The organism is Bacillus cereus group sp. MYBKT111-2, assembly GCF_051915205.1.
GTDB lineage: Bacteria > Bacillota > Bacilli > Bacillales > Bacillaceae_G > Bacillus_A > Bacillus_A paranthracis.
In genome coordinates, this window is record NZ_JBQAEG010000002.1 from 172,326 (window position 1) to 229,093 (window position 56,768).

Genomic DNA, 56,768 nt, shown 5'->3' on the forward strand with positions numbered 1-56,768 from the left:
GAAAACAATGGGGGCAGCAAGAATGAAAATACCACTAGATATTTTCCATATTTGCCTATATTTCTTCGCTATAAAGAAAATTAGAGCATTAAAAGCAATAAGAAGTAAAAGAAATATAATGAATGAATTCATCATATCCTCCTTTTGGTAAATAGTTTGAATTTTCATTATTTACATTGGCATTTCAAAGGAAATATTATACAATATGATTATATTTTATGGAAAGTGAGTGATATATTATGACAGTCAGCTCTTTCGAATTTTCATTAAAAATACAGGTACAGGGAGATTAATTGAATTTAAATCTTCCGTACGTAAAAAACGGGGGAGAAAATAAATGTTTAGTTTTTATAGTACACTTTGCACGGAACTTTATGATTACACAAAGCCTGTCGGTTATTCTTTAAATGGTGATATTGAGTATTACGAAGAACGTTTGAAAAATTGCACCGGAAGAATTCTTGAAGCGGCAGTAGGTTCAGGGCGTGTCATCATCCCGCTTCTTGAGGCTGGTTTTACAGTAGATGGAATTGACTATTCACCTGAGATGCTAGAATCGTGCCGTATAAGATGCAAAGAGAGAGGCTTACACCCTAATTTATATGAAGGAAGCTTACAACAATTTTCACTTCCGCATAAATATGAGGCAATTATTATTCCTACTGGTTCTTTTTGCTTAATTGAAAATCGAGAGGATTCTATAAATGCATTGAAATGTTTTTATGAACACCTTAATCCAGGCGGACGATTAATCGTAGATATTATGCTTCCGTATGACTGGAAGACGGGGGAGATTCATACATCGACTTTTTCTTTACCAAATGGTGACGGAATTACATTAGAAAATAAATCAATTGAAATAGATTGGCTGAACCAAGTTACTCTATCCTATTTAAAATATGAAAAATGGAGTAAAGGGCAGTTAGTACAAACGGAATTGCAACGCTTTGCGGTGCGTTGGTATGGAATAGAAGAGTTTAAACTTCTTTTAGAAAGTATTGGTTTCTCTAATATTACTTGCTCTGCTGATTATGTTTATGAAAAAGAACCGTCAAATGCAAATCAAATGTTTACTTTTGAAGCCGTGCGAAAAGAAAAATAAAGAAGTATGTAAGAAAACAAGGCAATTGATACAATATCGATTGTCTTGTTTTAATTGTATATTATTTACATGCTATTACGTTTTCATTGTCCAAGCATCCTTCTACTAACTACATATACTATTTATATTAAAGACAGTCACTATTTTAAATAGAACTGTAAGGTTTCTATAAATGATATTTTAGAAAGGTAGGGGATAAATTTGGCAAACGAAGAACAAGATAGAATTGAAAATCAAGTGTATTCAAATCGTGTAGTAAGATCAGAATTTGATGCGAATTGGGAAACTTGTATATCAAAAAGTGGTTATATAATTTATGTAGCAACAAGTAATAATGCTGAAGTAATAGTACTTCTTGCAGATGGTTCAAGTAAATTATTAATTTTCGAACAAGGCGGTAAAGTAGTAGTAGGCGGCGGTGGAACAAGTCATTACAGTAAGCCGCACATCGCAAGAAATATTTAAGGTAGAACAAAATGCCGGAAAATGGTTAACTCATTTTAGTAGAACTTGATGTACTACAAATACTTTTGAATGATCAGAGAAGTTTGTAGGGAATTGTACGGATCAATATTTGAAATATAATGTATGGCTTGAAGAATTCTATAAGCAATAAAAAAGCATTTCCTATTTCGGGAAATGCTTTTTCTATGTTATAGTATAATAGTGTTTTGAAACAATGCTATTTTAATATATTTCAAATTTTGTTATGTATTATTTTTATATTAAATTAGTTGCGTAAGTATTTTTTTATATAAGGAGTAATAATTAGAGAAATGAAAAATATAGACTTTATACTAGAAAGTGATGAGGCATTAAAACCGTCTGAACGATTAGTACTATTATTATTAGAGAAGCATAGAATGTTATATACGAACGATCTATTGGCATTATCTAATTTATCATATAAAACATTAACAGATTCATTAACGGCGCTTGTATTAAAATCATATGTGTTAAAGGAAACAGGTAAGGGAAGAAGACAGAATTGTTATAGATTGGTATGATAAAACTGCTGATTTTAGAGAGTTTATATTAATATTTATCGAATGTAAGGATAAAATGTATTTTTGTTTTCAAATGAAAAATGAAATAAACTCAAGTATTTTTAATTTCATTTTTGTTAATGATAATTTAATCATTTTAAAAATAGAAAAATAAAATAAACTGCATAAAACAGAAATAAAAAAACAATCCGTTTTAAAAACGGATTGTTTTTTATTGGAATACTATTATAAGATGAATGGAACACAGGAATAATTATTCTACTTCACTTGTATACTTTTCAGGTAATAATTCCATTACGTTACATTTTACAAGTTCACCATTATAAGAAAGTATAACGTTCGTATTTTTTCCGTAATCACTTATTAATTCTCGACACATACCACATGGAGCAACAACCCAACATTTTTCTATATCTTCATGAGGGTGTGGGTGAGCAACTGCTACAATGGTATCAAATTCATGATCACCTTCTGAAATAGATTTTCCAATTGCCATAGCTTCACCACATACTGTTATTCTTCCAACATTCGCTTCAACATGTACTGCTGCATAAATATTACCTGTTTTAGTGCGTACTGCTGAACCGATATGATGACGGCCATATTTATAGTTTTTTTCGATTACTTTTTCAGCCGCTTTAATTAAATCATAGTCTTCACTATTTAAAGGTATTACGTGTAACATAATTTCTCCTCCATACTAAACATGATTAGCATTATTTCAGCAGAAAATTTTAATATTTAAAATAAAAGATAGATGTTAAATAGATAATATTATTATGTAAACTATAATTAAAAAAGGAATATATAATAATCAACAGAACATATAGAAGAGTGTGATGATGAGAAAACAGCCTATGATATAGCCTTAGAAAAAGGTCATACTCACCTTTTACATTATTTGCAACAGGGAGTGAACGTGTGATGAATAAATGGAGTGTAGGGATATTTTTATTTAATGAGGTGGAAGTGTTAGATTTTGCAGGGCCATTTGAAGTTTTTTCTATCACTAAAGTACATGAAGAGAAACCATTTACTGTTTATACAGTTAGCCAAAACGGAGAAATGATTACAGCAAGGAACGGATTAAAGGTAAAGCCTGATTATAGTATTGAAGATTTACCACCAGTTGATATATTAATCATTCCAGGTGGTAAAGGCGCACGGGAAAATGAAGTGAAAAATGATATTGTAATAAATTGGGTTCTTCAGCAAATGAAAGAAGTAAAGCTAATGACTTCAGTTTGTACCGGAGCGTTATTACTCGCGAAAGCTGGTTTACTGGAAGGGTTAAAAGCAACAACACATTGGGCTAGTATTCAAACTTTCAAAAAAGATTTTCCGAATGTAGAAGTAATGGAGAATGTGAAATTTGTAGATGAAGGACATATTATTACATCGGCAGGTATTTCAGCTGGTATTAACATGTCATTTCATATTGTGAAAAATTTGCTAGGTGTGGAGATTGCTGAAGAAACGGCCAAAAATATGGAATATGATATTGATTTACAAAATTAAAAAAGCCCAAATTGGGCTTTTTTCTTATTTTGAGTGTATATAGGTATGATCTATGCTCTAAACTTAAGCTCTTAAACAGTCATTCTAGTTTTATCGAATGTACGAAAATGCATCTCTTTTCTCCTTGTAACCATGTTAAAACAAGGAGAACTTTGTATGTGAAAAAACTCTTCTACAATAGTAGAAAAAGAATAACAGAAACTACTATTTTATGCCAGCATACATAAAAAAATGCAATGTAAATATGGAAATGTCGTCGAATGCTATCTTTAATTGGTTAATTAGTGAGATATTTTTGTGAAGGAGCTTATTTTATAAGAATAGAATTAAAGTTAATAAGAAATCATGCCGATGGTAGTGAAAATATATGTGTTAGGGGGATTTCATAATGAGGAAACTCAAGCGAATAAATGTTCCTAATATACAAGAACAACTATCACAGTCTAATGAAAATCGAGCAATTAATAAGAAAAAACTAAGGCGATTTATATTCATGTTTATATTTATTGCGGCGGCTACTTTGTACGTTCAATTTATTTTAACGAAACAACAAGAAATAATTGTAGAAAAAAAAGATACAATTACGAATCAAAAAAAACAATTGGTTTCTTTAAAGAAAGATGAGGCTTCTTTAAAGACTAACATAGAAAATTTAACAGATGATGAGGAAGAAATTTTGAAGTTTGCGAGAAAAGAATATCAATTTTCTAAGTCAAATGAAACTATATTTGTGTTGCCGAAGTAGTGTAATAGAACAGTTAGCGATAGCTAGCTGTTTTTTCATGTAGGAATGTCATGGTACAAGAAACAATTACATATTGTAAAAATGAAGAGCTGGAGCTGTTTTTATACTTATGGAATATATACGAAAATAAATGTTGTTAAAATTCTGTCAATTGTATTATAATACAAGGTAAGCGGATACATTTTTTAATCAATGTTGAGTTTATCACTCATACGACTATTAAGAAAACCGTTATCCCGTATTAGAAAGGAAGAGAGCTGTGTACGCTTCAAATACAATTTATGTCGTAGGGGATGCGAAAGCACCTCAAAATAATCCCATTACCGAAAAGTTTAAAAGCTATTTTGTAGCGTTTGTACTTGTTAAGGAGACTGGGGAAATTGTAGATGCAGATTGCTCAGCGACAATTGCATTAACATCTCAATTCGTTAAATATTTATTTCTACATAAAAATATTAATGACCCAGAATTAGTAATGGAAATAAAAGATCGTTATTTCGGTTCGTCTCAAAAAGCACTACTTGTAGCATTAAAAGATGCACAGAAAAAATATAATCAAATCGCTGCTTTGTCTACACATTCATAGACAAAATCCAGCCGTAAGAATCTTCTTATGGCTGGATTTTTTTATTTCACATTTACCTTCTATATGAAAAGTAAGCGAAAACGGAGATCTTTTGCTCCAAAAAAGTTGAGAATTAAGGATCCGTTTTGCCAGACAACGAAAGGATGAACAAAATGAAAATTATCGATGTAAAAGTAAATCGTAGACGTGTAAATCTTCATACACCGTTTAAAACCGCGCTTCGTACCGTAACCGAAATAGAAAGTATAGATGTATATATTCATACAGATGAAGGAATTGTTGGCAAGGGTGCAGCAGCTGCAACACCGGTTATTACGGGGGATTTCGCTAACGGGATTGAAGAAGCAATTTTAGGGCCGATGCGTTCCAATTTAATTGGTCAAGATATCATTCAATTTCAGCAGTTACTACAGCACATCCAAATGAGTTGCATTGGAAATCCAAGTGCGAAAGCCGCGGTAGATATCGCATTATATGATGTGTATTGTCAATATCATAACATTCCACTTTACGCATTATTAGGTGGAAAAAAAGAAATTCACACAGATATTACTGTAAGTGTAGATGAACCTTTCATTATGGCGAAAGAGGCAAAGCAACATGTAGAAAAAGGATTTCAAACTTTAAAAATTAAAGTGGGGAAATCTGCACACTTAGACTTAGAACGTATTGAAGCGATTCGAAATAGCGTACCAAAAAATACGACGTTACGATTAGATGCAAATCAAGGGTGGAATCCAAAAGAGGCAGTTTCTATCATTAAAGAGATGGAAAATCGCAATTTAAATATTGAATTTATTGAACAACCTGTTCATGCGAAAGATTGGGATGGATTAAAGTACGTCAAAGATCATGTACAAACACCTATTATGGCAGATGAAAGTATATTTTCAGCGAGTGATGCATTAAAAATTGTGCAAGGAAGATATGCAGACTTAATCAATATTAAATTAATGAAATGTGGAGGCATACGTGAAGCGTGGCTTATTGCTGATATCGCAGAAGCAGCTGGTGTGAAATGTATGGTAGGAAGCATGATGGAATCTTCTCTTTCTGTTAGCGCTGTTGCACATTTAGCTGCTGCACATCCTAATATTCATTACTTCGATCTTGATGCGCCACTTTGGTTAATGGAAGAACCGGAAGGAATGACTTATTTTGGATCAAAGGTAAACCTTCAATCGACAGTGAATAGTAAATCTTAGGAGAAGAGACTAGTAAATTATCTTTTAAGGGGGATATGTATGAAAAAAGTAGGAACTGCATTTTTAACAACTTTATTTATATTTTCATCGTTTACATCAGCAAATGCTGAGGAAAAGAAAGATAGTAAGGCGTTTATCGATGTATCTGCTGCAACACTTTGGACCACGCCTGATTCATTACGGCCAATTGATGCACCAAGTGCTACAAATCCAGTTGATTTGTGGAAGTGGACGAAATCGATGACGCTTGATGAGAAACTTTGGTTAACAAGTGCAAATAAATTAGAAACGCAAGCGTTATTAGGCCAAGAAGTAACAGTTTTAGATAAAAAAGGGGATTGGGTGAAAGTGTTAGTCCATGGTCAGCCAACACCTCGAAATGAAGAAGGCTACCCAGGATGGATGCCTGAAAAACAGTTAACATATAATCAAGAATTTGCAGATAAAACAAATAAACCTTTCGTATTAGTAACGAAACCGACAGCCATTTTATATATAAATCCTTCTGAAAAACATAAATCGCTTGAAGTGAGCTATAATACGCGACTGCCGCTACTTAGTGAAGATACGATTTCATACCGCGTGTTGCTACCAAATGGGCAGAAAGCTTGGCTACGAAAAAATGATGGAACGGTTTACCGTTCTCAAAATGATATTCCAACCCCGACGGCCGATGATCTAATAAACACAGGGAAAATGTTTTTAGGATTACCGTACATTTGGGCTGGTACAAGTGGCTTCGGATTTGATTGCTCTGGATTTACACATACGATTTATAAATCGCACGGTATTACAATTCCACGAGATTCTGGTCCGCAATCGAGAAATGGAGTTGCAGTTGATAAAGAACATTTACAAAAAGGAGATTTAATCTTCTTTGCACATGATCAAGGGAAAGGCAGTGTCCATCATGTGGGGATGTACATTGGTGACGGAAATATGATTCACTCACCAAGAGCTGAAAGATCAGTAGAGATTATACCGTTAAATACACCTGGATATATAGAAGAATACGCTGGTGCTCGTCGTTACTTACCTTAAAAAATAGAGGGGGTTTTCAAATGAAAAAATTTGTTCGCTACTCATTAGTTAGTACTCTATTCGTTTCTTCGATTTTAGTTGGCTGCGCAAAAGAAAAAACAACGACAAAGCCGAAAGATGAGAAGAAAGTATTACAGTTACTAGAAACGGGTGAAATTCCATCGTTACATTCAGGGAAAGTAACAGATGCAGTATCATTTAACGTTTTAAATAACGTAATGGAAGGATTATTCCGTTTATCGAAAAATGATGAAGTGATTGAGGCTGGAGCACAAAAATATGAAGTGAGTAAAGATGGGAAAACATATACATTCCACTTGCGTGATGCGAAGTGGTCTAACGGAGATCCAGTAACAGCGCAAGATTACGTATATGCTTGGAAGCAGCTTATTAATCCGGATACTGCTTCTCAATATGCATACATTGCGTACGATGTGAAAAATGCGGAGAAAATAAATAAGAAACAACTAGGGTTAGAGGAATTAGGAGTAAAAGCGAAGGATGATAAAACGTTCGTTGTAGAGTTGGAACATCCTGTACCGTATTTTACGAAACTACTTATTTTACCGTCCTTCTATCCAATTAACGAGAAATATGCGAAAGAGCAAGGCGATAAATATGGATTAGAAGCAAATAAAACGGTATATAATGGGCCATTTACATTATCTGATTGGAAGCATGAAGCTAGTTTTACGATGAAGAAAAACGATAAGTATTGGGATAAAAAAGAAGTGAAGCTAGATGAAGTAAACTATCAAATTGTTAAAGAAATTTCAACTGCGGTAAATTTATATGAAACAGATAAAGTTGATAGAGCTGTCATTTCTACAGAATTCGTAGATAAATATAAAAATAATAAAGAGCTAAAACAATATACAGATCCAGTTATGTACTTCTTCCGATTTAATGAAAATGTGCCGATTCTTAAAAATAAAAATGCACGTCTTGCACTAAGTACAGTGTTTGATAAGAAAGGACTTGCGACTTCATTTTTAAATGATGGATCGGTTGCTGCAAACTATTACGTGCCAAAAGGATTTTTAAAAGGTCCAGATAAAAAAGATTTTAGAAGTACAGCAGGTGAGTTTAATAAAACGGATGTAAAACAGGCGAAAGAATATTGGGAAAAGGCGAAGCAAGAGACTGGTACAAATGAAGTAACGCTTGAATTATTAAACTATGATTTAGAAAACTTTAAGAAAGTAGGAGAATACATTAAAGAACAGCTAGAGAAAAACTTACCAGGCTTAAAGGTAAATGTAAAATTACAACCACATACGCAAAAGCTAGCGCTAGAGAAGAAGAAAGAATATGAAATGTCATTATCACGTTGGCTACCAGATTATCCAGATCCAATGACATACTTAGAAGTATTCCTTTCTGGAAGCAGTGTGAACAATACTGAATATGCGAATCCAGAATATGATGCGTTAATTAAGAAGATTAAAACAGAATTAGGTAATGATGAAAAAGCTCGTTGGAAAGCACTGCAAGATGCTGAGAAGATGTTGCTGGATGATGCGGTAATTGCTCCAGTATTCCAGCGCGGATTATCTTACTTACAAAAGCCGTATGTGAAAGATTTATACGTACATCAATTTGGACCAGCAACAAGTTTAAAGTGGGCAGATGTACAAAAATAAAGGATGAGAAAACAGACTCCACGTTTGTGGTAGTCTGTTTTTTAGTTAAAGTCGGGTAAATAGTAAATGGTATAATTTACTAGTCTGTATAAAATTTTGGAGGGGAATGAAGTTTTATGTTTGAAGAAAAGAAAGTAATACATACAAAAAGGTTATTCATGAGAAAGCCCATTATAGAAGATGTTGATTAATTTTATAGCATAGTAAAAGAAGAGGCTGTTGGCAAATGGCTTGCTAAATCAAAGGGAATGTCAAAGGAAGAAGCAAAGGACTATATTATGCAACTAATATCACATTGGGAACAGTATGGTTTCGGGGTATGGTTGTTAGTTAATAGAAATACAGGAGAGCTTTTAGGACATTGTGGTTTAAGAAAAATAGATGAAACAGGTGAAATAGAAATTATGTATTTACTTGATCCGGAATATTGGGGAAATGGATATGCGTCAGAAGCAGCAAAGGCTTCCATTCAATATGCAAAAGAGATGATGAATGTAAAAAGAATAATTGCTAGAGTAAAAGTAGCAAATGAGAACTCGAAAAAACTTTTAAGAAATCTAGAGTTTATATATACTCATGAAGTTGATTATAACGGGCGCTTATTATCATATTTTGAACTCAATACATCATCCGAAGAATTCTAGACATTTCATATGTTTTTTCATTGTTAAAAAATAAAATTATTACTAAAATTTCAGTGTGAAATGTATGTAGAATCTTGTATAATTAACGTGTTTCTATGGAAACATTTTCTTGCGCTATATATGGGTCTTAATAGAACAAGGAAAGAAATACATACATGTATATAATAGATAAATAGAATGGAACATGTATAGAGAAAAAGGAGAAAAAAATGACGTGTCAAAAACAAGGGTTACAATTTAATTGCGATAGGAAGAGGAATAAAAAATGAAAATGAAGCATGCCTTTGGTCCCATAATTTTAGCGTGTGTGCTTTTTTTTATTATCATACTCATCCCATCGAAAAGTTTAGTATCACTGATTAGTGATAAGAAGGTAGAAGATGCGGCAACTTCCTTACAAAAAGAAAAATTACAAAGTGTATTCTTGCAACGGAAAATGTTAGAGAATTCGCAGTATTTACCGATGTACGGTTCATCTGAATTTTTACGAATGGATGCATATCATCCGTCTAATTATTTCAAAGTAAATCCCGCTGGTTTTACGCCATATTTAATTGGGATTGGCGGTACACAAAGTTTAGCTCATATATTAAATATGACATCTACAATGGATGAGTTAGAAGGTAAAAAAGTAGTCTTTGTTTTATCACCACAATGGTTTACAAAGACTGGTGTATCGCAGGGGGATTTTACGAACAATTTCTCTAAACAACAAGCATATCATTTTATTTTTAATGATAAAATAAATGTAGAAATGAAGAAGCAAATTGCGAAACGACTTTTAGATTATAAAGTTGTTCAAGAAGATGATATATTAAAAAATTCCTTAGAAGGTATTGTATTTAATGATACGAAACATAACGTAAAAGCGGGTTTAGTTAAACCACTTGCTTATATGCATCGAAATATTTTAGATCATAGAGATTTATTTAACTCCATATTTAAGATTGAGCCGATGAAAGAAAAAACAAATGTGGAACTACGTTCAATTTCTTGGGTAGATGCACGTAAACATGCGGAAGAAGAAGGGAAAGCGGAATCTACTACAAACACATTCGGAATTGAAAATCCATATTACTATAAACATAATTTGAAGAAAAAGTTAAAAGGTTTAAAAAACTTTAGAGCAAATGAATCGTATGAAGAATCACCAGAATATGATGACTTACAAATTGTTTTAAATATTTTTAAAGAGAAAAATGTCAAGCCGCTCTTTATTTCTGTACCTGTAAATGGACCGTGGTATGATTACGCTGGTTTCCCTAAAGAGCGCCGTGAAGTGTATTATAAAAAAGTTAGGGAACAAGTTGAGAAAGCTGGGTATCCAGTAGTCGATTTCTCTGGCCATGAATATGATAAGTATTTCTTAAAAGATACAATTCATTTAGGTTGGAAAGGCTGGATTTACTTTGATGAAGCAGTGCAAAACTTTTATAATGAGAAATAAGTGTGGAGAAAAAGGAACGGCTATAAGCTGTTCCTTTTTTAGTATAGCGGTTTTTATTTATATTTTTACGCAAGATTTTTACGCTTTTTTGCCCATTTTTTTATAACGAAGTATAAAAGAATAAGTATGACGCCACCAATTGCGAATGATTTCACATATGGTCCAGCGATATCATTAATATTCTCCCAATTCTCACCTAGTTTTTCACCTAAATAAATGAAAATGATAGACCAAGGGATGATTGCAAGTGCTGTTAACGTAGTGAAACGTAGGAATGACATTTTTGTAATACCAGCAGGAATTGAAATCGCATGACGCACTACTGGAATGAAGCGTGCTGTAAAAATGACGCCAGTTCCGTAACGATTAAACCAATCTTCTGCAGCATCTATATGTTTTTTATGAATGAAAATATATTTTCCGTATCGTTCTAATATAGGTCGTCCACCGTATCGTCCAAGCCAATAAATAAAAATTTGAGCAATAACGCCGCCAATTGTACCAAATACAACTGCGCCTAAAAATGAGATACTACCATTGAATACTAAGTATCCCGCATAAGCAAGGACAATCTCACTTGGGATAATCTCAATCATAAGTCCAAGCATAATGCCCCAATAACCTAATCCTTCAAAAAACGTTAATACTGAATGAATAAAACTACTTACCATTGTTGCACCTTCTAGTTTATGTATTTTTGAATAGGTGAACCTTATACTTAATAACATAAAAGATTCACTATGTGTAGATTATACCTTATTTGTATAGGGGATTGCTATTTCAATTCTTTTATGTCCTTTATAAGTATTATAGTAAAGTATATAAGTTCAATTTTCATGAAGAGAGAATGAAAAGATTATTAAAAATTTCTCATAAAAAAATAGAAGCATTTCTGCTTCTATTTTTTTACGGTTTCACATCTAAGTTCTGTAAAAATAAAGTTGCTGTTACGTAACGTTTCGCTAACATTTGTACATAAGCGGTATGTACAGAAAGTGTGGCGATAATAATGGCGTTACGGATTGCTTCACGTTGTTCGTTATTAACCTGATCGAACTTGCTTGCAATTTTATCAGCTCTTTCTTTTACGATGTTTTCAATTGTATGGATTGTATCTGTTGCATTTAATTGTAAGCAATTCCCTTGATTGAGTTCTTCAAATAGAGAAGAGTATGCTCCATATAAATGAACAGGATTGATTAAGTCATCACTTCGATCGGCTGGATCATTTACGATAAGGCGTAATAGCTTACGAATGGATTCAAAATCAAGTGCTGTTTTTAAATCTTCAACAATGAATAGTAAGGCTGCTTGTTCAATTGAATATTTTTTTCCTTTTTGAGGAGAGCCAATCATTTCTTTTATATCTCGTTTCACCCAGTTTTGCATGGCAGTTACAGAGAAACTTGTGTTTTCGATCTGATTGCCAAGCGCGACTATTTCATTTAAAGAGAAACCGACGTCTGTATCGTCAATTTTTATCAGTTTTTCAAAAATAGGTGAAAGTGCGGTAGTAATAAAAGCAGTTACGCTTTGTCCGCTTTCAATATCTTTTTTATGTGACTTTGCCCAAGCTTCTTGTAAAATACCGAGAGGCTTTTTCGTATTCCATCCTCTTAATGATAGAAGAAGGGTAGCCATTTCGTTTCGTGTGAGATGAAATGTTTCCATCTTTTCACCTCCATAAATAATAAAAAGTTCTTATGAACCTATAATATGTTTTGTTTCATTTAAAGTCAATTCTGTTTTGCTTAATTTTTCCTTTGTCACTAAACTGTCGGAAGTAAATAACACTTGCATATTTCGACAAAAGTTCATATAATAAGTTCATAAGAACCTTTAAAATGTTTTTAAAAATAAATCTATCATTCTGAATTTACTAGAAAGGTAGATTTCACATATATCTATATAAAAGGAGAATGGATATAATATGTTGAAAAAACTTGTAGCAGTCATGACAGCATTCATGGTTATCTTTGGAGCTAGTAGCTTCATGTTTGTAGATCACGCAGCAGCGAAGAGTTACAAATCTGGTAAAAAGTCGTTTACACCAAGTTCAGGTCAAAAGTCAAAAGTTGATTTAAACAAAAAAGACTCAAATGTAAATTCTCAAAAAACGACTCCTGATTCAAAAACAAAAGCAACAAATACAGCACCAAAAAGTAATAAAGGAAGCTTTATGAAAGGTTTATTACTAGGTGGTCTCGGTGGTTTACTAATGGGTAGCTTATTTGCAAATATGGGAGCTCTTGGTTCTGTATTAGCATTTATGGTAAATATGTTAGTAATGGCTGGTATCGTAATGTTAGCAATTCGTGCATTTAAATACTTCAAAGATCAACGTAAGAAAAAGGAAGATGAAGTAGCATGGAAACGATAAAAATTTCTGAACAAGAACTGATCAATGCCCTTTGCGTATATATCGCTGAAAAAAGACAAGTTGGTCCAGAAGAAGTTTTAGTTGAACTTATGTACGACGATGACTATGGTTTTTCTGCTGAAGTAGAGGTAAATGGTCGCCAGCAAATTTTAATTCAAGCGAACTTAATCGAAGCACTACGCTTATTACTTGACAGAGAATATAATGTCAATTCATTTGCGGCGAGATTACAACTTGAATTAGATGATGAAGAAGGTATTTACGCGTTAGCGAAATTTAATAACTCAGATGAGTAGGAAAAAGAGCTGTTGAGAGTATTCTCAGCAGCTTTTTTTAGTATGCGCATATGCAAGGGAATAATCACGCCAAATTTCATTCATTTTTCGTCTACCGACATCAATGCTCGGGTTAAATTGTATAGCAGCTTGTTGACGTACGGCATGTACATGTTGGATTGCTTGTTGTAAGTGTTGTTCCACCGAATGAGATTTTTTATTTGCTTGTTTTACAATTGAATATCCAGCAACAGTCCCTTGTGCCATGGCGATTTTCCCGCTTTCAATGCCAGTTATATTGCCGGCTACAAATAAACCAGCAAGAGGGGTTTCCATTGTTTCGGAATGGAGAGGAACATGCCCGCCTAATTCCGGAATGTAACGGAACGGACAGCCAGCTACAGCGGCTAGTTCAGCGAGAGGATATAAGCCACCGGCAATACAAACGAAGTCTGCTTCATATATTTGTTCCGATCCGGTTACGATATTTCCTTTCGTATCAATATTAGCAATGCGTACACCTTCAACTTGATCTGTTCCGATAATTTCAAGAGCTGCTTTTCGAAGGTGAAGAGGTGTACCGTTTATTTTCATTCCGCTGTTTGGATAGAAGGTTAATCCGGCTTTTCGAATCCAGTCATATTTCATAAAATGGCTACCTATGCGTAGAAAAGCAGAAGGAGCGAGATGAGCCGCATTTAAAAGAGAATTTAAAACTTCTTCTGGTTCACCAGCCTGTTGACTTAATTCACTTTTTTCAGGAAGGACGATATGTTCCACTTTAATTCCTGCCAATTGTAATTCATTCAAAATAGCAAATGACAATATGTTAGCACCAATAATGATTCCTTTTTTCCCAACTTGAACACGATGTACATTCGTCATAACTTGAGCAGCGCCAATTGACATCACCCCAGGGAGTGTCCAACCAGGAAGAGGGATAGAGTACTCAGCAGCGCCAGTAGCAAGTAAAACGAAAGGTGCTTCTAACGTACCGATATTCGTATGGACGAACCAAGAACTTTCATCTTTATCTAAATTATAGACGGAAATGCCACATTGAATATTGACTGAAAGAGATTGTGCTTCTTCGTGAAGGCGTTTTGATTCTTTTATCCCGTTCCACCATTCTCCAGTAGGTTCTTGATGTAATTGTCCTAACAATCTTCCGCCAGGTTTCATAAATTCATCAATAACAAGTACATTCAGTCCAAATCGAGCGCAAGAGATAGAGGCTGATAAACCCGCTGGGCCAGCTCCGATAATTATGACATCATTCATCGCTTTTTCACCATCTCTCTAACGATATTTGGATGCTGTTTACCACTAGCAACAACCATATCTTTTTCAACAACAGTTAAGCATGCTCGTACGTTTGCTTGATTGTTTACTGTGACGCGGCATTCAGAACAATGTCCGATATTACAGTAAATACCTCGCGGCGTCCCGTTATCTTCGTGCACTCTTAATGTTCTTATTCCGTTTGCAAGTAAAGCGGCCGCAATCGTTTCATGTTCATATGCTTCATATTGTTGACCGTTAAATTGAAAAGTAATGCGATTACTATTATGTAAACTCCCTAAAATAGGGTGATGTGTAATTCTACTCATTTACTTTCACCTACCGATCCAAAAGTAACTGCTCGTACCGGTGATTGATATTTCAATGGAATATCATTTGTAGTTACGCCTGGATTTGCATGTTCAATCATTCGATCTATCATCATTCTACATGTGCGGGCACCGCAAAATCCCATGCCAGCACGTGTTCTTAGTTTTAATTCTCTTGCCGAGCATTTATATTCAGCAATTGTCGATTGAAGTTGACCGTATGTAACTTCTTCACATCGACAAACAATTAAGTGGTCTTTATTCGTCATATGTATTCCTCCTCTAGTTCGGTTTGCACAAATTATATAATGCAAAAACTATGCCAATATAGAGGAGGTAAGGTTTATTGTAACCCGAGCTTTTTTAAACGGTTATATAAAGTGGCTCTCGTAACACCAAGTTGTTTCGCACATTCTAATTTATTTCCATTCAAAATGCGTAAAGCCCTCTCAATGACCTTTTTCTCATGTTCCTCCATCTCTTCTTGTAAAGAGAGGATTGTATTATTGTTGCTGAGTAATAAGGAATGAGCCGAATGTTCCTCTAAAGTTTCGGTTGTATGAAATGGTAAATATTCTTGCTTTATAATACCGTCAGTCGCAAATACGACAAGTCTTTCAATAACGTTACGGAGCTCGCGAATATTACCTGGCCAATTGTAATGAAGCAGTTCATGCATAATGCTTGAAGGTAAGTCGCGAATGGGTCTGTTATAGTTTATTGAAAAATCGTTTAGGAAAGAATAGGTTAATTCAATAATATCTTCGCGTCTTTCGCGCAGCGGTGGAATATGCAAACTAACTACATTTAGGCGATAGTATAAATCTTCTCGGAACGTGCCTTTTCTCATTTCTTCTTGTAAATCACGATTGGTAGCAGCGATAATACGGAAGTCAATATGAATCTCTTTTTCTCCACCAACTCGGTAATATTTTCGTTCTTGTAGTACACGTAAAAGTTTCACTTGCATATCGAGCGGCATTTCTCCTATTTCATCAAGAAATAATGTGCCACCTTGGGCGAGCTCTATTTTACCTTTCTTACCTTTACTATTTGCACCAGAAAACGCCCCGCGCTCATAGCCGAATAATTCACTTTCAAATAATGCTTCTGGAATTGCGCCGCAGTTAATTGAAATGAATGGAGCTTTAGCTGCTTCACTTGCATCATGAATTGCTTTCGCAAATACTTCTTTTCCAACACCACTTTCACCGAGTATTAAAACAGTTGATTTCACCGAACAAACTTTTCTAGCTAATTGTATTGTTCTTTGTATAACGGGGCTCTTTCCATTCATCGCAAGAAAAGGGTCTGATTCATCTTTATACTTTGCTACTTCTTGTTCTAAACGGTGCATTTCATGTGACATATTGAATAGTTTTTCATTTAATGCGACTTGATTTGTAACGTCAGTTTCTGAAACGACTGCTCCTATAATTTCATCGTTACAATAAACTGGATTTGAGTTAATTAATACGAACAAATCTGGACGAGGTTGATGGAACTGAGCGATTATACTTTTTCCGTCATGTAATGATTGCAAAATTTCCAAATCTTTATAGTCAAAAAAGCGAGTGATAGGTTGCCCAATAATCTCATTATGCTTGACTGAAAAGATCTTCTCGGCGCCATCTGTCCAGGTGCAAACGCGTTCTTTATCATCGATGACTGTAACGGAAGAATCCGTTGTTTGTATTACGGTGTTATAAAAAGAATGGAGTTCATTGTATGACTTAACAAGAAACGGGATGATTTGCTGAGCTGTTATACAGCATATAGGCTCTTTATTTTCGTTCATTATGATAACGACTATTTCATTGGAAAACGCGTCAATTAAAGCAGTGAATGATTCATCTTCATATATTACTGCGCAGTTATATTTTTCTGTAGTAGAAGGGCGGTAATAATACTTTCCGTTAATTTGCTCAATATGTTGCAAGCGGTATGTATGATCAATGGATAAAATTTTTAGAAATTCTTTTATTGTGGGAAATGAGAATGCCATATTGTCCTCCTATTATGTATAAAAATTTTGACAGTGATAAAAAAATAATACACTTATTTGCGATAAATTTAAAATATTTTTACAAATAAAAATATTATTTATAAAAATTGTATATATGTACAGTTGGCACGTCAATTGCATAAAAGAAAGTGAGAGCTTTAGGGGAAGGAGGAGTATTTTGTGAGGCACTGCGACGTTTTAATAATTGGTGGCGGTATTATTGGCTGCTCGATCGCGTATTACACTTCAAAATACGGAAGAGACGTAACAATCATTGAAAAAGGAGAATTTGTCAGCGGGACGTCTTCACGCTGCGATGGAAATATTTTGGCTATTGATAAAGATCCCGGGTTTGATAGTCAAATGTCGTTAGTAAGTCAAAAATTAGTAACGGATTTAAGTGAAGAGTTAGAGCACTCATTTGAATATAGGGCGCCAGGAAGTATTCTCGTATGTGAGTCGGATGAAGAGATGGAAGCAGCGCAGCAATGGGTGAATCGTCAAAAAGAAGCGGGTTTACCGTTTCGAATGCTTGATAGGCAAGATATAAGAGCGGAATCGCCATTTTTTGCAGATGATTTATTAGGCGGGTTAGAATGCGCAACAGATTCGACTGTAAATCCATATCTTCTTGCTTTTTCACTTCTTGCAGAATCGAAGAAATATGGTACGAAGGCTTTTAATCATACGGAAGTAAAAGAAATGAAAAGAGATAAAGACGGTTCCTTTATTGTAGAAACGACAAATGGGACGTTTACTGCGAAGCAAGTGGTGAACGCAGCGGGTGTGTGGGCTCCGAAAATCGGACAAATGTTGGATGTAAATATCCCAATTGAACCGAGAAAAGGGCATATTATTGTAGCTTCAAGGCAACAACACGTTGGTTGCCGTAAAGTAATGGAATTTGGTTATTTAATTTCTAAATTTGGCGGACAACGAAAAGTGGATGCTTTAACTGAAAAATATGGGGTAGCTCTTGTGTTTGAGCCGACAGAAAGCCAAAATTTTTTAATTGGTAGTAGTAGAGAGTTTGTAGGGTTTCATACGAAGATAAATAACGAGGTTATTAAATGTATTGCGAACAGAGCAATACGTTTTTATCCGAAAATGGCGGATATGATGGTGATTCGTTCCTATGCTGGATTACGCCCATGGACAGAGGATCATTTGCCGATTATTTCACGTGTGGAACATATCCCAAATTACTTTATAGCAGCAGGGCATGAGGGGGATGGCATTAGTCTTGCCGCAGTTACAGGAAAAGTGATTGAAGAGTTATTAAATGAAAAAGAAACAATCATTCCTATTGAACCACTTCGTTTGAGTCGTTTTACAGAAAGGGTGTTAAACGGATGAGGTCACAAAGAGTCTTTACGACGATTGATACACATACGGGCGGGAATCCAACGAGAACATTGATTAGCGGCCTGCCTAAGTTAATAGGCGAGACGATGGCAGAGAAGATGTTACATATGAAAAAGGAGTATGACTGGATTCGCAAATTGTTAATGAATGAACCGCGTGGTCATGATGTAATGTCAGGAGCACTATTAACAGATCCGTGTCATCCTGAAGCAGATATTGGTGTTATTTACATAGAGACAGGTGGATATTTACCGATGTGTGGTCACGATACAATTGGTGTATGTACAGCTTTAATTGAATCAGGTTTAATTCCGGTAGTTGAACCGATTACCTCGTTAAAGTTAGACACGCCAGCCGGGTTAGTTGAAGTGGATATCTTTGTTCAAGATGGAAAAGCGAAAGAAGTCTCCTTTTGTAACATACCAGCTTTTTTACTGAAACACATTACTGTAGACGTCGAAGACATTGGAACTGTAGAGGCGGATATTGCGTATGGAGGGAATTTTTATGCCATTATCGATGCGAAATCAGTAGGGTTAGAGTTAGTACCAGAAAACGCATCTATAATCATAGATAAGGCAATTCATATAAGAAATATCATTAATGAGAAATTTGAAATCATTCATCCAGAGCATTCGTTTATTAGAGGATTAACCCATATGGAGTTTTATACAGATCCTACACATGAAAGTGCGCATGTGAAAAATACAGTTGTCGTTCCGCCTGGAGGAATTGATCGTTCTCCATGTGGTACAGGAACATCAGCAAAGTTAGCTGTATTATACGCAAATCAAAAAATAGAGATTAATGAAGAGTTTGTTCATGAGAGTATCGTTGGTTCTTTATTTAAAGGGTGCGTTATAAATACGACAAATGTTGAAAATATTGAAGCGGTCGTAACGAAAATTACAGGTTCAGCTTGGCTTATGGGGATGCATAGATTTTTTTACAATGAAAAGGATCCACTGAAAGAAGGTTTTTTGCTAATTCCGCCGATGGAACATGAAACGGAGGATGTAAAATGAACATTCAAAAAATGTATACAGCAGTAGACGTACACGTAAATGGCGAGGCATTTCGTGTAATAAAAGATGTACCATGTAAGTACTACTACAATTTAGAACAATTAAACGATCAATTTTCAAGTGAATTAGCAGAAGAAATGCAGCTTTTATTAAATGAACCGCGTGGTTTTATCGGTTTAAATGGATGTATCGTCGTTCCTTCTATTCATCCGGAAATCGATGCAGCTGTATTATTTTTTAATCATGAAGGGTCAGTACCTCTTCATTACGGAGGTATTGTCGCAGTCATAACGATGCTACTAGAAAGCGGATATTTAAAAAAGAGAGAGACGAATCAATACAAAATCGAAACGTTATCTGGCATATTTTTAGTTCATGCGTATGTAGAGCATGATGAAGTTGTATCTGTTTCGTTTGAAAGTAAAGTATGTTATATGATTGAGAAAAATTTACAAGTTGAACATATAAGTTACTCTCTCATACAGGCAGATAAAGTATACGCAGTTGTAGAAAAAGATGCGTATTCACCAGAAATTCATATTGAAAACATTTCTGAATTGAAAAAATGGGGAGAAGCCACACTTCAAGCTATACAAAAACAGTCACTTATAAAAAGACTTATTTTAGTAGATTCCACGCAAAAAGAAAAGAACCATATAAAGTCGATTACCTTTCATGAAGATAACTTTATCGTACGATCGCCAGGTTTTGTTTCTACTATTGTGTCTTATGTTCACGCGTTATTTAAAAATAATTATATAGCGGATAAACCTTTTATAAATGAAAGTATATGTAATAGCTTTATAACTGTTGAAAAAGTGAAGAAGGAAGAAATAGGTTACATTTTCCGTTTTGAAAGTAGAGGATTTATTACAGGGATGCAGACGTTTCTATTAGATCCTACAGATCCGTTTCCGACAGGATTTTTATTAAAATAAAATAGTAAAGGGAGAGATAAATATGAAAAATATTAAAGGGGCATTTCCAGTATTAATCACACCGATGGATGAGTTTCAAGAGATTAATTGGAACGGTGTAAAACAAAACGTAAACTACTTTATTGAGCAAAAAGTGGCTGGCATTATTATTAATGGAAGCACAGGAGAGTTTGTTAGTTTATCAAAAGAAGAACGATTTAAAATGGTAGAAACAGTATTAAAAGAAGTTGATGGTCGTATACCAGTTATTGTTGGAACTGCTGCGGAGACGACGAAAGAAACAATTGAATATACGAAACATGCAGAAGCGCATGGAGCGGATTGTGCGTTAATTATAAACTCGTATTATTGTAAACCGAAAGAAGAGGAAATCTATTTTCATTTTAAAGAAATCTCAAATGCAGTAAATATACCAATTATGTTATACAATAACCCATTTACATCTGGTGTTGATATGAGTACAGACCTCATGTTACGTATTGGAAAAGAATGTGAAAATGTTACACATATTAAAGAATCTAGCGGAGATATTCGAAAAGCAAGAGATTTAGTAAGACAAGGCGAAGGTGCTTTTCAAGTATTCTGTGGATCTGAAGATTTAGTTATGGAATCTTATTTAGTTGGTGCGACGGGCTGGGTTTCAGTAGCAGGTAATATCGTACCGGGACTTGTTACAAAAATGTATGAGCATTTCCAAAATGGTGAATTAGAAAAAGCTTGGGAAATAAACGACGCTATTTTACCTCTTTGTGAGTTTCTTGAAGGGTCAGGAAAATATGTACAAATCGTGAAACGATCAATGGAATTATACGGGCAAGCTGGAGGACCTTCACGTTATCCGAGACTCGGATTAACTGAAGAAGAAGAGCAAAAACTTCAAACGATTATTTCAAAAATTGCAGCTCATGCAGCTGTTTAAATAAGGGGGAGAGCATATATGTTAACGAAAAACATTGAACTAAAACCAAAAGTGAAAGCGTTTTTAAATGAAGAAATTAAAATGTTTATTAATGGTGAATTTGTTCCTTCAATTAGCGGGAAGACGTTTGAAACATACAATCCAGCAACAGAAGATGTTTTAGCGGTCGTATACGAAGCACAAGAAGAGGATATCGATGTCGCAGTAAAAGCGGCACGATCTGCATTTGAATCAGGACCTTGGGCAGAAATGACTACTGCTGAAAGAGCACATCTTATTTATAAATTAGCAGACTTAATAGAAGAGCATGGAGAAGAATTAGCACAGTTAGAAGCTTTAGATAATGGGAAGCCATATCAAGTAGCACTGGATGATGATATTGCAGCGACTGTAGAAAATTATCGCTATTATGCGGGATGGGCTACGAAAATTATCGGGCAAACCATTCCGATTTCAAAAGATTATTTAAATTACACACGCCATGAACCTGTTGGCGTTGTAGGTCAAATTATTCCTTGGAATTTTCCGCTCGTTATGTCTTCTTGGAAAATGGGAGCTGCACTAGCAACAGGTTGTACGATCGTATTAAAACCAGCAGAACAAACTCCTTTATCGTTATTATATACAGCGAAACTTTTTAAAGAAGCAGGTTTTCCAGATGGTGTTGTAAACTTTGTGCCAGGTTTCGGCCCTGAAGCGGGAGCTGCAATTGTAAACCATCATGATATTGATAAAGTAGCCTTCACAGGTTCAACAGTTACAGGAAAATATATTATGCGTCAATCTGCAGAAACAATTAAACATGTAACGTTAGAACTTGGTGGTAAATCACCAAATATCATTTTAGAAGATGCTGATTTAGAAGAAGCGATTAACGGTGCATTCCAAGGTATTATGTATAATCACGGCCAAAATTGTAGTGCTGGATCTCGCGTGTTCGTTCACCGAAAACATTACGAAACAGTCGTAAATGAACTAGTAAAAATGGCGAATAACGTGAAACTTGGAGCAGGTATGGAGAAGGAAACGGAAATGGGTCCTCTCGTATCTAAAAAGCAACAAGAGCGTGTACTACATTACATTGAACAAGGAAAAGCTGAAGGCGCGACTGTTGCTGCTGGTGGTGAACGTGCATTTGAAAAAGGTTATTTTGTACAGCCAACGGTATTCACAGATGTTACTGACGATATGACGATAGTTAAGGAAGAAATTTTCGGACCAGTTGTCGTTGTGCTTCCATTTGATTCAACGGAAGAAGTAATCGAAAGAGCAAATCGTTCGTCATATGGGCTTGCTGCGGGCGTATGGACACAAAATATTAAAACAGGACATCAAGTTGCCAATAAGTTAAAGGCAGGAACAGTATGGATTAATGATTATAACTTAGAAAATGCAGCGGCACCATTTGGTGGGTTTAAACAATCTGGAATCGGTCGTGAGTTAGGTTCATATGCGCTTGATAACTATACAGAAGTGAAAAGTGTTTGGGTAAATATAAAGTAATAGAGAGTTTAACTGTTAATGAATAGAGATACGGACAACTGGAAGTTTTCATAATAGTTGTCCGTTTTCTTATATATAAAATAGTTTTCTAAAGAATGATAAGGGGGATTTGAATGGAGCAATTAGTAGAGTGGTTAGTAGGGCAAGTATGGAGTATAGGGCTAGTTATTTTCGCATTAGGGGCAGGGGTGTATTTTACTATTGCAACTCGTTTTCTACAAATTCGTTATTTTAAAGAGATGATTAAACTATTATTTGAAGGGAAGAGCTCGGAGACGGGAATTTCATCCTTTCAAGCATTTTGTTTAGCCTTATCAGGTAGGGTTGGAATAGGTAATATTGCAGGGGTCGCGACAGCTATCGCTTTCGGCGGGCCGGGAGCTGTATTTTGGATGTGGGTAATGGCTCTATTAGGAGCAGCTAGTGCATTTGTTGAATCAACATTATCTCAAGTATATAAAAGTAAAGTTGGAAATGAATATCGCGGTGGTACACCGTATTTCATTGAAAAAGGCTTAAACATGAAATGGTTTGCAATCATTGTAGCAGTCGTTGTAACACTTTCATATGGTGTTTTATTACCAGGTATTCAATCTAGTAGTATCGCAGTTGGATTCGAAAACTCTAATGGTATTAGCAAATATATAACTGGTATATTGTTAGTCATATTATTAGCGGCAATCATTTTTGGTGGCGTAAAGAGAATTGCAGGCGTTTCACAAATGCTCGTTCCATTTATGGCAATTGGATATGTAATTGTTACATGTATCGTATTAATTGCGAATGTAACGGAAATTCCAAGTATGTTCGCTTTAATTTTCTCTAGTGCTTTCGGTATAAATGAAATGTTTGGTGGAATCGTCGGTGCAGCAATCGCATGGGGCGTAAAGCGCGCTGTATTTTCAAATGTAGCTGGCGTTGGAGAAGCGACGTATAGCTCTGCTGCGGCTGAAGTATCTCACCCAGCAAAACAAGGGTTAGTTCAAGCCTTTTCTGTATACATTGATACAATTATCGTATGTACAGCGACAGCTCTTATGATTTTAATAACAGGTATGTATAATGTTATACCGGAAGGGAAAAGCGCTATTGTAAAAAATATAGGGAATGTTGATGCCGGTCCAATCTATACACAACAAGCAGTTGAAACTGTTATGACGGGATTTGGACCATTATTCATTTCAATCGCAATCTTCTTCTTCGCATTTACAACTTTACTCGCATACTACTATATCGCTGAAACGACACTTACTTATTTAGATCGTGAACTTAAATATAGCTGGTTAAAACCAGTTTTGAAAATTGGATTTTTAATTATGGTTTACATCGGTAGCATAGAATCAGCGTCGCTTTTATGGAATCTTGGGGATTTAGGAATTGGTAGTATGGCATGGTTAAACTTAATTGCGATTCTACTATTAAGTAAAATCGCATTAAAAGTGTTAAAAGATTATGAAGCGCAGAAAAAAGAAGGGAAAGATCCAGTATTTGATCCTAAAAATGTAGGAATTGAAGGTTTAACATTTTGGGAAGAAAGAAGTAAAGAGGTTCAAAGAAAAAACGTTAAAGAACAAGCGGTAGTGGATGATAGTCTGAAACTGTAGCTTGAATAAACAGAATATTCATTCTATTGAATGAGGTATATTGCCTTCTTTTCATCACATACTACAGTAGGTACAGATAATTTGAATGGGGGTAATAATAAGATGGAACACGAACAACATCATAGTTCAGTAAATGACGTTCTACATCATTATAAAGAAGGAATCGGTAGTTTTACAAACCAAATTCCTGAAATTGCTGAAACATATAATGCATTCACGCAAGCTTGTTTTCAAGAGGGTTCTTTAACAAAAAGGGAAAAACAACTTATTGCATTAGGAATTAGTCTAGCAACGCAAGATGAATATTGTACCGTTTATCATACAAAAGGGTGTCTTGATCAAGGGTGTTCAGATAAAGAAATTCTGGAAGCGTGTGGTGTATCAGCAGCATTTGCTGGTGGAGCTGCAATGAGTCAAACGGTAACTTTAGTGCAAGAGTGTTTAACAGAACTGAAAAATCATAAGCATTGAATAGAAAAAAACGTTTTAAACTTTATGTTTAAAACGTTTTTTATGTGAAATTACATTTGTATTCATTTTAATATTTTATATCTTCATAAATCGAATTCTCTACATCAGGAAGAACTGTGTATATGCTTTTACCGATTAAAGCTTCTAATTCTTTCTTAATTGCATAAAACCCTTTCCAATGTAATGATGTATGAGACGTTGTACCGTGACGTAAACCAACGGAAATCAATCTTCTTTCCAGCGTAGTAAAACCATCCGCGTCAGCAAGAGCATCACAAAGAGTAATTACTTTATTGTATAAATCGTAGTTACAATGTTTAATCAATATTTCAACTAACTGGATTCTCATATGATCAGGAACGAGACTCCACTCCGCTGCGATATCTATATGTTCATTTTTGCATGGGAATGAGTGTGTAACACAAATAACAGCGTTTCCTGTATACCCTAAATCATTCATATACATATAACCATCATAGGAATGAATGACCGATTTGGTAAAACCTTTGTATCTTCCGATATCATGCAAAAGGGCAGCATTATATGCTATATCAGCATCTAGGTTATACCCATTTTTAATAAGTTCTATAATTATGTTTTCAGTTGCCTGAGCAACATTTATTGAATGTTCAAACCAAGGACCGGGGTTTTGTTCATATGCCCATTCGAGTAATTCTTTTGCATATGTTCTATCTACTATATATTTCATATCGTTATCCTTTCCCTAAAAAATCATGTTTTAAAGAATTTCATCTTAGTATATCATTATTCCTGCTTTAAAAATTGGTACAATGAAACAAAAGGGGGATTAGTAATGCAAAATTTAGTAATTGAATTTGAGAAAGTTTTTAGAGGGTTCTTTTCGTAATGTTCCTCGACTTATAATGGATGTAGAGAAGATGACTAGGCAACTATAGTTATTTTCGCTTTATTATGGGAAAGGGGATGACGAGATGAAAACGAAAGGTTTACAGAAGGTGAAGAAAGTTATATTAAGTGGTGGGATATTACTTACAGGATTGTTAACTTTCGGTTTTTCAGAAAAAGCTTCAGCTCATGGATACGTAGAATCACCAGCGAGCCGTTCTTATTTATGTAAGCAAGGGGTAAATGTAAACTGCGGTCCGATTCAATATGAGCCGCAAAGTGTAGAAGGAATAGGTGGATTCCCGCAATTAGGACCTTCGGATGGTCAAATCGCAGGAGCTGGCCATTTCCCTGCTTTAGATGTACAGACTGTAGATAGGTGGAAGAAAGTTACGTTAAACGGTGGGACGAATACATTCAAGTGGAAACTAACGGCTCCTCATAGTACGAAAGAGTGGAAATATTATATTACGAAGAAAGATTGGAATCCAAATAAGCCTTTAACGAGGTCTGATTTAGATTTAGTGCCTTTCTATGTAAAAAATGATGGAGGAGCTAGACCTGGAACTTCCGTAACACATGAAGCAAATGTGCCAACTGATAGAAATGGATATCACCTTATTTTAGCTGTGTGGGAAATCGCAGATACTGGAAATGCATTTTATCAAGTTATAGATGTTAACCTTGTAAATAACGGTTTAGCATCAAATAACGTGCTAAATCATGTAGTGCAAGTTCCTACTTTATTTTAAATAAAGTATACATTTCGATCATCTAATTCATTTTAGATGATCTTTTTTACGAAAAACGATGAAAAATATAGAAGAAAGTGCAATTATTTATAAAAAATTATGCTTTAAATATTGTCATATTTGCTTCTTTAAGATATCCTTTTCATGAAGAGGTGGAAAACATGGAAAAAGTACTAGTTTTCGGGCATAAAAACCCAGATACAGATGCAATTTGTTCTGCAATTGCTTATGCAGAATTGAAAAAAGAATTAGGAATGAATGCTGAGCCTGTACGTTTAGGCGAAATCAGCGGTGAAACTCAATTTGCGTTAGACTATTTTAAAGTAGAAGGACCGCGTTTTGTTGAGACAGTTGCAAACGAAGTGGACAACGTTATTTTAGTAGACCATAACGAGCGTCAACAAAGTGCTAACGATATCGAATCTGTTCGTGTGTTAGAAGTTATTGATCATCACCGTATTGCTAACTTTGAAACAAGCGATCCTATTTACTACCGTTGTGAGCCAGTTGGTTGTACAGCTACAATCTTAAACAAAATGTACAAAGAAAACGGCGTTACAATTCGTAAAGAAGTTGCAGGTTTAATGTTATCTGCAATCATTTCAGATTCTTTACTATTCAAATCTCCAACTTGCACAGAGCAAGACGTAGCAGCAGCTCGTGAATTAGCGGAAATCGCTGGTGTAGATGCTGACAAATACGGCTTAGAAATGTTAAAAGCTGGTGCTGACTTAAGCGGAAAAACAATGGAGCAATTAATCTCTCTTGACGCTAAAGAATTCCAAATGGGTAATGCGAAAGTTGAAATCGCACAAGTAAACGCTGTTGATACAAATGACGTTCTTGTACACCAAGCTGAACTTGAAAAAGTTATCTCTGCAGTAGTAGAAGAAAAAGGTTTAGACCTATTCTTATTCGTTGTAACTGATATCTTAACTAACGATTCTGTCGGTCTTGCGATCGGTAAAGCAGCAAACATTGTTGAGAAAGCATACAACGTATCTCTAGAAAACAATACTGCTACATTAAAAGGTGTTGTATCTCGTAAGAAACAAATCGTACCAGTATTAACAGAAGCATTCCAAGCGTAATATTATTGAGTATGATTTAACAAAAAGACAAGTAGTCAGATTGGCTACTTGTCTTTTTCTTTCTCTAAAAAACAGAAAATTAGATTTTTAAAAGGAGAGTTGTGTATGTTTAATGATTTGGAGAGTAAACTACAGTCACTTTTAGAGCGAAATATTACTTCTGTTTTAGAATTAGAAAATTGGCTTTTCGATGAATTGCGTGTAAACGCTGAAATAGAAGAGAAGATAACAAGTAGTTTAATCGCCACGTATAGAGATACAGGTAACAGAAATATGCATGATTTACATATGTATAATCAAAATACAATTCAACCACTTTTAAAAAGATACAATGCAAAGTTTGACCAAAAATTTATAGAGTGTCCGTTTTCTAACTTATTAGACGAGCGAAAATATGCATTTATGAAAAAAGCAAGATTTGTAAAGAGTAAAATGTTTAATGAAAAAAACATTGCTCTTTCTATTAAAGAGCAAGAGTGCATTACGAAGTATAGAGAAATAATGTCTAACATAACAATTAATTGGGAAGGCGAGCAAAAGACGTATGCACACGTTAAAGCAAAGCTAGATAACCCAAATAGAGCTATTCGCGAAAAAGCTTGGTACGCTTTATGTGAAGCAAGGAGTGCAGTGAAACCAGAAGTGGATCGTATTATGAATGAACTTATACAATTGCGGAATGAGATAGCTTTAAATGCAGGGTTTAATAATTATAGTGAATATGCTTTTAAACAAAAAAACAGAGATTACAGTATTGATGATTGCTATAAGCTCCATGAATCTATAGAAAAGTATGTTGTACCAATTTGGAAACAGTTAGGAAGTATTTCTAAAAAGAATCTTGGTGTAAAAACGTATCGCCCTTGGGATCTTTCTCCATGTAATTTACCAAAAGTCCCATTCCAAAATGTGATTGATTTATTAAATGGTGTGGAAGAAATATTTCGAAAGACAGATTTATATTTTTATGAGAAATTTATTCATATAAGGAAAGCTGGATGCATTGACGTAGAAGAACGTGAAAATAAAGCACCAGGAGCTATTTGTTTTACCTTGCCTCATAGTAAAGAGGTTTTTGTGTATTCTAATTTTAGTCCTTCATTTTATGCAATTAATGCACTTATACATGAAGTGGGGCATGCATTTCATTTTTATAAACAATTTAAAAACGATAGTAGTATGCAGGAAAGATATCTGCGCGAAGAGGTGGCTGAACTTTATTCCCTCAGTCTTGAGTTATTAGTAATGGATAAGCTGAATGTTTTTTATAAGCAAGAGGATGAATATAAAGAAGTGCAACGCGTACAAATATATCGTGCTTTGTCTTTATTAATGTCGTCAATTGCAGGAGATGTATTCCAGCACTGGATCTATGCGAATCCAAACCATACACCAAAAGAACGTGATAAGAAATACGCCGAACTATGCAAAAGATATCAATATTCAACAGTCGACCTTGCAGGATTAGAGGATGAAATCGGTGCAAGTTGGATAGAGTCCTTTCACTATGTTCAGTTTCCTTTTTACAAAATTGAATATGCAATTGCACAAATAGGAGCAATGCAATTGTTTCAAATTTACTGGGAAGACCCAGAAAAAGCGATTGCTTTCTTTAAAGAAGGTGCGAGTGCAGATTGGAATTTATCTATACAAGAAATATATGAAAAAACAGGTGTCACGTTTGATTTTTCGGAAGAAAGGATAGAAAGTACTGCAAGTGTTATTTTGGATGTGATCAATGAATTAAAATAAGGATAGCATTCGCTATCCTTATAACTGTTTATTCGTAGATTTTTTCTTGTTTATATAAAATGTAATAATAGCTGTAATGAGAAAAATAGGTATAGCATACGCTTGCCCAACAAACAACTTCCAGCCCGCATGATTATAACTTTGAGATGCTGGAGCAATCATAGCGATTACGCATACAATAATATAGAGTACTAGTGCAGGGAGTATATTTTTCATTTGTTCACCTCCTTCTAAAGATATCCTATTTGGTTATTTATATACTTTAATTATTATTAAGGGCTTTGAAAAGTAAATATACTATTGTTTATAGTATTATAATATTTACAAGGGGTACTATGTTTAAATAGGGTAATGGGGGTTCAAATCTTAAAAAAGTGAATTATTAGTAAAAAAGATGGCTATATGGTAAAAGATGTAATTTTTATATTTAATATCATTATATAGCATGTTGAGGGCAAAATGTATAAAATAATTAACTTTACTTATGCAGGAGAAGAGGTAAGAAATATATGAGAAGGTTATGCATAATTCCATGCGGAAAGAAGAAAATTTGGGATAAGTATCCAGGATATGGACCAATGGAAGCAAAAGATGTATATATTAGCCCGTTCGGAAAAGCATGTCAATCGTATGCAACTATGTTTTTCGAGAATTGGGTTATATTATCAGCGAAGCATGGATTTTTAAGGCCAAATGATATTGTACTAGAAAACTATGATCTTGCGTTTGATTCAAAGAGCGATAAGGTAATAAGTATAGAGCAATTACAAAAACAGATGGTAGATAAAAGTTTACTACAGTTTGACGAAATCGTCTTACTTGCAGGGAAAAAGCATAAAAAAGTAGTAACAAAGCTATATCCAGAAGAAATGATTACATATCCGTTAGCAGGATGTAAAGGCATTGGATATATGTTGCAGAGGTTGAAAGAGGCAGTGAAGGAAGAGGAGGAAATATAAGTATAGTTTCGGTCACTATGAGCTTAAACTGTTTTTAGGGAATTAAAACGTAAAATAGAGTTTTTAAGCATCGCCAAAAAGGTGATGCTTTTTGTTCGTGTCACCACTTTTTATAACGAAAACGAATTGCCTTCACTTCTAGAAAATGTAGGATGTATGGGTACAGTTAAGATTGTAAGTGGGAATAGCAATAAGACAAGTTTTGAATATGATATTAAGAAAGGAGATGTTGATAAATAATGGCCAGATATAGTTTGCACGGAGGACACAATAGTATTGTTCAAGGTGCTAATTTCGGGAATCGGAAAGAACACGTTCTAGATAGGCAAGTTAAAGATGCTGTGGCGACTAAGTTAAGGTCCCTAGGACACACGGTTTATGACGATACGGACGAGGTAGGGACAACTCAATCACAAAATTTAAATAATATCATTCGGAATAGCAATTCCCATGCTGTGGATTTAGTTATTTCTTTTCATCTTAATGCAAGTGATGGAAATGGACAGGGTGTTGAGGTTTTGTATTATGATCAGAAAGATTTGGCGGCTAAAATCTCAGCTCAACTAGCAAAAGATATTGGATGGCGTGATCGAGGTGCGAAACAACGTACAGATTTAGCAGTATTAAATGGAACGAAAGCACCGGCTATTCTTATTGAATTAGGATTTATTGATAATGAATCCGACATGGCAAAATGGAATGTTGATAAAATCGCTAATTCTATTGTATTTGCTCTTACAGGACAAACTGGAGGAGGTGCAACGGACTTGCTCAAAGTAAAAACTGGCGGTGTAGCATTTAGTAATTTACAAGATTTGGCTCAAGCTATGGTAGATGCGGGTATTGATGGACAAATTGTCGTTCAGAAAGATGGCATTGGTTATGCTATAACGAATGGCTATCCGTCCGGAAATATCGATAAATTTACAGCTTGGTTAGATGCACGTAAATGGTACTATGAGTACGTGAGATAAAACGAAAAATTGTCTTATTTTTAGTTAACAAGTATATTAAGTAACTAATAATTATGTAACTATAAAAATATGAACAATGTATATGTAAATTAGTACACAAAACCACCTGTCAGAAAGGTGGTTTTGTGTATCACGCTTTACTGGCAGTAAAATTCGTACCTCAAAATTCGGATGAAGCTAAGAAATTAGCTGGGAATTGCACTGCTTGCGGCCTCCTACTGATTATAGTTTAGAGCTTTGTAAGTCTTTACTTATTAAACCTGTAATAATATTTTATTTTCTCAATACATAAGCCGAATTTTAAAGTATTACGCAATAATACACTACCTTTCATACTATTTATTAGTTGATAATAGCAAAAAAACAAGCTTTGAATATAATAATGAAAAAGGAGATGTGAAATAATGGGTTATATTGTAGATATTTCGAAATGGAATGGCGACATTAACTGGGATATCGCAGCACCACAATTAGATTTTGTAATTGCACGTGTGCAAGATGGTTCAAATTATGTAGATCCTTTATATAAAAATTATGTGCAAGCAATGAAAGCAAGAAATATTCCGTTTGGTAATTATGCGTTCTGTCGTTTCGTTTCAGTAGAGGATGCACGGATAGAGGCGAGAGACTTTTGGAACCGTGGTGATAAAAATGCAACAGTTTGGGTAGCTGACGTAGAAGTAAAAACAATGAACGATATGAGAGCGGGTGCACAAGCTTTTATTGATGAATTACGCAGATTAGGAGCTAAGAAGGTTGGTTTATATATTGCTCATCATATGTATGATCCATTTGGAATGGCAAATGTCAATTGTGATTTTGTATGGATTCCTCGTTATGGTGGTAACAAACCAGCCTACCCATGTGATATTTGGCAATACACAGAAACAGGGAATGTAGCTGGCATAGGAAAATGTGATTTAAATAAGTTAATGGGAAATAAGCCGTTAGTTTGGTTTACTAATCAAACTGTTGAACAATCGACAAAACAAGAAGGAGTTGGAATTATAGTGAATAAATTTAGTAAAGTTGTTACGTATGAATTTGGTACAGCGTTAGTAGTAGAAATGTTAGGAATGATGGATGCTCTTGGGTATGAATCTCGTATTATCTCATATGGAGATAAACAAGGATTAGTTAGATTTGAAACAGCATATCGCCAAGGGAATGAATTAGATCGAGCGACAGCGTGGTTAGATGCTAAAGGACTTAAATATTTTTATACAAAAGAGTAGTTTGCTAAATAAAAAGCCGTCATGTGACGTTTTTTTATTTTTATGTAATCTTTTAACTCTATGTAAAACAAAAGCGAAATGCCATTGTAGGCATGAAGAGGAAAGGTATTAATAATAAAAAGGAGTACGATACGTACTCTTTTTTGGGGTGATTATATTCCATCTTGAACAGATTTCTTTACAATTAACCATGTGTCTTTCTTTTTAATCGTTATAGCTACATTAGTTCCATTAGATTCCTTATAAAAGATATATCCATTGTTTGAGTTTACATATGTGACTGGTTCGCCTATGCAATCTCGCGAGCAGGATTTGTTGACTAGTTCAATTAGGGATAGTTCGCTTGGATCTGTTTTACTGGCTTCTATAACAGCATCAAGGCTTGTTTTTCGATAACCTTGCAAGTTTATATGAAAAAGCTGCTCTATTTCTCCTGTAATGCTAGTATTCATTACTTCTACTGAATTCTTTTTTTCTTGAAGAAATCCGTTTTCATAAAGTAATTTTGTATATCCAATCCATGCGATTAAAACTAGCATGATAAACATACTACATATTTTAAGTGTTCGAAGGCGTTTACTAACTATCGTTTCTGAGTATTTCATTCACTTTAATCCTCCAATGTTTTTAATTTAAAGTATGCCTCAATACATATTTTTAGAAGAAGGATAGAATTTAAAGAGTTCTAGATAAAAAAGAAAGCATCTGAAGTGAGATGCTTTCTTTTTAGTATTTTCACTATCTGTTCGTTACTTGTTTCATAAGTGGTCTAATTTCTTTAACGGGTGGTTTTTTATCATAGGCATCAACGTAAGAAAAGTAATAATTTAAGTTTCTGAGAAGCCCTTTTCCTATTTTAGCACTTAAAAAGGGAAAGACTTGTCCAGTATAATCATCAAGAGATTTACAGTAGTATTTTTCATCTAAATATATACTGTATTTACATGTTAGTTCTACTAGTGAGTTCCCTTCATCATCAATTACTTCCTTAGAATCAATAATGTCTATTAATGCGAATTTTTCATTTAGATAAACTTTCTTCTTTTTCTCATGTTTATTTGTAAGTATAAATACGAGACCAATGGCGTTAATCAAACTGTTTCCTCCTATAAAAAACGGATATTAATAAAATATATCGATATACGTTAAATGTAAAGAGGACAGGTGAAATATCATTGCTAGAAAGTTCGATAAGCCGATTTGGTTTTCAAATCGGCTTATTGTTATTGAAATATTTGCGGGAATTGCTTTACGATTGCGTTTGTTATCATGTCGGACATTTCTAAAGCTTCTTTTTCAACTTTATCGTACAATTTTACTCCTGCTTCATAATATTTATTTAGAAATGCCAGTGCTTCTGCTTTTGTTAATGCTAGATGTTCATAAAACATTTGTGTAAATTCTTCTTTTTGTATATATGGGTTGATGCTAGTAAGAAACGCTACAATTTCATCACCGTTAGCGTACCATTTTTTCTCTATAGCGACAGCTGCGTTTTGGTCACCAGCTTTTGCGGCTTTAACAAGATCTGCTGCAATTACTAAGTGGTCTTTAATTAATGCACTATATTTTTTTACTGCATCTTCACCATAGAATGGTTCAAGAGATAGTCCCATATGTGTTGCATTTTGAAGAAGCCGTTTAACTGTAACGTTTACGTCTGGTAAATGAAAGACAATACTTATAATAGCTAATCTCGTCCAAGCGACATGTTGTTCCCAAAAGGAACGCATATAACCTTTTAAAAAGTTCTCATTTTTACTAATTCTGTAATTACGTACAGATGTATCAAAGTGTAGATAATGGTTATGATAGGGGGAGTAATACGATTGCCAATAAGAATACATAAACGGTAACACTCCTTTGAACATGTATAACTCAAAGTATGATGGGAATTTATAATTAGTTACGTGTCCTCGTTTATTTTCAGAAATTGCTATGGAAAAAGATGAGGAATTTTATTGCGTTATATATAAATAAATTGAATATAAGGTAAAAGAGGCTCTGCAAGGGAAGTTGCAGAGCCTCAAAAGGGTATTGCCGAGATGTCGGACTCGACTACGTAATATTATCATAAAATTCTATTAAAAAAACCTGGTAAATGTGTCCAATTGAAAGTGAGTCTTTAATAAAGTGAAAGGGACCTGCTTCCCGCGGCAGATCCCTTTCACTAGATAATGTCGATGAGCAAAAACTCATCTGGAGTACCTTTATAGTAACAAGTGAAATTCGTTTTGTGTATTGAGAAAAAAGAATTAGATAATTAAATGTTAAGCATTTATATTTTACCTTTTGTGATTATGACCATTTGTAGTGAGTGGATTAAGATTATAAAATGGCGATAAGATTTATAATTACATCTAATAGTGTTATGAAATATATAATAATAATAAAAGACCCACTTATATAAGCAGGTCAACTTAAGGGGGTTATCAAACAGAATATTTCATATGTTAACAACTGTATTGTATTAAGTCTATAAGGTTCATATTGAGAAAATGACTATGAACGATTTATTTCGCACGTGTATTAACGTTTAAAAAGTTGAGAAAGAAAATGAAAAAGCTTTCTATAAGAAAATAATGGTTGGTACTTATAGTATGATTCATATTTCCACGCTTCATTATTTGAGAATTGGGGTTGGTTCGATACGCTTTTCTGTTTGATGAAACTAATATTATGGTGCTTCATATAGTAACCTCCTGAATTCATATGTATAAGATTAGTAGTATTCAAGGAGAATTAATAAAATGTGTATTTATTTTGAAATTCGTTATAATTGCTAATCATTCTCAAAAACGTAAAGAAGCATAAATAATGAAAAAGCAGGCTGATAGTCATGTATTCATCACTTTCATGATACATAAGAGATGATATAATAGGAGTAGATGAAAGATAAAGAAAAGCAGGTGACTCTTTTTTGTTTACAAAAGCACAAGAACTTTTAGCGTCTTATTTCGGTTATTCGTCATTCCGAAGAGGACAAGATGAAACAATTAAAAATGTATTAGATGGGAAAGATACTGTCTGTATTATGCCTACAGGTGGTGGTAAGTCAATTTGTTATCAAATTCCCGCATTAGTATTTGAAGGAACAACGTTAGTTATATCGCCTTTAATATCACTTATGAAAGACCAAGTAGATACATTAGTACAAAATGGTATTTCAGCTACATATATTAATAGTTCTATTTCGATTACAGAAGCGAATCAACGGATTCAATTAGCGAAACAGGGCCATTATAAGTTACTTTATGTAGCGCCAGAGCGACTTGATTCAATGGAGTTTGTTGACCAACTGATCGATATGAAAATCCCGATGATTGCCATTGATGAGGCGCACTGTATTTCGCAGTGGGGACATGATTTCCGTCCGAGCTATTTACATATACACCGTATATTAGATTATCTTCCGGAAAAACCGCTCGTATTAGCATTAACTGCTACGGCAACACCACAAGTTCGTGATGATATTTGCAACACGCTTGGAATTAATCAAGAAAACACGATTATGACAACGTTTGAGCGCGAGAACTTATCATTTTCTGTTATTAAAGGACAAGATCGTAATGCATATTTAGCGGATTATATTCGTCAAAATCAAAAGGAATCTGGGATTATATATGCAGCTACTAGAAAAGTAGTTGATCAGTTGTATGAGGATTTAATGAAAGCGGGAGTTTCTGTATCAAAATATCATGCCGGTATGAGTGATAACGATCGAAATGAGCAACAAGAACTCTTTTTACGTGATGAAGTGAGTGTAATGGTAGCCACATCTGCGTTTGGGATGGGTATTGATAAATCGAATATTCGTTACGTTATCCATTATCAACTTCCAAAAAATATGGAAAGTTATTACCAAGAAGCAGGACGTGCTGGCCGTGACGGATTAGATAGTGCATGTATATTGCTTTATTCTTCTCAAGATGTACAAGTACAACGCTTTTTAATTGATCAATCGACAGGAGAGTCTCGTTTTTCAAACGAACTTGAAAAACTGCAAAATATGACTGACTACTGTCATACAGAACAATGTTTACAATCATTTATTTTGCAATACTTTGGAGAAGAACCAAAAGAAGATTGTGGCCGCTGCGGTAATTGTACAGACGACCGAGAAAGTATCGATGTGACGAGAGAATCGCAAATGGTTTTATCTTGTATGATTAGGACGAACCAACGATTTGGTAAACAAATGATTGCACAAGTACTAACTGGATCTAAAAATAAGAAAGTCATTGAATTTAATTTTCATACTTTGCCAACTTACGGACTTTTATCAAATCGTAGTGTAAAAGAAGTGAGTGAATTTATTGAGTTTTTAATTTCAGACGAGCTAATTGCAGTTGAACATGGTACTTACCCGACACTAAAAGTAACGGAAAAAGGGAAAGAAGTGTTACTTGGTAAAGAGAATGTTTTACGTAAAGAACGAGTAGAGACAAGACAAATCGTTCAAGATCATCCTTTATTTGAAGTACTTCGCGAAGTACGTAAAGAAATTGCGCAAGGAGAAGGGGTACCTCCATTCGTTATTTTCTCTGACCAAACGTTGAAAGATATGTGCGCAAAAATGCCGCAAAGCGATTCTGAACTTTTAACTGTGAAAGGGATTGGTGAACACAAACTTGTGAAGTATGGTTCGCACTTCTTACAAGCAGTTCAGCACTTTATTGATGAAAACCCAAACTATGCTGAAACTATTAAAACAGAAGTGGTGACAGAGCGGAAGAAATCAGGGAAAGCTTCAGCAAATTCTCATTTGGAAACGTATGAAATGTATAAACAAGGTATTAATCTAGATGAAATTGCGAAAGAACGTGGATTATCAAGACAAACGATTGAAAATCATTTAATTCGTTGTTTTGAAGATGGAATGGAAGTAGACTGGAACAGTTTTGTTCCTGCAGAATACGAACAACTGATTGAAACTGCTGTGCAAAATGCTGATGGTGGTCTGAAATCGATTAAGGAACAACTTCCGAATGAAGTGAGTTACTTTATGATTCGTGCTTATTTACAAATTAGAAAGTAGTGACATGTAAAGGGGATAGGGATTTATGCATCACGTTTTTGTGTATGGCACGCTAAGAAAAGAGCAAACGAATGCTCATTATATGCAAGGTGCAATATGCATTGCAGACGAAGCATGGACGTATGGGGAATTATTTGATACAAACGAAGGGTATCCGGCGATGACTTATTCGAATGAAGAAAAGGTGTATGGAGAAGTTTATGAAGTAAATGATGACATATTGCGTAAGTTAGACGAACTAGAAGAATATACAGGTAATGCAGAGACGGATTTATATGAACGAATCACACAAATAGTATTTGATGGTGATAGGGAAATAGAGGCATATGTGTATATCGCTCAAGATAAAAATATGCTAAAGAAAGTTATCATTTCTGGTGATTGGTTGAAGTATCAACAAGGGAAATAATAGCAGTCATAGAGCAGATAGTGGAATTTTCCATTATCTGCTCTTTTATTTTTGGTACTTTAAAAATTCTTATTATTTAGATAAAATGTAAATATAGGGAAATCAAAAGGAGGATTTTTCATGGGTATCAGAAATTTAGTTTCTCACCTGTAGTAGAAAAATAACGTACAGGAGGAGAATAATAACGTACAGGAGGAGAATAATAATGAACGAATTAAATGTAAAAGAATTTTATAAAAAACAATTTGAATTACTAAGCTATGATATAAAAAATGAAAATTGGTTGCAGGAAGTTGCGAAAGAAGTACAAGAACAAATTGGATATCCATTTCAAACGATGTTAGAACTAGGAGCTGGAAATGGTGGTTTTGCAAGAGCGATGTCTAATTTGGATGTAAAAATGACTACGGTTGAGCTTGTACCAGAGTTAGTTATGTTTGCTAAAGAACATTCTACTAGTGATATAGATATTCATTGCGCTGATTTTTATAAAATTAACTTTGAAGAAAAGTTTGATGTTGTTAGTTATTTAGATGGATTTGGTGTAGGGACAGATGAAGAACAATTGGTTTTATTAAAACGAATCCATAATTGGTTGAAAGATGATGGGTGTGCACTTATTGATATTTATCAACCATTATATTGGGAAAAAGCAAATGGACAAGAAATGCCGATTTATTCTGCAATGCGAAAATATGAATATGATAGTGAAAATGCTAGGATGCTGGACCACTGGTGGGAAAAGGATTCTTCAAATGATATCGCGACACAATCTTTACGTTGCTATACGATAGATGAGATTAGTAATTTATGTGCAGAGGCTCATTTCAGTATAGTTGGGATTTTCCCAGGAGGAGCGTATGACTTTGAAGAGGGAAAATATAAAGAGCAAGCGTCTTTAAATAAATGCTTATCATATCGAATAAAAGTAAAAAAGAGTAAGGGTTAAATTCCTTACTCTTTTTGCTTCTATAGTGTGAATCATTGACTGTCTTTCGTATTTAATTGTCGTTCTTTTTTAATTCTTATAGATCTTAGTACAATCCCAATTCCAAGAAATACAATAGTAGCAACGACTCCGCTAATAGGGTTTAACCACAGATCACTACTGTTAGTAAGTGTAATAATCCCTGTTATTGTAACTAAAACAGTAGGAACGGCGTCTTCAATTGCATGCATGATAACGCATGGCCATACTGACTTTGTAAGTCTAAATACTTCAACATACATAATAGACCAAGAAACCATAAGTATACAGCCTGATAAAAGCATATGTAACCTTGAAATAGATTCAAAATATTCATTTGGTAAAAAGACTAAATAATAAGCGGCATGCCAAAGAGCCCAAACTAAACCAGAAATAATATAAATAAACCAATCGTTTAACTTTAGTTCAATGAGCTTAGGAGTTAAATAACCGCGCCATGAAAACTCTTCAAAAATATTTTTAATAAAGTTACCAATAGTAGACATGAATATGAGTGACAATAACGGATATATTTCAAAACTAGTTATGTTTGCTACTCCAAAAATAAGTGCTAAACTTATCGTTATTACTGTAACGAACGGATAAATTAGTATCGCAACGAAGTACCATTTAAAGTTTGCCTTCAAATTTAGTTTTATACCAAAATCATTCCAATCTCGGCTAATAACTCTAAGGAAAATACATGAGAGGAAAGGTAATATTAACCACAGTCCCATTCCTAAAGAGTTTCCTTCAGGCTGATCTGTTAGAAAAGAATCTAGAATTACGCCAATCCAGCCACTTGCCAATACAATGAACACAAAAATAAGTAAATGTAACTTAAGGGTTTTTCTTTTGGTAGCAGTCATTTTCAATAGACTCCTTTACTCTTATTTTTGACTTTTGTGACCTTGGGTATTTTATCAATGAAATAATAGATAACTAGAAAAGAAGCTGGAGAGTATGTAAGGGAAACTTAGTTAGATAGTATAAAGTCCTTTTAATCAATAGAAAATAGCGGCTTTTGTATAAATCACTTTATTATATGTGTAGTTGTATGATTTAGATGTTATATATTCTTATCATGTAAAAATCTCATTGGAATTTCAATATTAGAAAGGTGAAAAGTAAGTTTTTTCAGAAAAAACAAATTAAGTCCTTGACTTTATAATTGGATTTTTAATACAATTATATTTCGACTGAAAAATTAGAACGGACAGGAGGGAATCATCAAATGAACAACATTTTTGAAGAAGAGTTACAAAAAATGAAAGATACATTACGTACGATGGATGATCAATTAGAACAGCTTGAAAAAATTCCAGTTTATTACGGCGATGATTTTAAAGAGCAAATTCTTGAAAGTATGAGGGAGTCTAATAGACAAAACTTACGTATTGGGGTACAAGAACCGTACTTTGGTAGATTAGATTTTCAAGAGGATGGCAAGGAAGAAGTTATGCCGATTTACATCGGTAAAGTTGGTGTTTCAGATAAAGATACGATGAAACCAATTGTAATTGATTGGCGGGCACCTGTCGCAAGTATGTTTTATTCATTTACCGGCGGTGATGAATTAGCGTTTTATCAATCACCAGATGGATTAGTAGAAGGTGATGTTTATTTAAAGCGAAACATCTCTATTCGAAAAAGAGAATTAGAACGTGTTGTTGATACATATGTAAAAGGAAATGAAGATGTCTCGCATGCTGATGATTTTCTTCTATATCGATTAGGTGAGAATAAAGATAATAAACTAAAGGATATTGTTTCGACGATACAATCGGAGCAAAATGATATTATTCGTGCGGAAAGAAACTTACCATTACTTATTCAAGGGGTTGCAGGAAGCGGTAAAACAACAATCGCTTTACATCGCCTTGCTTTTTTAATTTATGAATATCGTGAGCAATTAGAAGCGGAGCGAATGATTGTTTTCGCTCCGAATAGTCTGTTTTTAGATTATATTTCGAGTGTACTTCCTGAATTAGGTGTAGGGAATATTAGTCAAACAACATTTCCGGACTGGGCATTACGTACGTTAGATGATTCGGTGAAACTGAAGCAGACAGAAGAAAAGTTGAAAGAAGCATTTTCTATTAATCGTGATGAAAGAAAGGTTATGCTTGGTAAATTGAAAGGTACGCTAGAATTTAAGTCCTTTATTGAAGAGCAAATGGTTCAAATTGAAAAAGAACTAGTACCAACAAGTAATTTTGAGGCATGGGATAAAGCTGTTATTCCAGTGGAAGATATAAAAAAATGGATGCAAGTTGAGTATAAACATTATCCATTAAAGAAAAGAAGAGAACGTTTAGTTGGCCGAATGAAGCGCTGGATTGAAATTGAACTAAAAAAGTATGGCGAAACAAACGAGAAGAAATTATTAAAAAAAGAAGCAACAAAGAGATTGAACAGTTATATGAAGTTTTGGCCGAAAATGAGCTCGCTTTCAATATATAGTTCAATATTGAAAAGCAAAGAAATACTCGAAGTATTACCCGAGGAACTTGTGAAAGAAACTGAGAAGAGTTGTCGTAAAAAAGAAGTGTATGTAGAAGATTTACCCGCTTTAATTTACATACATCATCGCATAACAGGTATTGAAATCGGGCAGAAATTTCATCACGTCGTTATTGATGAAGCGCAAGATTTCTCACCATTCCAAGTTTATGTATTAAAAGAAATTACATTAGGTAATTCTTTCACTATATTAGGTGATTTATCTCAAGCGATTTATGATTACCAAGGGATTGAAGATTGGAGTGCTTTTAAGGAAGTATTCCAAGAAACAGGCTATTATGAACTGACGAGAAGCTATCGTTCTACAAAAGAAATTATTGAATTTGCGAACGAAATAATTAAAAATGCTGAGATTCCAGTAGGGCTTGCGACACCAGTTTTTCGTAGTGGTGAAGAGGTCAAAGTAATTCAAGCAGAAGATCAATTTAATGAGATTATGAAGACGTTAAAACATTTACAAAATGATGATGTGAAAACAATTGCGGTAATAGGAAGAACAGACGGTGAATGTCGCGATATATATGAGAAATTAACAAAGGCAGGAGTAGCTGTAAACGTCATTGAAGCAGATCAAAGTAAATATGAAGGTGGTATTTCAGTAGTACCTGTATACTTGGCAAAAGGGCTAGAATTTGACGCTGTTCTACTAATTGATGTTGATGAAGAACATTACAAAAATACAAAACACGATGCAAAGTTACTATATGTCGGATGTACGAGATCACTTCATAATTTATGGATTTTCCATAGTGGGGAAGCATCGCCTTTAATTAACGGATTAAAATAAAAATGAAACGCAAGAGGCTTTTCTAGTAACAAAAAGAAGGACCTCTTGTTTTTCCATATAAAGGTTCGGGGAGAGAATAACAATGATTACAAAAGTAATAACGAAAAGAAATTGGGAAATCGCAAAGATAAAGGGAGGAATTAATGAAGCCTCATTAAAAGAAGAGGGATTTATTCATTGTTCGTTTTTTGAACAAGCTTTAAAAGTCGCAGAAACACATTTTAGTCATGAAGAAGAAGTTTTATTACTAACAATTGATCTAACTCTGTTAAAAGCAGAAATAAAATATGAACTTGCTTCTAACGGCCAAGAATATCCGCATGTTTACGGAGCAATTAATATAGATGCAATTATAGATGTTGTTCCATTGCTTAAGGAAAACGGGGAATTTATATTACCAGAGTTACAAAGGTAAGCGTGTTACAAGTAAATAATTTAGTTAGAAAAGCACAAATCATATAGTTTGTGCTTTTTATTATCCGTTTTTTGGTAAAATATTGTTGTTTTTGTCACACTAATACTGTACGATACATAGTATAAAACATATACTGTATGACATATAGTAATGAAAATGAGGTGAATACATGGATGCTTTATTAAATTCATTAATTACTGAACTAAGAAGAGGTACATTAACATTAGCGGTTTTAAGCCAATTAAGAACGCCGCAGTATGGATATTCACTTGTCCAATTATTAGAGAAATCAGGAATCGTAATCGATCAAAGTACTTTATATCCACTACTTCGCCGGTTAGAAAAGCAAGAGCTAGTGACGAGTAGTTGGGATAAAACAGAGAGTAGACCTCGTAAATATTATGTTTTAACTGAATACGGATTAGAAATATTCCAGCAGTTGAGAAAGGAATGGATAAAGGATTCGAAAGAGCTTTATAACTTATTAAAGGAGGAGGACAAGAATGAATTTGATTGATATTTATGTCGAGGAAGTAGCGAAGAGATTACCTGAAAAAAATCGTGAAGATATTATTCTTGAGCTACGGTCAACAATTGAGGATATGTTGCCTGATGATTATAATGAAGATGATGAAAAAAGGGTTCTTGAAAAATTGGGGAGTCCGGTTTCATTAGCTAATGGATATTTGGATAGACCGATGCATTTAATTGGACCGCGTTATTTTGATGTATATACGACATTATTAAAAATGATCATTCCAATTGCAGTTGTTATTGCACTCATTGCAATGGTTGCAGAAAATTTTTTAAGTTATACTGGTGATCAAGCAGTATTAAATGTTATTTTACAAGTAATAGGTAAAGGCATTGGAGAAATTTTTGAAGTAGCCCTCCATGTATTTTTCTGGTTAACACTCGTATTTGCTATTTTAGAAAGAACGGATAAAAACAAAGATACCGAGCCGTTGACGACAAATTTAAAAAAGTGGACGCCAGATGATTTGAAAAACATTTCGTACATTCCGAAGAAAAAAGCAATCTCCAAGTTTGAAGTTTTTGGAGGATTAATGTGGACGGCAATATGGGGTACACTTTATTTTTATGCGAATCATCTCGTTGGCGTATACAGTGGTACGGGAAGTGGATTGAAGTTTGTCGCGCCAACGTTTAATCAAGATGTGTTACTTCAGTATTGGCCAATCGTTGTGATGATAATTGTTTTTGAAATAGCGATATCTCTTTATAAATTAGTACAGGGACAATGGACAAAAAGATTGGCAATCGGGAATGCTATTCTCCAAATAGCTGGAACGATAGTATTCATTATAATTGTAGTAAATCCGCACATATTTACCGATGGATTTATTACGTTTGTGGCAAATGTGTTCACTATTTCTCCGGAAGAACTTAAAAAGTGGCTAATTAGTGGGGGTATTCTCATTTACGTTTTATCTGCTGCATTAAACATTTATGATGGCTTTCGAAAAGCTAGTGTTCGTGTAACAAATAGGTAGTTAAAAAGAGAACGTATATGAAAGGAAGAAAACGATGATAAGGGAAGCAACGGAAAAAGATGTAATATACATTTTAGATATTTATAATGATGCGATACTGAATACAACTGCTGTATATACGTATAAACCCGTAACCCTTGAAAATAGAATAGATTGGTATGAACAAAAAAAGGCTGATGGTTATCCGATTTTTGTATACGAACTAGATAATAAAGTAGTAGGATTTGCGACATTCGGTCCGTTTAGAGCTTGGCCTGCCTACAAATATTCAATTGAGCATTCTGTGTATGTTGATAAGGAATATAGAAAATGTGGGATTGGAACTTCTTTGATGAGAGCATTGATCACAATTGCAAAAGAAAGAGAATATATGACTTTAATTGCTGGAATTGATGCGGAAAACGAGAAAAGTATTGCCTTACATGAAAACTATGGATTTGTTCATGCTGGGACAATCAAAAAGGCTGGTTATAAGTTTAATAAATGGCTAGATTTAGCTTTTTATCAATTGGAGCTTAATGGTCCTAAAAATCCTTTAGAAGAATAGAAAATTAGTATCTTAGGTAGCATGGAGTTATTCATGCTACCTTTTTCTTATTGTAATCATAAGAATGCTTATCTAAAAAAGGGATTTTATATTATATATTGAATTATTAAAAAATAATATGACGTTTGGAAAAGAGGCTGGGAAATGGAAACTGTCATTCAAAAAATGAAAGAGATACAATCTGATCATGTTGGGATAGCTATTTATTCTACAAAAAGTAATCGTTAGGAATATTTAACAAATTCCCGTTTCTTTATGTTATTGGGGGAAAAGATTTACCTAATCGACGTGAAAATAAAGAGGTAGATGAAGCTTTTGCAGTAGCTTTGAAGTACATATACAAAGAATATAGTCAAAGTATGCTAGGAGTGAGTAATTGAAAAGAAACTTAAAGACATCAACAATCATTATGTTAATTGTAACGATTATTGCTCTTGAAGTGGGTATCGCACTATACGATCACAATTTGTCATTAGATACTATTTATTTTGCAGCGATCCTCATTTGTATTGTATTACTTTTTGGTACACGTGTTTCTGAGAAGAAAGAGAGACGAAAAAAAACAGCTCTTTTATTTTGGCCATCTATTTTACTATCTATTGCTTCTTTTGCAGTTATAAGTTATATAAGAATAGGCTATGTCTCTGTACCAGGGATAATTGGTTTTTCATGCTTTGTTACATATGGTGGATTCGTATTTATTAGTATTTTAAAGAGGAAAAGTAAAAATTAAAGATAACTTACTAAGTTGAAAGGAAGGAATATATGAAACACATAGAGAATGGTACTCGCGCTGAAGGAGAATACATAAAAAATAAAGTCATTCAATATAACATGTCTATTTTAACTGATGAAGCAAAACAGCCGATGGAACAAGTAAGTTTTGTTGTGAAAGATGAGGCTGGGAAAATCTTTGGCGGCGTAACAGGTACGATGTATTTTTATCATCTTCATATAGATTTTTTATGGGTTGATGATTCAGTTCGTCATGATGGTTATGGTAGTCAACTATTACATAAAATTGAAGATATTGCGAAGGAAAAAGGTTGTAGATTAATATTATTAGATTCATTTAGTTTTCAAGCACCAGAATTTTATAAAAAGCATGGCTACCGAGAATATGGTGTTGTTGAAGATCATCCGAAAGGGCATAGTCAACACTTTTTAGAGAAGAGGTTATAGTATTCGTGTTTTGCGAGAAAAGTGTTTTTTAAAAGCATCGCCAATAAGGCGATGCTTTTTTTAGTTTATAGAAACTAATCCATCTGATGCAATTATGCGAAGAAATAGTTCGATTCGTATTACAAGGATTTTCTTTTTTTACTATTCAAATAGCTTATTCATTAAATCTTGTATTTCACGTCTTCTTTTATCTGTTTCATCCTTATCAATTGTATACGTATCATCCTCTATTATGAGAACATCACCCTCTTTTGCAGTGGAAGGGAGTTTGGATTTAGGTACATCAATTGTTACGTTATTCACTTCAATAACTGCTAGTTCGCCTTCGAAACGGTCAATAATACCTCTCTTCATAATTATCTCTCCGTTCTTACAGAAATGTTAGAACCATCACTAGTAATAATTACAGTTCCATTTAAATCCGTTCTATATACTTTAACAGACATTGCATTTAACTTTGCTAAAGTTTCCTGTGTGGGATGGCCATATCGGTTACCTGCACCTGCACTGATTACAGCGATACTTGGTTTCACTGCATCTAAAAATGGTTGAGAAGAAGAAGTCTTACTTCCGTGATGGCCAGGTTTTAATACATCGGATTTTAGGCCGGAACCATATGTTGCAACCATATCTTTTTCACTTTTAGATTCAGCATCACCAGTAAATAAGAAAGATTTGCTGCCATGTGTTACTTTTAATACAGCACTCCACTCATTTAGATCGTTACCGTATTCTTTAACAGGAGCTAAAAATTGTGAGTTTAAACCATTGATTGGTAAAGTTACTCCAGACTTCGCTTCTTTAATAGTTAACCCTTTGTTAGCTACTGCAGTTAAAAAGTCTTGAAACGTTTGTGTCGTATGGCTTACTTTAGGTGCGTAAACGTTTTTTACATTCATAGCATAAAGTACTTCATCCAATCCGCCTACATGATCGGCATCAGGATGAGTAGCAATCATATAATCGATAGTTTGGAATCCTAATCCTTTTAAATAATTTGCTACTACTTTACCTTTTCCGTTGTTACCACCGTCAATAAGGATCGTTTCGCCACTTGGAGATTTAATAAAAGTAGCATCACCTTGTCCTACATCAATATAATGAACTTCTAACTCTCCTTTAGGCTTAGGAAGAGCCGGACGGAAACTAGGTTCTAATACACGAGCTAAAAATGCGGCGAACTGTTCACGAGTTACTTTTACGTCTGGACCAAATGTACCATCAGGAAACCCAGCTGTAATATTATTTTGAGCTAAAATTTTGACAAAATTGTAACCCCAATGAGTAGATGGAACATCAGGGAAATTGACGTCTGCACCTGTAGGTTGCAAATTAAAAGTTTTAACTAAAACTACTGCCATTTCTGCACGAGTTAATGAACGGTCAGGGAAATAGTTTGTTTCACGTTGTACAATGTTATTATGTGCTAACTTATGTACAGAATCATAGTAATAGATACCTTTGGCTACATCGGAAAAAATATGATTATAGCTAGATGGTTTTTCTAATTTTAATGATAAATCTAGCATTAAGGCCATTTGTCCACGAGTTACATCATCACCCGGTTTAAAAGTTCCTTCTGGCGTACCATTAATGATACCTTTATCCGATAAATAGTTAATTTCCTTAATTGCCCAATGATTAGATTGGACATCTGGGAAAGCTTTAGCACTTGTAAGATTTGGAATGAACAATGTTAAAATCATGACAAATGCTGTTAGTAATAAACTAAACTTTTTCAAAAAATCGCCTCACTTAATGTATTTTTTACCTTATTAACTTTACCATTTATTACAAGTAATTCAAAGTTTAATAAGTAAATATTTTATTAGTTGTTTTGTATTTCCATAAATTCGTTAATTTGAAATAATCTAACTTAATAGAGGGGATAGGAAAGGTATTAGAGAATTGTTTATATTGCAATTGTAAAATCCATATTATAAATTTATAAAATCATTTATAATAATTTATATCATGTTAAATGGGAGAAAGAAAATGTATACATATAAATTACAAGATGAGAAACCAATCTGTTCAGAAAAATTAAAAAGGCTTTACGATTCTGTCGGTTGGTGGCCAGAAAGAAAAGAAATCGATATTCAAAAAATGTTAAAAAATAGTATAGCAATTGGGGTATGGAAAGAAAATGAGTTAATTGGTTTTGCTAGAGTTGTTTCAGATGGTGTTTTTCGAGCGTACTTAGAAGATGTTGTTGTGCATGAGAGTGTAAGAAATAAAGGTATTGGTGAGAAGATGCTTACAATGTTGCTTGAAGAGATATCTCATATCAATATTGTGAGCCTATTTTGTGGAGAGAAACTTATAAAGTTTTATGGTCAACAGCAATTTCAAGTGACGAAACAAATGGTGATGCACCGTAATCAAATAGTGAAAGAATAAGAGGTGACAATTAGAATGATTGCGACAAGAGCGTATTGTTTATCGAAAAGAAAAGCGACAGAAGATTCTCCTGATGGTTGGAATGCAACATGTATGAGGCTTAATAATAAAATATTTGCGATATTGAACCATGAAGAAGGCGAAAAAGCGGCAATAACATTAAAATGTGATCCAGAACTTGCGCTAAGATTAAGAGAAGAGTATCCAGAAACAATCATTCCGGGGTATCATATGAATAAAAAACATTGGAATACGGTGTATATACATAAAGATGTGGAACAGGTGCAAATTAATAAGATGATTGATTGGTCGTATGATTTAGTTCTGCAGTCATTTTCAAAGAAAAAGCAGCAAGAGTTATTAGATTAATATGTATAAGGGGTGGATGTATTGAAAGACACGATCAAAGATACATATGATAAATTAGCGAGTACATATAAAGAAAATCTAGATGTGGCAAATCCATATAACAGCTATTATGAAAGACCAGCGATGATGGAGATGGTTCCAAAGAAATTAGAAGGGAAGAGTATACTAGATGCCGGATGTGCAGCTGGATGGTATACTTCTCAATTTGTAGAAAGAGGAGCAAATGTTACTGCAATTGACGTAAGTTATGAAATGGTAAAAGCTGCAAAGGATAGTATGGGGGATAAAGCAACGTTTCTTTGTCATGACTTGCAAGAAGTATTACCGTTTGAAGATCATACTTTTGATGTAATTGTAAGTTCCTTAACCCTTCATTATTTAGAAAATTGGAATCAAGTATTTCAGGAATTTCGTCGAGTATTGAAGCCAGGTGGAGAATTTATATACTCTATTCATCATCCTTTTATGGATTTTACAAAGTTTACTTGTGAAAATTATTTTGAAAAACAATTATTAGTAGATACTTGGATTAAACCTAATATTACAATTGAAGTTGAATTTTTTAGAAGGTCACTTCAAGATATTATTAATGAAACAACAAATTATTTTATGTTAGAAAAAATGGTCGAACCAAGGCCAGTTGAAAAGATGAAAGAAGTAAATGAAAAATCTTATTACTATTTAAATACAAATCCACATTTTCTTATTGTTAAAGCAGTTAATAAATAGCTAGTAAAATGATTATATTTTACTAGCTATTTTGCAGTTATAAATGATGAATTAGGAGTTTTGAAATGAATATGAAACGAAATAGATTACTATACGCAATGTTTACAATCCTTGTTATTATTTTAGGGCTTAGTTCAAGAAAGTTTGCTTTTGCGCTGCCGGCTCTATTAAATGATTATTTAGGTGATGCTTTATGGGCGTTAATGATTTTCATTGGATTTGGATTTTTATTTCCTAAAATAGAAATGAAGAAATTGGCTTTTGTTAGTTTAATGTTTTGCTACGGGATTGAAGTGAGCCAATTGTATCATGCTGAATGGATAGATAGTATTCGCGCAACGACTTTAGGTGGACTCGTATTAGGTTATGGATTTTTGTGGAGTGATTTAGTTGCTTATACAATTGGTGTTGGGGTAGGATTTCTTTTTGAGTTTATATTAAGGACGAATAAGCGATTTTAAATGGAGGTATTTATTATGGAGGATATATTAGAAATTGTGAATTTTTGGTTTGAAGATAAAGATGTCACAGCTACTGAAATAAAAGCAAACGTAACAAAGATTCATTGTAATAATAAATCCTATATTTTGAAGGAAAAGGGATCGATAAAACAACTATTAGTTGAAATACATGTATTAGAACAGCTTGAGGAAAAAGGGGTTAAAGTACAAAAATTAGTGAAAACGAGTAATGGTAAAAAGTATGTATTTTATAAAGAGAAGTATTATTGTTTGTACAAATATATTGCTGGAAGTGTACTTGAAATAAAAGATACAGAAAATCTGAAAGAGCTAGGAAGTACAATTGGAGAAGTGATAGCGCGTTTGCATCAAGCACTTAGTTCAATGGATAATGAAAACTACTTTGTAAAAAGAGATTTATACAAAGTAGTATACAGTTGGGCTTTACCCATTCTAGAAAAGAATGAGAATGTTCATCAGGATGTAATTCGAAAAATGAATCAAATACATACAGATTTTAAGGAAAAGGTCCATCCATTACGAAAACAAATCATTCATCGGGATATGCACTTATCAAATGTTATCTTTAAGGATAATGAATTTCAAGGGTTTATAGATTTTGAGCTTTTAGAAAGGAATGTTAGAGTATTTGATTTATGCTATTGTTGTACGAGTATTTTGAGTGAGTTATATAGCGATGAAGAATTAAGAAGAAAGTGGCAACATATCATCAGCAAAATCTTTGAAGGATATAATAAGCAAAACATTTTAATGAAAGAAGAACTACAGTCTATTTGGTATGTCATGCTTTCGATTCAAGTTATCTTTATTACTTATTTTGTTCAGTTAACAGATTTATTAAAGTTAAATGAAGAGATGTTTTTCTGGATTTTTGCTAATAAAGAAACTATTGAAGAATTAATAGAAAGTAGTGTACAAATATGAAAAAAATAATATTAATAGGTTCTGGTGGTTCAGGGAAGTCTACATTAGCAAAACAGCTAGGAAATAAACTAAATATTAAAGTACATCATCTTGATGCACTATTTTGGAAACCGAATTGGGAAGGAGTACCGAAAGAAGAGCAAAGAACGGTTCAGAATGAATTAGTGAAAGAAGATGAGTGGATTATTGATGGGAATTATGGTGGGACAATGGATATAAGAATGAACGCAGCTGATACAATTATTTTTCTTGATATTCATAGAACAATATGTGTCTATCGTGCTTTTAAAAGAGTTGTACAATATCGGAATAAAACAAGACCGGATATGGGCGCGGGATGTGAAGAAAGATTTGATTTGCAATTTTTTAAATGGATATGGGAATATCCTAAGACGAAGCGACCTACAATTTTAAAGAAGTTAAATCAATTGAGTAAGGATAAAGATGTTATTATTTTAAAATCTACAAATGAAGTAAGACTATTTTTAGAGAAGTACAATGCTATAAATGGTTAGATTATAAAAAGAAATAACCTGGGGGTATAGAATTGGATAGATTTATTAGGCTAGTTGATTCTAATATGGTGAAAATTCCAGCAGGAAAAGTAGAATTAAGAGATGATCGAATAAAGAAAGAATGGAAAGTCCAAGTTAATTCGTTTCTTCTTGCAAAGTATGTTGTAACGATGGAATTATATGATGCGATTACGAATCATACATCAAATTTATCCAAAGATAAAAACAAACTAGTTGTAATTTACATAGATGACCTTGGATTTAGGCTCGCTAAGTCCATTTAGAAAAATTATAAGAGCAAAATAATATAGATAAGATTTAAAGTAAGGAGTGTTTTAAGTGGCACGTGTTTTATTCATTAATGCTGGATCAGAAGGACATATAAATCCTACGTTGCAAGTTGTAGAAGAATTAGTTTCGCGTGGGGAAGAGGTAGTTTATTTTTCAATAGAAGCTTTCAGAGAACGTATTGAAAAAACAGGGGCTATTGTAAGAACAATTGACGACCAAAGGTTTATAAAAGCATTTCTTTCCGGTGGCCGAAATTATTTGCAGGAAAGAATAAATGGCCTTCTACATACAGCAGATGTTATTATACCAAGTGTTCTTGAACAAATTGAAGGAGAACATTTTGATTATATGATTCATGATTCGATGTTTGGCTGTGGCCGTATAATTGCTCAAATTTTAAAGCTTCCGGCAATAAATTCCTGTACATCTTTTGCACAAGATGAAAAATCATTTCAACCAATGTTAGATCACTTGTCTAAAAGTATCCCAGTGAAAGTTCAGGAGAGGATACATAATGATTTTGAAAGATTAACTAAGGAGGTTGCGGAAAAGTATAGTGTTGAAATAAACTCACCATATGAAGTTTTCTGTAATCCAGCGTCACTTACTATTGTATATACAATAAAAGAGTTCCAGCCTTTTGGAGATATGTTTAATGAAACATTTAAATTTGTAGGTCCATCCATCCCTGCACAAGTAAAAAATGAAGACTTTGATTTTACTTCAATTGAAGAAAAAAGCCCGATTTACATTTCGCTAGGCACTGTTTTTAATGAAGCGCTTGATTTTTATAAACTTTGTATGAAGGCGTTCGAGAATAGCGAGCATACTATTGTGATGTCTATTGGTAATAAAACGAACATAAGTGATTTAGGTAAAATTCCTAAAAACTTCATTGTGAAAAACTATGTACCACAAATGAAACTACTTGCATATACAAAGTTGTTTATTACACATGGTGGAATGAACAGTACACATGAAGGGCTATATAACGGGATTCCACTCATTGTAATTCCGCAAAGTGCAGATCAGCCAGTAATCGCAAAGCAAGTGGAGAATCTAGGAGCTGGAATTAAGTTATCTATGAAAGAATTAACTGTAGAACAACTACGTGAAAGTGTAGAACTTGTATTAAATAATCCATCATATAAAGAAGCTGCATTGCATTTGAAGAAGTCTTTCCAAAAATCTGATGGCTATAAGGGAACTGTTGATGAGGTTTTTAAATTTATAGAACGAAATGATTGATAATAGTAAACATAAAGGTATAGTTGAAAAGAGCATCTATATTATTCAATGTAGATGCTCTTTATTTTTAAGTAGAGAATAATAAATTAAGAAATAAACAAGTGTTATAGTATTTTCGTCATAAGAACGTGCGGAATGCCATCTTCCATAAATACATCAGAAGAGGTTTGATAACCTAGTTTTTTATAAAATCCTTCAGCCTGTGTTTGACCGTGTAGTTTTACTTTTGTAGATTCTTTTTCACGAGCAATTTCTTCTAACGCTTGAATAATTATTTTTCCTAAACCGTATTTACGATAGTCTTTTAAAATACAAATACGTTCTAATTTTCCAGTTCCATCAACAAATCGTATGCGACCTGTACCAACCGGAAGCTCATTATAATAAACTAAAATATGTTTACATTTCTCCTCGATTTCATCAAACATATCGAATTCATCTTCAAGTGGGACATTTTGTTCTTTTACAAATACTTCTTTTCGAATATGAAAGGCAGTTTCTAAATCTGTAAGTTCTGTTATGAGTTTGGAGTGCAAATTGTTCAATCCTTTCTAGTGTGATGTGCTTTTGTTTTCATAGTATATCATAATGTTACGTAATAACGAGAAAATATAAAAAAGCTGACTGTAAGAGTCAGCGTTCATTATAATTCCTGTATCCCGTTTTTTGTTCCAATAATCGCCTTACTAGTCATATTAACAAACAATCCGGTTTCAACTACACCAGTAATCATTTTTAATCTTTTGTGTAAATCGGAAGGAGTAGGTATATGATTAGGGAATATACAATCGATAATCATGTTATTATTATCGGTTATAAACGTTTCATTATTTTTTAAGCGTAACGTTGTTTGACATCCTAAAGATTGAATTTTACTTTCAGTTTGTTTCCATGAAAAAGGTATAATTTCAACAGGTAATGGGAAAGTACCTAAATGCGTTACGAGTTTCGATTCATCAGCAATGATAAGTAGTTCCTTAGAGGAAGAGGCAACGATTTTTTCGCGAAGTAATGCGCCACCGCCTCCTTTAATAAGCTGTAAATTAGAATCAATTTCATCAGCTCCATCAATTGTAAGATCAAGACTTTGTACGTCGTTTAACGAAATCAACGGAATATTTAGCTGCTGTGCCAATGCTTCCGTTTCCTTTGATGTCGGGACAGCTTGAATTGATAATCCCTCTTTTACACGTTGACCTAATTTTTGTATCGTCCAGTATGCGGTTGATCCTGTACCAAGACCAATCTTCATACCATCTTTTACGAAGGTTGCAGCATATTCACCAGCTATCTGTTTTAAATCCATCGCTTTACTCCGCCGGACGTGGTCCAGCATCAAGACCTGAACTTTCAACTGTAAGTACTGGACGAACTACTATATCCTTATGTACACGCATTTGACAAGATAATCGTAAATGATCTTCAATTCCTTTTTCTGTCATCGCATTTTTTTCATTCGCACTCGCTTCACAAAAATCACCGGCTATAATTTCTACTCTACAAGTTGTGCAACGTGCTTTTCCGCCGCAACGATGGAGTATGTTTACACCGTTATCTTCAATTGCTAATACTAATTTTGTTCCTTCTTTTACATCAAAAGTTCCCGCACCTTCAATTGTTAATTTTGGCAAATTTGTTCCTCCTCACGTAAAATTGTACATAACATATTTATGACCGCGAATTATTGAACATAAACATAATTTTTTTATATGCCCCGTAACTTTTTTATTTGTTGAATCGTTAATTAAGTAAGCGCTGAAAAGGAGTGGTTATTTTGTGCACAAAAGTAACTCATATTTTGAAAAATCATATCGATATGAATCATTCAAATATAACTTTTTTAATTGAGCAATACGGAGAGTTGAAAAGATACTGTACATTTTTAACGAAAAATAAATGGGATGGCGAAGATCTTGCCCAAGAAACAGTTTGTAAAGCACTTCAAAAATATAGTAATAAAGATATTTGTATGACGCTCGTATATAAAATAGCTAGAAATCGTTGGTTAGATCAAATAAAGTCAAAATCAGTTCATGAAAAAATAAGAGACCAAATTACTTTTGAAGAACCACATGAAAAAATTGCAGATTTGCATGAAATGGTAGGGAAAGTGTTATCTTCATTAACTGTACAGCAATCCGCAATTTTATTATTAAAAGATGTTTTTCAATATAGTATCGCTGATATTGCTAAAGTATGTTCCGTATCGGAAGGGGCAGTAAAAGCTTCTTTGTTTCGGAGTAGAAATAGGTTGAAAACTGTAAGCGAAGAAGGGATAGAGATAGTTGAATTCACAGATGATATGGAAGTTGTAGTAACGTCTATTCGAGAAGAGAGACCGGAATTATTAACGAAACTACTTCCAACAATAGATTTTACTAAGTTACCATCTAAACAGCCAGTCTTATTATTTAATGTGAAACAACCTTCTTCCTACAGTTGTATGCTTTTAGCAGCATAACAATTATTGGAGGGATTTAAAATGAATGCAATTCCATATGTTGTAGAACAAACGAAATTAGGAGAACGTTCCTATGATATATATTCAAGGTTATTAAAAGACCGTATTGTTATTATCGGTTCAGAAATAAATGATCAAGTAGCGAGTAGTGTCGTAGCTCAATTATTATTTTTAGAAGCAGAAGATGCAGAGAAAGATATATTTTTATACATTAATAGCCCAGGCGGATCAACGACAGCAGGTTTTGCCATATTGGATACGATGAATTTAATCAAACCAGACGTGCAAACGCTATGCATGGGCTTTGCAGCATCATTTGGTGCATTGTTATTATTATCAGGTGCAAAAGGAAAACGGTTTGCACTCCCAAATAGTGAAATTATGATTCATCAGCCGCTTGGTGGTGCACAAGGGCAAGCAACGGAAATTGAAATCACAGCAAAAAGAATTTTAAAGTTAAAACATGATATTAATAAAATGATTGCAGAAAAAACAGGGCAACCGATTGAAAGAGTAGCACATGATACAGAAAGAGATTATTTTATGACTGCAGAAGAAGCGAAGGCATATGGGATTGTAGATGATGTTGTTACGAAAAAATAGCAGAAAGCAGGCTAGAGAGTAAAGTATATTCTCTAGCCTGTTTTATTAATCTTTTATCCATTTATCAACTAACGCTTGATTCTTTTTAATCCATTTTCGCGCCGCTTCTTCGGGATCTTTCGTTTTATTTAACTCGACCATTAATGTACCAAGCTGTTCATCGTTCATTTTCCATTTATCAAAGTATTTTATGATATCCGGATGATCTTTTTCGAAACCTTTACGAACGGAGTAATAAATGTCATCTTTTTCACCATATACTTTCTTAGGGTCTTTTAAATATTTTAAGTCAAATTCTGAAAAACCCCAATGTGGATTCCAAAGCGTAACAGCGATTGGTTTCTTTTTCGTATATGCTTTTTTTAGTTCACTCATCAAAGCAGCTTCAGAAGATTGGACAAGTTTTAGCTTTATATCATATTCCTTCATTGCTTTATTCGTTAAATTCATAAGACTGCTGCCAGGTTCAATTCCGACAATTTTATTATCTAGTTCATCTTTATGTGCATTTAGATCTTCAATGCTGTTTATGTTTTTCACATAAGAAGGGACAACTAAACCTAGTCCGGTTCCTTCATACCATTTTGATTTTAAGACAATATCATCTTTATAACGATCATTTAGTGGTTTATCCGTAACGGGTAGCCATACTTCTAAATTAGCATCAACATCACCGCGAGCAACACCAGTCCAAATTGCCG

63 protein-coding genes and 5 pseudogenes (2 of these 68 cut by a window edge) are annotated in these 56,768 nt (G+C 33.9%); 48 read left to right on the forward strand and 20 right to left on the reverse strand.

Annotation, left to right across the window (positions count from 1 at the left end; all coding sequences use genetic code 11):
• Positions 1 to 132 (reverse strand): annotated as a pseudogene (locus ACTFNE_RS06065) (hypothetical protein); it reaches 149 nt to the left of the window's first position.
• 205 nt (positions 133 to 337) lie between these two features.
• On the opposite strand from ACTFNE_RS06065, the gene ACTFNE_RS06070 reads away from it, so the two are divergent.
• From ACTFNE_RS06070 to ACTFNE_RS06080, 3 genes are all read left to right on the forward strand, one after another.
• Positions 338 to 1,102: a class I SAM-dependent methyltransferase gene (locus tag ACTFNE_RS06070; RefSeq protein ID WP_270704893.1), complete on the forward strand. Its 765-nt coding sequence runs from the start codon at positions 338 to 340 to the stop codon at positions 1,100 to 1,102.
• 201 nt (positions 1,103 to 1,303) lie between these two features.
• On the forward strand, positions 1,304 to 1,567 hold the full coding sequence (locus ACTFNE_RS06075) for a hypothetical protein (RefSeq protein WP_001262613.1): 264 nt from the start codon (positions 1,304 to 1,306) through the stop codon (positions 1,565 to 1,567).
• Between the two features lie 311 nt (positions 1,568 to 1,878).
• On the forward strand, positions 1,879 to 2,109 hold the full coding sequence (locus ACTFNE_RS06080; RefSeq protein WP_000789031.1) for a hypothetical protein: 231 nt from the start codon (positions 1,879 to 1,881) through the stop codon (positions 2,107 to 2,109).
• 253 nt (positions 2,110 to 2,362) lie between these two features.
• Here the strand turns inward: ACTFNE_RS06080 and ACTFNE_RS06085 are convergent, their stop codons facing one another.
• Positions 2,363 to 2,794, reverse strand: coding sequence for a cytidine deaminase (locus tag ACTFNE_RS06085; RefSeq protein ID WP_000903440.1), 432 nt, complete (start codon positions 2,792 to 2,794; stop codon positions 2,363 to 2,365).
• Positions 2,795 to 2,947: 153 nt separating this feature from the next.
• Between ACTFNE_RS06085 and ACTFNE_RS06090 the strand changes: the two are divergent.
• The 9 genes and pseudogenes from ACTFNE_RS06090 to dltD all read left to right on the forward strand — a co-directional run.
• A pseudogene (locus tag ACTFNE_RS06090) lies at positions 2,948 to 3,034 on the forward strand (ankyrin repeat domain-containing protein); the annotation flags it as partial.
• Positions 3,031 to 3,627 (forward strand): DJ-1/PfpI family protein, encoded by a 597-nt coding sequence (locus ACTFNE_RS06095; protein ID WP_270704892.1) that lies wholly within the window; start codon positions 3,031 to 3,033, stop codon positions 3,625 to 3,627. The pseudogene ACTFNE_RS06090 and the gene ACTFNE_RS06095, both read left to right, overlap by 4 nt.
• A 388-nt stretch (positions 3,628 to 4,015) precedes the next feature.
• Positions 4,016 to 4,372: an FtsB family cell division protein gene (locus ACTFNE_RS06100; protein ID WP_001228721.1), complete on the forward strand. Its 357-nt coding sequence runs from the start codon at positions 4,016 to 4,018 to the stop codon at positions 4,370 to 4,372.
• A 259-nt stretch (positions 4,373 to 4,631) separates the two neighbouring features.
• On the forward strand, positions 4,632 to 4,958 hold the full coding sequence (locus tag ACTFNE_RS06105; RefSeq protein ID WP_000271328.1) for a DUF3870 domain-containing protein: 327 nt from the start codon (positions 4,632 to 4,634) through the stop codon (positions 4,956 to 4,958).
• Positions 4,959 to 5,101: 143 nt separating this feature from the next.
• On the forward strand, positions 5,102 to 6,163 hold the full coding sequence (locus ACTFNE_RS06110) for a dipeptide epimerase (protein WP_270704891.1): 1,062 nt from the start codon (positions 5,102 to 5,104) through the stop codon (positions 6,161 to 6,163).
• Between the two features lie 39 nt (positions 6,164 to 6,202).
• The gene (locus ACTFNE_RS06115) at positions 6,203 to 7,204 is read left to right on the forward strand and encodes a C40 family peptidase (protein WP_270704890.1); all 1,002 of its coding nucleotides are present in this window, start codon (positions 6,203 to 6,205) and stop codon (positions 7,202 to 7,204) included.
• A 20-nt stretch (positions 7,205 to 7,224) separates the two neighbouring features.
• Complete coding sequence (locus ACTFNE_RS06120; protein WP_270704889.1) at positions 7,225 to 8,847, forward strand: peptide ABC transporter substrate-binding protein; 1,623 nt, start codon at positions 7,225 to 7,227, stop codon at positions 8,845 to 8,847.
• 116 nt (positions 8,848 to 8,963) lie between these two features.
• Positions 8,964 to 9,491, forward strand: a pseudogene (locus ACTFNE_RS06125) (GNAT family N-acetyltransferase).
• Positions 9,492 to 9,756: 265 nt separating this feature from the next.
• A complete protein-coding gene (gene dltD, locus ACTFNE_RS06130; RefSeq protein WP_270704888.1) occupies positions 9,757 to 10,938 on the forward strand; it encodes a D-alanyl-lipoteichoic acid biosynthesis protein DltD in 1,182 nt (393 codons plus the stop codon).
• Positions 10,939 to 11,003: 65 nt separating this feature from the next.
• Here the strand turns inward: dltD and ACTFNE_RS06135 are convergent, their stop codons facing one another.
• On the reverse strand, positions 11,004 to 11,609 hold the full coding sequence (locus ACTFNE_RS06135) for a DedA family protein (protein WP_270704886.1): 606 nt from the start codon (positions 11,607 to 11,609) through the stop codon (positions 11,004 to 11,006).
• Positions 11,610 to 11,844: 235 nt separating this feature from the next.
• Positions 11,845 to 12,609, reverse strand: coding sequence for a DUF1836 domain-containing protein (locus ACTFNE_RS06140; RefSeq protein ID WP_000447224.1), 765 nt, complete (start codon positions 12,607 to 12,609; stop codon positions 11,845 to 11,847).
• Positions 12,610 to 12,868: 259 nt separating this feature from the next.
• Between ACTFNE_RS06140 and ACTFNE_RS06145 the strand changes: the two genes are divergently transcribed.
• The gene (locus ACTFNE_RS06145; protein ID WP_000914477.1) at positions 12,869 to 13,318 is read left to right on the forward strand and encodes a hypothetical protein; all 450 of its coding nucleotides are present in this window, start codon (positions 12,869 to 12,871) and stop codon (positions 13,316 to 13,318) included.
• Complete coding sequence (locus ACTFNE_RS06150; protein ID WP_000447759.1) at positions 13,306 to 13,614, forward strand: YxcD family protein; 309 nt, start codon at positions 13,306 to 13,308, stop codon at positions 13,612 to 13,614. Before ACTFNE_RS06145 ends, ACTFNE_RS06150 begins: the two co-directional genes overlap by 13 nt.
• Before the next feature lie 24 nt (positions 13,615 to 13,638).
• On the opposite strand, the gene ACTFNE_RS06155 is transcribed toward ACTFNE_RS06150, so the two are convergent.
• The 4 genes from ACTFNE_RS06155 to ACTFNE_RS06170 all read right to left on the reverse strand — a co-directional run bounded on the left by ACTFNE_RS06155 (position 13,639) and on the right by ACTFNE_RS06170 (position 17,208).
• Entirely contained in the window at positions 13,639 to 14,874 is a 1,236-nt protein-coding gene (locus ACTFNE_RS06155; protein WP_270704884.1) for an NAD(P)/FAD-dependent oxidoreductase, read from the reverse strand.
• Positions 14,871 to 15,203 (reverse strand): (2Fe-2S)-binding protein, encoded by a 333-nt coding sequence (locus ACTFNE_RS06160; RefSeq protein ID WP_000087049.1) that lies wholly within the window; start codon positions 15,201 to 15,203, stop codon positions 14,871 to 14,873. The genes ACTFNE_RS06155 and ACTFNE_RS06160 overlap by 4 nt, the downstream gene beginning before the upstream one ends.
• Positions 15,200 to 15,472, reverse strand: a complete 273-nt coding sequence (locus ACTFNE_RS06165) for a (2Fe-2S)-binding protein (protein ID WP_270704883.1) — start codon at positions 15,470 to 15,472, stop codon at positions 15,200 to 15,202. The genes ACTFNE_RS06160 and ACTFNE_RS06165 overlap by 4 nt, the downstream gene beginning before the upstream one ends.
• A 74-nt stretch (positions 15,473 to 15,546) precedes the next feature.
• On the reverse strand, positions 15,547 to 17,208 hold the full coding sequence (locus ACTFNE_RS06170) for a sigma-54 interaction domain-containing protein (RefSeq protein ID WP_270704882.1): 1,662 nt from the start codon (positions 17,206 to 17,208) through the stop codon (positions 15,547 to 15,549).
• 180 nt (positions 17,209 to 17,388) lie between these two features.
• Here ACTFNE_RS06170 and ACTFNE_RS06175 point away from each other — a divergent pair, with 180 nt between their 5' ends.
• The 7 genes from ACTFNE_RS06175 (at position 17,389) to ACTFNE_RS06205 (ending at position 25,033) form a co-directional block, all read left to right on the forward strand.
• Positions 17,389 to 18,564 (forward strand): NAD(P)/FAD-dependent oxidoreductase, encoded by a 1,176-nt coding sequence (locus ACTFNE_RS06175; RefSeq protein ID WP_001215250.1) that lies wholly within the window; start codon positions 17,389 to 17,391, stop codon positions 18,562 to 18,564.
• The gene (locus ACTFNE_RS06180) at positions 18,561 to 19,598 is read left to right on the forward strand and encodes a proline racemase family protein (protein ID WP_270704880.1); all 1,038 of its coding nucleotides are present in this window, start codon (positions 18,561 to 18,563) and stop codon (positions 19,596 to 19,598) included. The genes ACTFNE_RS06175 and ACTFNE_RS06180 overlap by 4 nt, the downstream gene beginning before the upstream one ends.
• Complete coding sequence (locus ACTFNE_RS06185; RefSeq protein WP_270704879.1) at positions 19,595 to 20,536, forward strand: proline racemase family protein; 942 nt, start codon at positions 19,595 to 19,597, stop codon at positions 20,534 to 20,536. The genes ACTFNE_RS06180 and ACTFNE_RS06185 overlap by 4 nt, the downstream gene beginning before the upstream one ends.
• Before the next feature lie 22 nt (positions 20,537 to 20,558).
• On the forward strand, positions 20,559 to 21,455 hold the full coding sequence (dapA, locus tag ACTFNE_RS06190; RefSeq protein ID WP_000789611.1) for a 4-hydroxy-tetrahydrodipicolinate synthase: 897 nt from the start codon (positions 20,559 to 20,561) through the stop codon (positions 21,453 to 21,455).
• 18 nt (positions 21,456 to 21,473) lie between these two features.
• Complete coding sequence (locus ACTFNE_RS06195) at positions 21,474 to 22,958, forward strand: aldehyde dehydrogenase family protein (RefSeq protein ID WP_046199186.1); 1,485 nt, start codon at positions 21,474 to 21,476, stop codon at positions 22,956 to 22,958.
• A gap of 113 nt (positions 22,959 to 23,071) precedes the next feature.
• Positions 23,072 to 24,562, forward strand: coding sequence for an alanine/glycine:cation symporter family protein (locus ACTFNE_RS06200; RefSeq protein WP_046199185.1), 1,491 nt, complete (start codon positions 23,072 to 23,074; stop codon positions 24,560 to 24,562).
• Positions 24,563 to 24,592: 30 nt separating this feature from the next.
• Entirely contained in the window at positions 24,593 to 25,033 is a 441-nt protein-coding gene (locus ACTFNE_RS06205; protein WP_175543854.1) for a carboxymuconolactone decarboxylase, read from the forward strand.
• Between the two features lie 67 nt (positions 25,034 to 25,100).
• Here the strand turns inward: ACTFNE_RS06205 and ACTFNE_RS06210 are convergent, their stop codons facing one another.
• Positions 25,101 to 25,742: an HD domain-containing protein gene (locus tag ACTFNE_RS06210; protein WP_046199183.1), complete on the reverse strand. Its 642-nt coding sequence runs from the start codon at positions 25,740 to 25,742 to the stop codon at positions 25,101 to 25,103.
• Between the two features lie 244 nt (positions 25,743 to 25,986).
• On the opposite strand from ACTFNE_RS06210, the gene ACTFNE_RS06215 reads away from it, so the two are divergent.
• From ACTFNE_RS06215 to ACTFNE_RS06225, 3 genes are all read left to right on the forward strand, one after another.
• Positions 25,987 to 26,652: a lytic polysaccharide monooxygenase gene (locus ACTFNE_RS06215; protein WP_000850064.1), complete on the forward strand. Its 666-nt coding sequence runs from the start codon at positions 25,987 to 25,989 to the stop codon at positions 26,650 to 26,652.
• Positions 26,653 to 26,813: 161 nt separating this feature from the next.
• Positions 26,814 to 27,743: a manganese-dependent inorganic pyrophosphatase gene (ppaC, locus tag ACTFNE_RS06220; RefSeq protein WP_000416849.1), complete on the forward strand. Its 930-nt coding sequence runs from the start codon at positions 26,814 to 26,816 to the stop codon at positions 27,741 to 27,743.
• 105 nt (positions 27,744 to 27,848) lie between these two features.
• Entirely contained in the window at positions 27,849 to 29,495 is a 1,647-nt protein-coding gene (locus ACTFNE_RS06225; RefSeq protein WP_270704875.1) for a M3 family oligoendopeptidase, read from the forward strand.
• Between the two features lie 18 nt (positions 29,496 to 29,513).
• Here the strand turns inward: ACTFNE_RS06225 and ACTFNE_RS06230 are convergent, their stop codons facing one another.
• Positions 29,514 to 29,711 carry a DUF4017 family protein gene (locus ACTFNE_RS06230; RefSeq protein ID WP_000789869.1) on the reverse strand — a complete coding sequence of 66 codons (198 nt, stop codon included), beginning with the start codon at positions 29,709 to 29,711 and terminating at the stop codon, positions 29,514 to 29,516.
• Between the two features lie 293 nt (positions 29,712 to 30,004).
• Here ACTFNE_RS06230 and ACTFNE_RS06235 point away from each other — a divergent pair, with 293 nt between their 5' ends.
• The 3 genes from ACTFNE_RS06235 to ACTFNE_RS06245 all read left to right on the forward strand — a co-directional run bounded on the left by ACTFNE_RS06235 (position 30,005) and on the right by ACTFNE_RS06245 (position 32,663).
• Positions 30,005 to 30,454 (forward strand): DUF6884 domain-containing protein, encoded by a 450-nt coding sequence (locus ACTFNE_RS06235; protein ID WP_439997966.1) that lies wholly within the window; start codon positions 30,005 to 30,007, stop codon positions 30,452 to 30,454.
• Positions 30,455 to 30,693: 239 nt separating this feature from the next.
• A complete protein-coding gene (locus ACTFNE_RS06240; protein ID WP_000135297.1) occupies positions 30,694 to 31,428 on the forward strand; it encodes an N-acetylmuramoyl-L-alanine amidase in 735 nt (244 codons plus the stop codon).
• A 404-nt stretch (positions 31,429 to 31,832) separates the two neighbouring features.
• Positions 31,833 to 32,663, forward strand: a complete 831-nt coding sequence (locus ACTFNE_RS06245; RefSeq protein ID WP_000540610.1) for a GH25 family lysozyme — start codon at positions 31,833 to 31,835, stop codon at positions 32,661 to 32,663.
• 152 nt (positions 32,664 to 32,815) lie between these two features.
• On the opposite strand, the gene ACTFNE_RS06250 is transcribed toward ACTFNE_RS06245, so the two are convergent.
• From ACTFNE_RS06250 to ACTFNE_RS06260, 3 genes are all read right to left on the reverse strand, one after another.
• A complete protein-coding gene (locus ACTFNE_RS06250) occupies positions 32,816 to 33,268 on the reverse strand; it encodes a hypothetical protein (protein ID WP_000877582.1) in 453 nt (150 codons plus the stop codon).
• Positions 33,269 to 33,401: 133 nt separating this feature from the next.
• Complete coding sequence (locus ACTFNE_RS06255) at positions 33,402 to 33,758, reverse strand: hypothetical protein (protein WP_000606238.1); 357 nt, start codon at positions 33,756 to 33,758, stop codon at positions 33,402 to 33,404.
• Positions 33,759 to 33,886: 128 nt separating this feature from the next.
• A complete protein-coding gene (locus ACTFNE_RS06260; protein WP_270704871.1) occupies positions 33,887 to 34,510 on the reverse strand; it encodes an acetylglutamate kinase in 624 nt (207 codons plus the stop codon).
• Between the two features lie 1,073 nt (positions 34,511 to 35,583).
• On the opposite strand from ACTFNE_RS06260, the gene recQ reads away from it, so the two are divergent.
• The 3 genes from recQ (at position 35,584) to ACTFNE_RS06275 (ending at position 39,059) form a co-directional block, all read left to right on the forward strand.
• Positions 35,584 to 37,701 (forward strand): DNA helicase RecQ, encoded by a 2,118-nt coding sequence (recQ, locus tag ACTFNE_RS06265; RefSeq protein ID WP_070806230.1) that lies wholly within the window; start codon positions 35,584 to 35,586, stop codon positions 37,699 to 37,701.
• 25 nt (positions 37,702 to 37,726) lie between these two features.
• Complete coding sequence (locus ACTFNE_RS06270; RefSeq protein WP_219914134.1) at positions 37,727 to 38,110, forward strand: gamma-glutamylcyclotransferase family protein; 384 nt, start codon at positions 37,727 to 37,729, stop codon at positions 38,108 to 38,110.
• Between the two features lie 205 nt (positions 38,111 to 38,315).
• The gene (locus tag ACTFNE_RS06275) at positions 38,316 to 39,059 is read left to right on the forward strand and encodes a class I SAM-dependent methyltransferase (RefSeq protein ID WP_270704869.1); all 744 of its coding nucleotides are present in this window, start codon (positions 38,316 to 38,318) and stop codon (positions 39,057 to 39,059) included.
• A gap of 32 nt (positions 39,060 to 39,091) precedes the next feature.
• Here ACTFNE_RS06275 and ACTFNE_RS06280 read toward each other — a convergent pair whose 3' ends face one another.
• The gene (locus ACTFNE_RS06280; RefSeq protein WP_270704868.1) at positions 39,092 to 39,946 is read right to left on the reverse strand and encodes a CPBP family glutamic-type intramembrane protease; all 855 of its coding nucleotides are present in this window, start codon (positions 39,944 to 39,946) and stop codon (positions 39,092 to 39,094) included.
• Positions 39,947 to 40,311: 365 nt separating this feature from the next.
• Here ACTFNE_RS06280 and ACTFNE_RS06285 point away from each other — a divergent pair, with 365 nt between their 5' ends.
• From ACTFNE_RS06285 to ACTFNE_RS06320, 8 genes and pseudogenes are all read left to right on the forward strand, one after another.
• Positions 40,312 to 42,387: a HelD family protein gene (locus ACTFNE_RS06285; RefSeq protein ID WP_270704866.1), complete on the forward strand. Its 2,076-nt coding sequence runs from the start codon at positions 40,312 to 40,314 to the stop codon at positions 42,385 to 42,387.
• 82 nt (positions 42,388 to 42,469) lie between these two features.
• Complete coding sequence (locus ACTFNE_RS06290) at positions 42,470 to 42,802, forward strand: DUF952 domain-containing protein (protein ID WP_270704865.1); 333 nt, start codon at positions 42,470 to 42,472, stop codon at positions 42,800 to 42,802.
• A gap of 169 nt (positions 42,803 to 42,971) precedes the next feature.
• Positions 42,972 to 43,319: a PadR family transcriptional regulator gene (locus ACTFNE_RS06295; RefSeq protein ID WP_000339349.1), complete on the forward strand. Its 348-nt coding sequence runs from the start codon at positions 42,972 to 42,974 to the stop codon at positions 43,317 to 43,319.
• Complete coding sequence (locus ACTFNE_RS06300) at positions 43,306 to 44,316, forward strand: HAAS signaling domain-containing protein (RefSeq protein WP_001048848.1); 1,011 nt, start codon at positions 43,306 to 43,308, stop codon at positions 44,314 to 44,316. Before ACTFNE_RS06295 ends, ACTFNE_RS06300 begins: the two co-directional genes overlap by 14 nt.
• Positions 44,317 to 44,350: 34 nt before the next feature.
• Positions 44,351 to 44,863 (forward strand): GNAT family N-acetyltransferase, encoded by a 513-nt coding sequence (locus ACTFNE_RS06305; protein ID WP_000617502.1) that lies wholly within the window; start codon positions 44,351 to 44,353, stop codon positions 44,861 to 44,863.
• 224 nt (positions 44,864 to 45,087) lie between these two features.
• Positions 45,088 to 45,243: pseudogene (locus tag ACTFNE_RS06310) on the forward strand (serine hydrolase); the annotation flags it as partial.
• Positions 45,240 to 45,596 (forward strand): hypothetical protein, encoded by a 357-nt coding sequence (locus tag ACTFNE_RS06315; protein ID WP_000828021.1) that lies wholly within the window; start codon positions 45,240 to 45,242, stop codon positions 45,594 to 45,596. The pseudogene ACTFNE_RS06310 and the gene ACTFNE_RS06315, both read left to right, overlap by 4 nt.
• Before the next feature lie 32 nt (positions 45,597 to 45,628).
• Entirely contained in the window at positions 45,629 to 46,045 is a 417-nt protein-coding gene (locus ACTFNE_RS06320; protein WP_000680403.1) for a GNAT family N-acetyltransferase, read from the forward strand.
• 141 nt (positions 46,046 to 46,186) lie between these two features.
• On the opposite strand, the gene ACTFNE_RS06325 is transcribed toward ACTFNE_RS06320, so the two are convergent.
• Positions 46,187 to 46,399 carry a DUF3006 domain-containing protein gene (locus ACTFNE_RS06325; RefSeq protein WP_000820164.1) on the reverse strand — a complete coding sequence of 71 codons (213 nt, stop codon included), beginning with the start codon at positions 46,397 to 46,399 and terminating at the stop codon, positions 46,187 to 46,189.
• 2 nt (positions 46,400 to 46,401) lie between these two features.
• A complete protein-coding gene (locus ACTFNE_RS06330) occupies positions 46,402 to 47,787 on the reverse strand; it encodes an S-layer homology domain-containing protein (RefSeq protein WP_046199071.1) in 1,386 nt (461 codons plus the stop codon).
• A 253-nt stretch (positions 47,788 to 48,040) separates the two neighbouring features.
• On the opposite strand from ACTFNE_RS06330, the gene ACTFNE_RS06335 reads away from it, so the two are divergent.
• The 8 genes and pseudogenes from ACTFNE_RS06335 to ACTFNE_RS06370 all read left to right on the forward strand — a co-directional run bounded on the left by ACTFNE_RS06335 (position 48,041) and on the right by ACTFNE_RS06370 (position 53,003).
• Positions 48,041 to 48,445, forward strand: a complete 405-nt coding sequence (locus ACTFNE_RS06335; protein WP_046199072.1) for a GNAT family N-acetyltransferase — start codon at positions 48,041 to 48,043, stop codon at positions 48,443 to 48,445.
• A 15-nt stretch (positions 48,446 to 48,460) separates the two neighbouring features.
• Positions 48,461 to 48,814: an MmcQ/YjbR family DNA-binding protein gene (locus ACTFNE_RS06340; RefSeq protein WP_000562184.1), complete on the forward strand. Its 354-nt coding sequence runs from the start codon at positions 48,461 to 48,463 to the stop codon at positions 48,812 to 48,814.
• 21 nt (positions 48,815 to 48,835) lie between these two features.
• On the forward strand, positions 48,836 to 49,543 hold the full coding sequence (locus ACTFNE_RS06345) for a class I SAM-dependent methyltransferase (RefSeq protein ID WP_046199073.1): 708 nt from the start codon (positions 48,836 to 48,838) through the stop codon (positions 49,541 to 49,543).
• Between the two features lie 65 nt (positions 49,544 to 49,608).
• The gene (locus tag ACTFNE_RS06350; protein WP_046199074.1) at positions 49,609 to 50,004 is read left to right on the forward strand and encodes a DUF2809 domain-containing protein; all 396 of its coding nucleotides are present in this window, start codon (positions 49,609 to 49,611) and stop codon (positions 50,002 to 50,004) included.
• Positions 50,005 to 50,019: 15 nt separating this feature from the next.
• Positions 50,020 to 50,949 (forward strand): phosphotransferase enzyme family protein, encoded by a 930-nt coding sequence (locus ACTFNE_RS06355; RefSeq protein ID WP_270704863.1) that lies wholly within the window; start codon positions 50,020 to 50,022, stop codon positions 50,947 to 50,949.
• Complete coding sequence (locus ACTFNE_RS06360) at positions 50,946 to 51,464, forward strand: DNA topology modulation protein (RefSeq protein WP_046199076.1); 519 nt, start codon at positions 50,946 to 50,948, stop codon at positions 51,462 to 51,464. Before ACTFNE_RS06355 ends, ACTFNE_RS06360 begins: the two co-directional genes overlap by 4 nt.
• 32 nt (positions 51,465 to 51,496) lie before the next feature.
• A pseudogene (locus ACTFNE_RS06365) lies at positions 51,497 to 51,703 on the forward strand (formylglycine-generating enzyme family protein); the annotation flags it as partial.
• A gap of 100 nt (positions 51,704 to 51,803) precedes the next feature.
• Positions 51,804 to 53,003, forward strand: coding sequence for a macrolide family glycosyltransferase (locus ACTFNE_RS06370; protein WP_046199078.1), 1,200 nt, complete (start codon positions 51,804 to 51,806; stop codon positions 53,001 to 53,003).
• Between the two features lie 104 nt (positions 53,004 to 53,107).
• Here the strand turns inward: ACTFNE_RS06370 and ACTFNE_RS06375 are convergent, their stop codons facing one another.
• The 3 genes from ACTFNE_RS06375 to ACTFNE_RS06385 all read right to left on the reverse strand — a co-directional run bounded on the left by ACTFNE_RS06375 (position 53,108) and on the right by ACTFNE_RS06385 (position 54,634).
• Positions 53,108 to 53,539: a GNAT family N-acetyltransferase gene (locus tag ACTFNE_RS06375; RefSeq protein ID WP_046199079.1), complete on the reverse strand. Its 432-nt coding sequence runs from the start codon at positions 53,537 to 53,539 to the stop codon at positions 53,108 to 53,110.
• Between the two features lie 107 nt (positions 53,540 to 53,646).
• Entirely contained in the window at positions 53,647 to 54,309 is a 663-nt protein-coding gene (gene rpiA, locus ACTFNE_RS06380) for a ribose 5-phosphate isomerase A (protein WP_046199080.1), read from the reverse strand.
• 4 nt (positions 54,310 to 54,313) lie between these two features.
• On the reverse strand, positions 54,314 to 54,634 hold the full coding sequence (locus tag ACTFNE_RS06385; RefSeq protein WP_001125380.1) for a 2Fe-2S iron-sulfur cluster-binding protein: 321 nt from the start codon (positions 54,632 to 54,634) through the stop codon (positions 54,314 to 54,316).
• A gap of 143 nt (positions 54,635 to 54,777) precedes the next feature.
• Between ACTFNE_RS06385 and ACTFNE_RS06390 the strand changes: the two genes are divergently transcribed.
• Both ACTFNE_RS06390 and clpP read left to right on the forward strand, forming a co-directional pair.
• Complete coding sequence (locus ACTFNE_RS06390; protein WP_046199081.1) at positions 54,778 to 55,464, forward strand: RNA polymerase subunit sigma-70; 687 nt, start codon at positions 54,778 to 54,780, stop codon at positions 55,462 to 55,464.
• A 21-nt stretch (positions 55,465 to 55,485) separates the two neighbouring features.
• Complete coding sequence (gene clpP / locus ACTFNE_RS06395; protein WP_000991625.1) at positions 55,486 to 56,067, forward strand: ATP-dependent Clp endopeptidase proteolytic subunit ClpP; 582 nt, start codon at positions 55,486 to 55,488, stop codon at positions 56,065 to 56,067.
• 45 nt (positions 56,068 to 56,112) lie between these two features.
• On the opposite strand, the gene ACTFNE_RS06400 is transcribed toward clpP, so the two are convergent.
• Positions 56,113 to 56,768: the 3' portion of a glycine betaine ABC transporter substrate-binding protein gene (locus ACTFNE_RS06400; RefSeq protein WP_046199082.1), read on the reverse strand. 202 nt of this gene lie beyond the right edge of the window; the window shows 656 of its 858 coding nt (coding positions 203–858); its start codon lies off the right edge, out of view; it ends in the stop codon at positions 56,113 to 56,115.

Excerpts from the sequence above, each read along its gene's own strand:
- ACTFNE_RS06235 (WP_439997966.1), top strand. The coding sequence starts at position 30,005 with ATGAGAAGGTTATGCATAATTCCATGCGGAAAGAAGAAAATTTGGGAT.
- ACTFNE_RS06240 (WP_000135297.1), top strand. The coding sequence starts at position 30,694 with ATGGCCAGATATAGTTTGCACGGAGGACACAATAGTATTGTTCAAGGT.
- ACTFNE_RS06165 (WP_270704883.1), bottom strand. The coding sequence starts at position 15,472 with ATGACGAATAAAGACCACTTAATTGTTTGTCGATGTGAAGAAGTTACA.
- ACTFNE_RS06225 (WP_270704875.1), top strand. The coding sequence starts at position 27,849 with ATGTTTAATGATTTGGAGAGTAAACTACAGTCACTTTTAGAGCGAAAT.
- ACTFNE_RS06185 (WP_270704879.1), top strand. The coding sequence starts at position 19,595 with ATGAACATTCAAAAAATGTATACAGCAGTAGACGTACACGTAAATGGC.
- ACTFNE_RS06080 (WP_000789031.1), top strand. The coding sequence starts at position 1,879 with ATGAAAAATATAGACTTTATACTAGAAAGTGATGAGGCATTAAAACCG.
- ACTFNE_RS06110 (WP_270704891.1), top strand. The coding sequence starts at position 5,102 with ATGAACAAAATGAAAATTATCGATGTAAAAGTAAATCGTAGACGTGTA.
- ACTFNE_RS06360 (WP_046199076.1), top strand. The coding sequence starts at position 50,946 with ATGAAAAAAATAATATTAATAGGTTCTGGTGGTTCAGGGAAGTCTACA.
- ACTFNE_RS06250 (WP_000877582.1), bottom strand. The coding sequence starts at position 33,268 with ATGAAATACTCAGAAACGATAGTTAGTAAACGCCTTCGAACACTTAAA.
- ACTFNE_RS06085 (WP_000903440.1), bottom strand. The coding sequence starts at position 2,794 with ATGTTACACGTAATACCTTTAAATAGTGAAGACTATGATTTAATTAAA.
- ACTFNE_RS06245 (WP_000540610.1), top strand. The coding sequence starts at position 31,833 with ATGGGTTATATTGTAGATATTTCGAAATGGAATGGCGACATTAACTGG.
- ACTFNE_RS06350 (WP_046199074.1), top strand. The coding sequence starts at position 49,609 with ATGAATATGAAACGAAATAGATTACTATACGCAATGTTTACAATCCTT.
- ACTFNE_RS06200 (WP_046199185.1), top strand. The coding sequence starts at position 23,072 with ATGGAGCAATTAGTAGAGTGGTTAGTAGGGCAAGTATGGAGTATAGGG.
- dltD (WP_270704888.1), top strand. The coding sequence starts at position 9,757 with ATGAAAATGAAGCATGCCTTTGGTCCCATAATTTTAGCGTGTGTGCTT.
- ACTFNE_RS06320 (WP_000680403.1), top strand. The coding sequence starts at position 45,629 with ATGAAACACATAGAGAATGGTACTCGCGCTGAAGGAGAATACATAAAA.
- ACTFNE_RS06180 (WP_270704880.1), top strand. The coding sequence starts at position 18,561 with ATGAGGTCACAAAGAGTCTTTACGACGATTGATACACATACGGGCGGG.
- ACTFNE_RS06160 (WP_000087049.1), bottom strand. The coding sequence starts at position 15,203 with ATGAGTAGAATTACACATCACCCTATTTTAGGGAGTTTACATAATAGT.
- ACTFNE_RS06230 (WP_000789869.1), bottom strand. The coding sequence starts at position 29,711 with ATGAAAAATATACTCCCTGCACTAGTACTCTATATTATTGTATGCGTA.
- ACTFNE_RS06195 (WP_046199186.1), top strand. The coding sequence starts at position 21,474 with ATGTTAACGAAAAACATTGAACTAAAACCAAAAGTGAAAGCGTTTTTA.
- ACTFNE_RS06205 (WP_175543854.1), top strand. The coding sequence starts at position 24,593 with ATGAGGTATATTGCCTTCTTTTCATCACATACTACAGTAGGTACAGAT.
- ACTFNE_RS06070 (WP_270704893.1), top strand. The coding sequence starts at position 338 with ATGTTTAGTTTTTATAGTACACTTTGCACGGAACTTTATGATTACACA.
- ACTFNE_RS06335 (WP_046199072.1), top strand. The coding sequence starts at position 48,041 with ATGTATACATATAAATTACAAGATGAGAAACCAATCTGTTCAGAAAAA.
- ACTFNE_RS06300 (WP_001048848.1), top strand. The coding sequence starts at position 43,306 with ATGAATTTGATTGATATTTATGTCGAGGAAGTAGCGAAGAGATTACCT.
- ACTFNE_RS06325 (WP_000820164.1), bottom strand. The coding sequence starts at position 46,399 with ATGAAGAGAGGTATTATTGACCGTTTCGAAGGCGAACTAGCAGTTATT.
- ACTFNE_RS06295 (WP_000339349.1), top strand. The coding sequence starts at position 42,972 with ATGGATGCTTTATTAAATTCATTAATTACTGAACTAAGAAGAGGTACA.
- ACTFNE_RS06270 (WP_219914134.1), top strand. The coding sequence starts at position 37,727 with ATGCATCACGTTTTTGTGTATGGCACGCTAAGAAAAGAGCAAACGAAT.
- ACTFNE_RS06305 (WP_000617502.1), top strand. The coding sequence starts at position 44,351 with ATGATAAGGGAAGCAACGGAAAAAGATGTAATATACATTTTAGATATT.
- ACTFNE_RS06290 (WP_270704865.1), top strand. The coding sequence starts at position 42,470 with ATGATTACAAAAGTAATAACGAAAAGAAATTGGGAAATCGCAAAGATA.
- ACTFNE_RS06115 (WP_270704890.1), top strand. The coding sequence starts at position 6,203 with ATGAAAAAAGTAGGAACTGCATTTTTAACAACTTTATTTATATTTTCA.
- ACTFNE_RS06260 (WP_270704871.1), bottom strand. The coding sequence starts at position 34,510 with ATGTATTCTTATTGGCAATCGTATTACTCCCCCTATCATAACCATTAT.
- ACTFNE_RS06170 (WP_270704882.1), bottom strand. The coding sequence starts at position 17,208 with ATGGCATTCTCATTTCCCACAATAAAAGAATTTCTAAAAATTTTATCC.
- ACTFNE_RS06145 (WP_000914477.1), top strand. The coding sequence starts at position 12,869 with ATGTTGAAAAAACTTGTAGCAGTCATGACAGCATTCATGGTTATCTTT.
- ACTFNE_RS06135 (WP_270704886.1), bottom strand. The coding sequence starts at position 11,609 with ATGGTAAGTAGTTTTATTCATTCAGTATTAACGTTTTTTGAAGGATTA.
- ACTFNE_RS06140 (WP_000447224.1), bottom strand. The coding sequence starts at position 12,609 with ATGGAAACATTTCATCTCACACGAAACGAAATGGCTACCCTTCTTCTA.
- ACTFNE_RS06155 (WP_270704884.1), bottom strand. The coding sequence starts at position 14,874 with ATGAATGATGTCATAATTATCGGAGCTGGCCCAGCGGGTTTATCAGCC.
- ACTFNE_RS06275 (WP_270704869.1), top strand. The coding sequence starts at position 38,316 with ATGAACGAATTAAATGTAAAAGAATTTTATAAAAAACAATTTGAATTA.
- ACTFNE_RS06210 (WP_046199183.1), bottom strand. The coding sequence starts at position 25,742 with ATGAAATATATAGTAGATAGAACATATGCAAAAGAATTACTCGAATGG.
- clpP (WP_000991625.1), top strand. The coding sequence starts at position 55,486 with ATGAATGCAATTCCATATGTTGTAGAACAAACGAAATTAGGAGAACGT.
- ACTFNE_RS06100 (WP_001228721.1), top strand. The coding sequence starts at position 4,016 with ATGAGGAAACTCAAGCGAATAAATGTTCCTAATATACAAGAACAACTA.
- ACTFNE_RS06280 (WP_270704868.1), bottom strand. The coding sequence starts at position 39,946 with ATGACTGCTACCAAAAGAAAAACCCTTAAGTTACATTTACTTATTTTT.
- ACTFNE_RS06120 (WP_270704889.1), top strand. The coding sequence starts at position 7,225 with ATGAAAAAATTTGTTCGCTACTCATTAGTTAGTACTCTATTCGTTTCT.
- ACTFNE_RS06285 (WP_270704866.1), top strand. The coding sequence starts at position 40,312 with ATGAACAACATTTTTGAAGAAGAGTTACAAAAAATGAAAGATACATTA.
- ACTFNE_RS06340 (WP_000562184.1), top strand. The coding sequence starts at position 48,461 with ATGATTGCGACAAGAGCGTATTGTTTATCGAAAAGAAAAGCGACAGAA.
- dapA (WP_000789611.1), top strand. The coding sequence starts at position 20,559 with ATGAAAAATATTAAAGGGGCATTTCCAGTATTAATCACACCGATGGAT.
- ACTFNE_RS06355 (WP_270704863.1), top strand. The coding sequence starts at position 50,020 with ATGGAGGATATATTAGAAATTGTGAATTTTTGGTTTGAAGATAAAGAT.
- rpiA (WP_046199080.1), bottom strand. The coding sequence starts at position 54,309 with ATGGATTTAAAACAGATAGCTGGTGAATATGCTGCAACCTTCGTAAAA.
- ACTFNE_RS06215 (WP_000850064.1), top strand. The coding sequence starts at position 25,987 with ATGAAAACGAAAGGTTTACAGAAGGTGAAGAAAGTTATATTAAGTGGT.
- ppaC (WP_000416849.1), top strand. The coding sequence starts at position 26,814 with ATGGAAAAAGTACTAGTTTTCGGGCATAAAAACCCAGATACAGATGCA.
- ACTFNE_RS06150 (WP_000447759.1), top strand. The coding sequence starts at position 13,306 with ATGGAAACGATAAAAATTTCTGAACAAGAACTGATCAATGCCCTTTGC.